General features: G+C 64.9%; 58 protein-coding genes (1 of these 58 cut by a window edge). 33 read left to right on the top strand and 25 right to left on the bottom strand.

What is annotated here, in order from left to right; translation table 11 throughout:
- The 4 genes from ACLEJP_RS09470 to ACLEJP_RS09455 form a co-directional block, all read left to right on the top strand.
- A protein-coding gene (locus ACLEJP_RS09470) for a muconate cycloisomerase family protein (RefSeq protein WP_440805833.1) crosses the window boundary here: on the top strand, nt 1-589 show its 3' portion. Its footprint begins 539 nt before the window's first position; the window shows 589 of its 1128 coding nt (coding positions 540-1128); its start codon lies off the left edge, out of view; its stop codon occupies nt 587-589.
- Between the two features lie 62 nt (nt 590-651).
- A complete protein-coding gene (catC, locus tag ACLEJP_RS09465; RefSeq protein ID WP_440805830.1) occupies nt 652-942 on the top strand; it encodes a muconolactone Delta-isomerase in 291 nt (96 codons plus the stop codon).
- 43 nt (nt 943-985) lie between these two features.
- Nucleotides 986-1921, top strand: a complete 936-nt coding sequence (catA, locus tag ACLEJP_RS09460) for a catechol 1,2-dioxygenase (RefSeq protein WP_440805828.1) — start codon at nt 986-988, stop codon at nt 1919-1921.
- 118 nt (nt 1922-2039) lie between these two features.
- Nucleotides 2040-2534, top strand: coding sequence for a GNAT family N-acetyltransferase (locus tag ACLEJP_RS09455; RefSeq protein ID WP_440805825.1), 495 nt, complete (start codon nt 2040-2042; stop codon nt 2532-2534).
- Between the two features lie 27 nt (nt 2535-2561).
- Here the strand turns inward: ACLEJP_RS09455 and ACLEJP_RS09450 are convergent, their stop codons facing one another.
- Nucleotides 2562-3386 carry an aldo/keto reductase gene (locus ACLEJP_RS09450; RefSeq protein ID WP_440805823.1) on the bottom strand — a complete coding sequence of 275 codons (825 nt, stop codon included), beginning with the start codon at nt 3384-3386 and terminating at the stop codon, nt 2562-2564.
- 248 nt (nt 3387-3634) lie between these two features.
- Here ACLEJP_RS09450 and ACLEJP_RS09445 point away from each other — a divergent pair, with 248 nt between their 5' ends.
- Nucleotides 3635-4513 carry a DMT family transporter gene (locus tag ACLEJP_RS09445; RefSeq protein WP_225778199.1) on the top strand — a complete coding sequence of 293 codons (879 nt, stop codon included), beginning with the start codon at nt 3635-3637 and terminating at the stop codon, nt 4511-4513.
- Nucleotides 4514-4532: 19 nt separating this feature from the next.
- Here the strand turns inward: ACLEJP_RS09445 and ACLEJP_RS09440 are convergent, their stop codons facing one another.
- The 3 genes from ACLEJP_RS09440 to ACLEJP_RS09430 form a co-directional block, all read right to left on the bottom strand.
- A complete protein-coding gene (locus tag ACLEJP_RS09440; protein WP_440805821.1) occupies nt 4533-5129 on the bottom strand; it encodes a hypothetical protein in 597 nt (198 codons plus the stop codon).
- A gap of 99 nt (nt 5130-5228) precedes the next feature.
- Nucleotides 5229-6134, bottom strand: a complete 906-nt coding sequence (locus ACLEJP_RS09435) for a LysR family transcriptional regulator (protein WP_225778197.1) — start codon at nt 6132-6134, stop codon at nt 5229-5231.
- Between the two features lie 111 nt (nt 6135-6245).
- Nucleotides 6246-6707, bottom strand: coding sequence for a GNAT family N-acetyltransferase (locus ACLEJP_RS09430; RefSeq protein ID WP_440806246.1), 462 nt, complete (start codon nt 6705-6707; stop codon nt 6246-6248).
- A gap of 157 nt (nt 6708-6864) precedes the next feature.
- Between ACLEJP_RS09430 and ACLEJP_RS09425 the strand changes: the two genes are divergently transcribed.
- Together ACLEJP_RS09425 and ACLEJP_RS09420 are read left to right on the top strand one after the other, a co-directional pair.
- On the top strand, nt 6865-7770 hold the full coding sequence (locus ACLEJP_RS09425) for a LysR substrate-binding domain-containing protein (protein WP_440805817.1): 906 nt from the start codon (nt 6865-6867) through the stop codon (nt 7768-7770).
- A gap of 90 nt (nt 7771-7860) precedes the next feature.
- Nucleotides 7861-8565 carry an SDR family oxidoreductase gene (locus tag ACLEJP_RS09420; protein WP_440805816.1) on the top strand — a complete coding sequence of 235 codons (705 nt, stop codon included), beginning with the start codon at nt 7861-7863 and terminating at the stop codon, nt 8563-8565.
- Between the two features lie 7 nt (nt 8566-8572).
- On the opposite strand, the gene ACLEJP_RS09415 is transcribed toward ACLEJP_RS09420, so the two are convergent.
- Nucleotides 8573-8971, bottom strand: a complete 399-nt coding sequence (locus ACLEJP_RS09415; RefSeq protein WP_440805814.1) for a tetratricopeptide repeat protein — start codon at nt 8969-8971, stop codon at nt 8573-8575.
- A 187-nt stretch (nt 8972-9158) separates the two neighbouring features.
- Nucleotides 9159-9617, bottom strand: coding sequence for a hypothetical protein (locus tag ACLEJP_RS09410; RefSeq protein ID WP_440805811.1), 459 nt, complete (start codon nt 9615-9617; stop codon nt 9159-9161).
- Between the two features lie 171 nt (nt 9618-9788).
- Between ACLEJP_RS09410 and ACLEJP_RS09405 the strand changes: the two genes are divergently transcribed.
- Nucleotides 9789-10055 carry a hypothetical protein gene (locus ACLEJP_RS09405; protein WP_440805809.1) on the top strand — a complete coding sequence of 89 codons (267 nt, stop codon included), beginning with the start codon at nt 9789-9791 and terminating at the stop codon, nt 10053-10055.
- 130 nt (nt 10056-10185) lie between these two features.
- The gene (locus tag ACLEJP_RS09400; RefSeq protein ID WP_440805807.1) at nt 10186-11325 is read left to right on the top strand and encodes a glutathione-independent formaldehyde dehydrogenase; all 1140 of its coding nucleotides are present in this window, start codon (nt 10186-10188) and stop codon (nt 11323-11325) included.
- Nucleotides 11326-11360: 35 nt separating this feature from the next.
- Here ACLEJP_RS09400 and ACLEJP_RS09395 read toward each other — a convergent pair whose 3' ends face one another.
- The gene (locus ACLEJP_RS09395) at nt 11361-12281 is read right to left on the bottom strand and encodes a LysR family transcriptional regulator (protein WP_440805804.1); all 921 of its coding nucleotides are present in this window, start codon (nt 12279-12281) and stop codon (nt 11361-11363) included.
- A gap of 93 nt (nt 12282-12374) precedes the next feature.
- Here ACLEJP_RS09395 and ACLEJP_RS09390 point away from each other — a divergent pair, with 93 nt between their 5' ends.
- Genes ACLEJP_RS09390 through aroE form a run of 5 tightly spaced genes read left to right on the top strand, consistent with a single transcriptional unit; the run spans nt 12375 to nt 16213 of the window.
- Nucleotides 12375-13322, top strand: a complete 948-nt coding sequence (locus ACLEJP_RS09390; protein ID WP_440805801.1) for a ketopantoate reductase family protein — start codon at nt 12375-12377, stop codon at nt 13320-13322.
- Nucleotides 13319-13717 (top strand): VOC family protein, encoded by a 399-nt coding sequence (locus ACLEJP_RS09385; protein WP_440805799.1) that lies wholly within the window; start codon nt 13319-13321, stop codon nt 13715-13717. Before ACLEJP_RS09390 ends, ACLEJP_RS09385 begins: the two co-directional genes overlap by 4 nt.
- Entirely contained in the window at nt 13714-14169 is a 456-nt protein-coding gene (locus ACLEJP_RS09380; RefSeq protein ID WP_225778189.1) for a MaoC family dehydratase, read from the top strand. Before ACLEJP_RS09385 ends, ACLEJP_RS09380 begins: the two co-directional genes overlap by 4 nt.
- Entirely contained in the window at nt 14166-15398 is a 1233-nt protein-coding gene (locus ACLEJP_RS09375) for a CaiB/BaiF CoA transferase family protein (RefSeq protein WP_440805796.1), read from the top strand. Before ACLEJP_RS09380 ends, ACLEJP_RS09375 begins: the two co-directional genes overlap by 4 nt.
- Entirely contained in the window at nt 15395-16213 is an 819-nt protein-coding gene (gene aroE, locus ACLEJP_RS09370) for a shikimate dehydrogenase (RefSeq protein ID WP_440805795.1), read from the top strand. The genes ACLEJP_RS09375 and aroE overlap by 4 nt, the downstream gene beginning before the upstream one ends.
- Nucleotides 16214-16447: 234 nt before the next feature.
- On the opposite strand, the gene ACLEJP_RS09365 is transcribed toward aroE, so the two are convergent.
- The 5 genes from ACLEJP_RS09365 to ACLEJP_RS09345 form a co-directional block, all read right to left on the bottom strand.
- Nucleotides 16448-17170 (bottom strand): peptidase, encoded by a 723-nt coding sequence (locus tag ACLEJP_RS09365; RefSeq protein ID WP_440805793.1) that lies wholly within the window; start codon nt 17168-17170, stop codon nt 16448-16450.
- 39 nt (nt 17171-17209) lie between these two features.
- Nucleotides 17210-17989 (bottom strand): transglutaminase family protein, encoded by a 780-nt coding sequence (locus tag ACLEJP_RS09360; RefSeq protein ID WP_440805792.1) that lies wholly within the window; start codon nt 17987-17989, stop codon nt 17210-17212.
- Nucleotides 17986-18936: an alpha-E domain-containing protein gene (locus ACLEJP_RS09355; protein WP_225778185.1), complete on the bottom strand. Its 951-nt coding sequence runs from the start codon at nt 18934-18936 to the stop codon at nt 17986-17988. Before ACLEJP_RS09355 ends, ACLEJP_RS09360 begins: the two co-directional genes overlap by 4 nt.
- 3 nt (nt 18937-18939) lie before the next feature.
- Complete coding sequence (locus ACLEJP_RS09350) at nt 18940-20349, bottom strand: circularly permuted type 2 ATP-grasp protein (RefSeq protein WP_440805790.1); 1410 nt, start codon at nt 20347-20349, stop codon at nt 18940-18942.
- Nucleotides 20350-21217: 868 nt separating this feature from the next.
- Nucleotides 21218-21883 (bottom strand): hypothetical protein, encoded by a 666-nt coding sequence (locus ACLEJP_RS09345; protein ID WP_440805788.1) that lies wholly within the window; start codon nt 21881-21883, stop codon nt 21218-21220.
- Here ACLEJP_RS09345 and ACLEJP_RS09340 point away from each other — a divergent pair.
- Entirely contained in the window at nt 21882-22763 is an 882-nt protein-coding gene (locus ACLEJP_RS09340) for an MmyB family transcriptional regulator (protein ID WP_440805786.1), read from the top strand. The two genes, ACLEJP_RS09345 and ACLEJP_RS09340, sit on opposite strands and share 2 nt — an antisense overlap.
- Before the next feature lie 50 nt (nt 22764-22813).
- Here the strand turns inward: ACLEJP_RS09340 and gcvA are convergent, their stop codons facing one another.
- Nucleotides 22814-23710 carry a transcriptional regulator GcvA gene (gene gcvA / locus ACLEJP_RS09335; protein ID WP_440805783.1) on the bottom strand — a complete coding sequence of 299 codons (897 nt, stop codon included), beginning with the start codon at nt 23708-23710 and terminating at the stop codon, nt 22814-22816.
- 97 nt (nt 23711-23807) lie between these two features.
- Between gcvA and ACLEJP_RS09330 the strand changes: the two genes are divergently transcribed.
- Complete coding sequence (locus ACLEJP_RS09330; protein ID WP_440805781.1) at nt 23808-24416, top strand: LysE family translocator; 609 nt, start codon at nt 23808-23810, stop codon at nt 24414-24416.
- 80 nt (nt 24417-24496) lie between these two features.
- Here the strand turns inward: ACLEJP_RS09330 and ACLEJP_RS09325 are convergent, their stop codons facing one another.
- Entirely contained in the window at nt 24497-25723 is a 1227-nt protein-coding gene (locus tag ACLEJP_RS09325; RefSeq protein ID WP_440805779.1) for an MFS transporter, read from the bottom strand.
- Between the two features lie 332 nt (nt 25724-26055).
- Here ACLEJP_RS09325 and ACLEJP_RS09320 point away from each other — a divergent pair, with 332 nt between their 5' ends.
- The gene (locus ACLEJP_RS09320; protein ID WP_440805777.1) at nt 26056-26304 is read left to right on the top strand and encodes a hypothetical protein; all 249 of its coding nucleotides are present in this window, start codon (nt 26056-26058) and stop codon (nt 26302-26304) included.
- Nucleotides 26305-26335: 31 nt separating this feature from the next.
- On the opposite strand, the gene ACLEJP_RS09315 is transcribed toward ACLEJP_RS09320, so the two are convergent.
- The 3 genes from ACLEJP_RS09315 to ACLEJP_RS09305 all read right to left on the bottom strand — a co-directional run bounded on the left by ACLEJP_RS09315 (nt 26336) and on the right by ACLEJP_RS09305 (nt 28649).
- Complete coding sequence (locus ACLEJP_RS09315; RefSeq protein ID WP_440806245.1) at nt 26336-26716, bottom strand: termination factor Rho; 381 nt, start codon at nt 26714-26716, stop codon at nt 26336-26338.
- Between the two features lie 94 nt (nt 26717-26810).
- Complete coding sequence (locus ACLEJP_RS09310; protein WP_440805775.1) at nt 26811-28274, bottom strand: MFS transporter; 1464 nt, start codon at nt 28272-28274, stop codon at nt 26811-26813.
- Nucleotides 28275-28283: 9 nt separating this feature from the next.
- Nucleotides 28284-28649: a hypothetical protein gene (locus ACLEJP_RS09305; RefSeq protein ID WP_440805774.1), complete on the bottom strand. Its 366-nt coding sequence runs from the start codon at nt 28647-28649 to the stop codon at nt 28284-28286.
- A 289-nt stretch (nt 28650-28938) separates the two neighbouring features.
- Here ACLEJP_RS09305 and pstS point away from each other — a divergent pair, with 289 nt between their 5' ends.
- From pstS to ACLEJP_RS09260, 9 genes are all read left to right on the top strand, one after another.
- Nucleotides 28939-29970, top strand: a complete 1032-nt coding sequence (gene pstS, locus ACLEJP_RS09300) for a phosphate ABC transporter substrate-binding protein PstS (protein WP_225778179.1) — start codon at nt 28939-28941, stop codon at nt 29968-29970.
- 68 nt (nt 29971-30038) lie between these two features.
- A complete protein-coding gene (gene pstC, locus ACLEJP_RS09295) occupies nt 30039-31004 on the top strand; it encodes a phosphate ABC transporter permease subunit PstC (protein ID WP_440805771.1) in 966 nt (321 codons plus the stop codon).
- Entirely contained in the window at nt 31004-31897 is an 894-nt protein-coding gene (pstA, locus tag ACLEJP_RS09290; RefSeq protein ID WP_440805770.1) for a phosphate ABC transporter permease PstA, read from the top strand. Before pstC ends, pstA begins: the two co-directional genes overlap by 1 nt.
- A gap of 75 nt (nt 31898-31972) precedes the next feature.
- Nucleotides 31973-32734, top strand: coding sequence for a phosphate ABC transporter ATP-binding protein PstB (gene pstB, locus ACLEJP_RS09285; protein WP_217858976.1), 762 nt, complete (start codon nt 31973-31975; stop codon nt 32732-32734).
- A 46-nt stretch (nt 32735-32780) separates the two neighbouring features.
- On the top strand, nt 32781-33479 hold the full coding sequence (locus ACLEJP_RS09280) for a hypothetical protein (protein ID WP_440805767.1): 699 nt from the start codon (nt 32781-32783) through the stop codon (nt 33477-33479).
- Nucleotides 33479-34078 (top strand): hypothetical protein, encoded by a 600-nt coding sequence (locus ACLEJP_RS09275; protein WP_440805766.1) that lies wholly within the window; start codon nt 33479-33481, stop codon nt 34076-34078. Before ACLEJP_RS09280 ends, ACLEJP_RS09275 begins: the two co-directional genes overlap by 1 nt.
- Before the next feature lie 315 nt (nt 34079-34393).
- Nucleotides 34394-35578, top strand: a complete 1185-nt coding sequence (locus tag ACLEJP_RS09270) for a porin (RefSeq protein WP_440805764.1) — start codon at nt 34394-34396, stop codon at nt 35576-35578.
- Nucleotides 35579-35851: 273 nt separating this feature from the next.
- Entirely contained in the window at nt 35852-37015 is a 1164-nt protein-coding gene (gene nosP, locus ACLEJP_RS09265) for a nitric oxide-sensing protein NosP (protein ID WP_406821869.1), read from the top strand.
- Complete coding sequence (locus ACLEJP_RS09260; RefSeq protein ID WP_440805762.1) at nt 36984-38894, top strand: PAS domain-containing hybrid sensor histidine kinase/response regulator; 1911 nt, start codon at nt 36984-36986, stop codon at nt 38892-38894. Before nosP ends, ACLEJP_RS09260 begins: the two co-directional genes overlap by 32 nt.
- Before the next feature lie 5 nt (nt 38895-38899).
- Here the strand turns inward: ACLEJP_RS09260 and ACLEJP_RS09255 are convergent, their stop codons facing one another.
- From ACLEJP_RS09255 to ACLEJP_RS09230, 6 genes are all read right to left on the bottom strand, one after another.
- Nucleotides 38900-39565: a response regulator transcription factor gene (locus ACLEJP_RS09255; protein ID WP_170029536.1), complete on the bottom strand. Its 666-nt coding sequence runs from the start codon at nt 39563-39565 to the stop codon at nt 38900-38902.
- A 56-nt stretch (nt 39566-39621) separates the two neighbouring features.
- Nucleotides 39622-40182: a PQQ-dependent catabolism-associated CXXCW motif protein gene (locus ACLEJP_RS09250; RefSeq protein ID WP_440805760.1), complete on the bottom strand. Its 561-nt coding sequence runs from the start codon at nt 40180-40182 to the stop codon at nt 39622-39624.
- A 157-nt stretch (nt 40183-40339) separates the two neighbouring features.
- A complete protein-coding gene (locus tag ACLEJP_RS09245; protein ID WP_440805759.1) occupies nt 40340-41131 on the bottom strand; it encodes an ABC transporter permease in 792 nt (263 codons plus the stop codon).
- On the bottom strand, nt 41128-41868 hold the full coding sequence (locus tag ACLEJP_RS09240; RefSeq protein ID WP_440805756.1) for an ABC transporter ATP-binding protein: 741 nt from the start codon (nt 41866-41868) through the stop codon (nt 41128-41130). The genes ACLEJP_RS09245 and ACLEJP_RS09240 overlap by 4 nt, the downstream gene beginning before the upstream one ends.
- Nucleotides 41865-42854, bottom strand: a complete 990-nt coding sequence (locus ACLEJP_RS09235; protein WP_440805754.1) for a YVTN family beta-propeller repeat protein — start codon at nt 42852-42854, stop codon at nt 41865-41867. The genes ACLEJP_RS09240 and ACLEJP_RS09235 overlap by 4 nt, the downstream gene beginning before the upstream one ends.
- 32 nt (nt 42855-42886) lie before the next feature.
- Entirely contained in the window at nt 42887-44080 is a 1194-nt protein-coding gene (locus ACLEJP_RS09230) for an ABC transporter substrate-binding protein (RefSeq protein WP_440805751.1), read from the bottom strand.
- A 157-nt stretch (nt 44081-44237) separates the two neighbouring features.
- Here ACLEJP_RS09230 and ACLEJP_RS09225 point away from each other — a divergent pair, with 157 nt between their 5' ends.
- Nucleotides 44238-45515, top strand: coding sequence for a HAMP domain-containing sensor histidine kinase (locus ACLEJP_RS09225; protein ID WP_440805748.1), 1278 nt, complete (start codon nt 44238-44240; stop codon nt 45513-45515).
- Complete coding sequence (locus ACLEJP_RS09220) at nt 45512-46150, top strand: response regulator (RefSeq protein ID WP_440805747.1); 639 nt, start codon at nt 45512-45514, stop codon at nt 46148-46150. Before ACLEJP_RS09225 ends, ACLEJP_RS09220 begins: the two co-directional genes overlap by 4 nt.
- A gap of 66 nt (nt 46151-46216) precedes the next feature.
- Here the strand turns inward: ACLEJP_RS09220 and ACLEJP_RS09215 are convergent, their stop codons facing one another.
- Both ACLEJP_RS09215 and exaA read right to left on the bottom strand, forming a co-directional pair.
- Nucleotides 46217-46876, bottom strand: coding sequence for a pentapeptide repeat-containing protein (locus ACLEJP_RS09215; RefSeq protein ID WP_440805745.1), 660 nt, complete (start codon nt 46874-46876; stop codon nt 46217-46219).
- A 64-nt stretch (nt 46877-46940) separates the two neighbouring features.
- Nucleotides 46941-48821 (bottom strand): quinoprotein ethanol dehydrogenase, encoded by a 1881-nt coding sequence (exaA, locus tag ACLEJP_RS09210; RefSeq protein WP_440805743.1) that lies wholly within the window; start codon nt 48819-48821, stop codon nt 46941-46943.
- A gap of 253 nt (nt 48822-49074) precedes the next feature.
- Between exaA and pedF the strand changes: the two genes are divergently transcribed.
- The 5 genes from pedF (at nt 49075) to pedH (ending at nt 54178) form a co-directional block, all read left to right on the top strand.
- Nucleotides 49075-49536: a cytochrome c-550 PedF gene (gene pedF, locus ACLEJP_RS09205; protein ID WP_440805740.1), complete on the top strand. Its 462-nt coding sequence runs from the start codon at nt 49075-49077 to the stop codon at nt 49534-49536.
- Between the two features lie 5 nt (nt 49537-49541).
- Complete coding sequence (locus tag ACLEJP_RS09200) at nt 49542-50417, top strand: substrate-binding periplasmic protein (protein WP_440805738.1); 876 nt, start codon at nt 49542-49544, stop codon at nt 50415-50417.
- 80 nt (nt 50418-50497) lie between these two features.
- On the top strand, nt 50498-51259 hold the full coding sequence (locus ACLEJP_RS09195) for a quinoprotein dehydrogenase-associated SoxYZ-like carrier (protein WP_440805736.1): 762 nt from the start codon (nt 50498-50500) through the stop codon (nt 51257-51259).
- A gap of 41 nt (nt 51260-51300) precedes the next feature.
- The gene (locus ACLEJP_RS09190; RefSeq protein WP_440805734.1) at nt 51301-52233 is read left to right on the top strand and encodes a quinoprotein relay system zinc metallohydrolase 1; all 933 of its coding nucleotides are present in this window, start codon (nt 51301-51303) and stop codon (nt 52231-52233) included.
- A 160-nt stretch (nt 52234-52393) separates the two neighbouring features.
- A complete protein-coding gene (gene pedH, locus ACLEJP_RS09185; RefSeq protein ID WP_440805733.1) occupies nt 52394-54178 on the top strand; it encodes a PQQ-dependent alcohol dehydrogenase PedH in 1785 nt (594 codons plus the stop codon).
- Nucleotides 54179-54253: the final 75 nt, after the last annotated feature.

Here is a 54253-nt window from a genome sequence, read left to right as displayed (position 1 = left end):
GCATGTGCTGGCGATCAAGCGCGAGCTGGGCGACAGCGCCAGCGTGCGGGTCGACGTCAACCAGTACTGGGACGAGTCCCAGGCCATCCGTGCCTGCCAGGTGCTCGGCGACAACGGCATCGACCTGATCGAGCAACCGATTTCACGTAGCAACCGCAGCGGCCAGGTGCGCCTCAACCAGCGCAGCCCGGCACCGATCATGGCCGACGAATCGATCGAAAGCGTCGAAGACGCCTTCAGCCTGGCCGCCGACGGCGCGGCCAGCATCTTTGCCCTGAAAATCGCCAAGAACGGTGGCCCGCGTGCCGTGCTGCGCAGCGCGCAAATTGCCGAGGCCGCCGGTATTGCCCTGTATGGCGGGACCATGCTCGAGGGTTCGATCGGCACCCTGGCTTCGGCCCATGCCTTCCTGACCCTGCGCCAGCTGACCTGGGGTACCGAACTGTTCGGGCCGCTGCTGCTTACCGAAGAGATCGTCAACGAGCCGCTGCAGTACCGCGACTTCCAGTTGCACATCCCACGCACCCCAGGCCTGGGCCTGAGCCTGGACGAACAGCGCCTGGCGCGCTTTGCCCGTGCTCGCGGGTAAACCCGCTCCGCCCAAGGGCTCTGCCAAGCAAACGAACCAGTCATACGCAAGGAGACCTCGCCATGCTGTTCCACGTGAAGATGACCGTGAAACTGCCGCTCGACATGGACCCGGCCAAGGCTGCCCGGCTCAAGGCCGACGAAAAGGAGCTGGCCCAGCGCCTGCAGCGCGAAGGTACCTGGCGCCACCTGTGGCGCATTGCCGGGCACTATGCCAACTACAGCGTGTTCGATGTCCCCAGTGTCGAAGCGCTACACGATACTTTGCTGCAACTGCCACTGTTCCCGTACATGGACATCGAGGTCGACGGCCTGTGCCGGCACCCCTCGTCGATCCACAGCGACGACCGCTGATTCGCACCTGTGTGCCTGACAAGAACAAGATGAGGAAAGCACGATGACCACAAAGATTTCCCACACTGCCGCTGTTCAAGCGTTCTTCAGCGAAGTGGTCGGCCTGGGCCATGCCGAAGGCAACCCGCGCGTCAAGCAGATCATCCTGCGCGTGCTGCAGGACAGCGCCCGCCTGATCGAAGAAATGGAAATCACCGAGGACGAGTTCTGGCATGCGGTGGACTACCTCAACCGCCTGGGCGGGCGCAATGAGGCCGGCCTGCTGGCGGCGGGCCTGGGCCTCGAGCACTTCCTCGACCTGCTGCAGGACGCCAAGGACGCCGAGGCCGGCCTGAGCGGCGGTACCCCGCGTACCATCGAGGGCCCGCTGTATGTCGCGGGCGCGCCGCTGGCGCAGGGTGAAGCGCGTATGGACGATGGCACAGACCCGGGCGTGGTGATGTTCCTCCAGGGCCGGGTGTTCGGTGCCGACGGCAAGCCGCTGGCCGGTGCCACCGTTGACCTGTGGCACGCCAATACCCAGGGTACGTATTCCTACTTCGACTCCAGCCAGTCCGAATACAACCTGCGCCGGCGCATCGTCACCGATGCCGAGGGCCGCTACCGTGCACGTTCCATCGTGCCCTCGGGGTATGGTTGCGACCCGCAGGGGCCGACCCAGGAATGCCTGGACCTGCTCGGTCGCCACGGCCAGCGTCCGGCGCATGTGCACTTTTTCATCTCGGCGCCCGGGCACCGCCATCTGACCACGCAGATCAACTTTGCCGGTGACCAGTACCTGTGGGATGACTTTGCCTATGCCACCCGCGACGGGTTGGTCGGTGAGCTGCGCTTTGTCGAGGATGCCGCGAAAGCACGCGACCGCGGTGTGCCGGGCGGGCACTTTGCCGAGCTGGACTTCGACTTCCACCTGCAGGCGGCCAAGGCCCCGGCAGCCGAGGCGCGCAGCCATCGCCCACGGGCATTGCAAGCCCCCTGAGCCCAGAAGCGCGCAGACACCTGTTTATTGCCTGGGCCTTTCCGTGCGGGGCGGGCTGGGCTTTTTCCTGCCAGGGGGCAAGTGATCTAGAATCGGCCTTTTACCTGAGCCCCGCACCATGCTGCCCATCGAACTGCTGGCCGCCACCGCTGACCAGGCCCCGCTGATCCGCAACCTCTACCAGTTCTACGCCTACGAGTCCTCCGACTGGGAGCAGGAGGACGTCGAGGTGGATGGCCGCTTCTACATCCATGACGCGCACCTGCAACGCTACTGGCAGGCCGATGGCTGGGGCGCCTACCTGGTGCTGGCGGACGGCTTCATTGCCGGCTTCGTCTTGGTGGAGCGCAGCGAACTGGCCGCTATCCAGACGTTCGAGCTGGCTGACCTGTTCATCCTGAAAAAATACCGTCGGCAGGGCATCGGCCGGGCGGTGGCGTTGCAGTTTCTGGGCGGCGAGGGCGATTGGCTGTTGCGCTGTTACGCCCAGGACGCGCCGGCGGTAGCCTTCTGCAACGCGGTGCTGGCCGCGCTGTCGCGTCCGGCGCAGGCGATCACCCTGGAGGACGAGCCGGACCTGCTCAGTTTCCTGGTGAGCGGCGCCCGACATTAGCCGTAGCGGCCAGCTGCAGGTACTCGCTCAGCTGTCCCAGTCCGGCGCAAACGCCGGGCTGACCAATCGTTGGTCCTTCGGCAGGCCGGCAATCGCCAAGCGGTCCTGGTCATCCAGCTGCACGTTCAGAGCTGCCAGGTTAGCCAGTTGGTTATCGCGGCTGCTCGCCTTGGGGATTACCGCTACGCCGTCCTGGTCCAGCAACCATTTCAGCGCCACTTGGCTGGGCAGCACGCCATGCTTGCCGGCGATCGCCTGGATCACCGGCTGTGCCGCTGCCTGGCCGCGGGCCAGCGGGGTGTAGGCGGTGAGTAGCAGGTCGTGGCGGCGGGCGTAGTCCAGCAGTGCTGGCTGGCCGAGCAGCACGTGGTACTCGACCTGGATCGCCGACAGCGGCGCACCCAGGGTTTCCACCACCTGGCGCAGCAGCCCCAGCGGGAAGTTGGCCACGCCGATGCTGCGTGCCTTGCCCTCGTCACGCAGTGCCACCAGGGTTTCGATGCTGCGCGCCAGGTCCCAGTCCTGGCCCGGCCAGTGGATGTGAAACAGGTCGACCTGCTCGGTGCCGAGGGCGCGCAGGCTGTCTTCCAGCGACTGGCGCATGGCCTTGGGCGCCAGGCGGTCCCACCACACCTTGGTGGTCAGGTGGATCTGCTCGCGTGGCACCTCGCTGTCGCGCAGGGCCTGGCCGACGGCGGCCTCATTGGCGTAGGCAGTGGCGGTGTCGATGTGTCGGTAACCGAGTTCAAGTGCCTGGCGCACGGCCTGGGTGCACTCGGTGCCGGTCATTGGCCAGGTGCCCAGGCCGATCGCAGGCAGGTCCAGGCCGTTACGGGTAGTGAGCCTTTGCATGTAGATTCCTTGTCGACTGCGGGGGATTGCAGCCGATGGTCAGCGATCAGCACGGCACGGGCCATGCGTGCGCGGCGAAAAGTGGTCGATCAGCGAACACAAACTGCAATCGGCCGGGGCAAGCGGGCGATGGAACTTCCTTATGCTGCGGCATCTCTTCTAGAATTCCAGCTGTTGCATCCGCCGGGCCATGCCTGCGCGGGCCTTCCCCGGGCGCCGCATCCAGCCGCGCCGTCATCGAGAGTGCCATGAGTTCCAGCACACCGCTGTCCGGAGTCAACCAACCCCTGCGCGGCATTGCCCTGGTGGTGGTGGCGACGTTCCTGTTCGCCAGTCACGATGCCTTGTCCAAGTTCCTTGGCGGCCTGTACCCGATCATCATGGTGGTGTGGGCGCGGTATGTGGTGCATACCCTGTTGATGGCCGGCATTTTCCTGCCCAAGGCCGGGCTCAACGTGTTGCGCACGCGCCGCCCGCTGTTGCAGACCTTGCGTGCGTTGAGCCTGCTGAGTACCAGCTTGCTGTTCACCAGTGGCCTGCAGTACCTGCCGCTGGCCGAAGCGACTGCGGTCAACTTCCTCGCCCCGGTGCTGGTCACCGCGCTGTCGGCGCCGTTGCTCAAGGAGCGGGTCACGGTGGGGCAGTGGGTTGCGGTGGTGATGGGCTTCATCGGCGTGCTGGTAGTGGTGCACCCGGGAGGGGCAATGTTCACCCCCGCCATCCTGTACCCGTTCGGTTCGGCGCTGGGCTTCTGCTTCTATCAATTGCTCACGCGCATCCTGGCCGCGCATGACAGCCCGACCACCAGCAATTTCTATGCGGGGTTGTGCAACACCTTGGCCATGAGCGCGCTGGTGCCGTTCTTCTGGGAGATGCCGCGCTGGGACCACGCATTGCTGATGCTGGCGCTGGGCGGCTTCGGCATGACCGCGCACCTGCTGCTGACCCAGGCTTTCCGCCATGCCGCGCCGGCCTTGCTGGCGCCATTCAGCTATTGCCAGATCGTGTTTGCCGGGCTGCTTGGCCTGGTGGCCTACAGCCAGGTGCCGGATACCCTGAGCCTGGTCGGTATCGCGGTGATCTGCCTGAGTGGGCTGGGGGCGGCGTGGATGCAGCGAGGCAAGTAGCAACCCCGCGATTGCGCCGTCACGCCCGTCGTTTCAACAGCACCTGCAACGAATCGTCAAAGTCGCGCAAGGCATCGGCCTGCACCGCGCGTTCGTCATCGGCCACCCGCGCCACATCGCCCAGGCGCTTGTGCGCCCGCCCTTCGGCGCGGCCGATGTAGGTCAGCTGGTCGTCGAAGAAGCGCGCCACCACCCGGCTTTCAATCTCGGCACTGGCCAGGCGGCTTTCGGTATCGAGCAGCACGATGACATCCGGGTGGTCGCCCAGCAGCGTGTCCAGGTCATCATAGAAGGTCACTTCGGCGAACTGCTGCGCCAGCGAGCGTGCCAGCCAGTCGTACGCCTGGCTCTCGCTGTTCAGGGTCGCTACCGGAATGCGCTGGCCCCGGGCCGGGGTGGCGGCCTGGGCTTGATGGCTGCCGAGGTATTCAAGGGTGGCCTCGGCATCTCGCCCCAGCAACACTGCCACCCGCTGGCCGGGGGCCAGGGCGACGCCGGAAATAGCGGTGGCCGCATAGAAGTGCCCGTAGGGTTGTGTGTCGCTGCTGGCCGGGCTGGCGCAGCCGCCAAGAGCGGCCAGCAAGGCGAGCAGGGCAGCGATCATGCCGGTTTTCATGGGAGGCCTCATCCATCAGTGAATGCCGCTATCTTCCGCCCGCACCAGGCGCAGCGGAACTCGATGGCATTCATGGTGGCTATCGATGAGGTCGATGGTTTACCGCGCCGCCATGAACTGCAGGATGCGCTCGCGCAACCAGCGCTCGGCCGGGTCGTTGTCCTGGGCACCGCTCCAGACCATCGACAGCTCGGCCTCGGTGATGTCGAACGGCGCCGGGTCGGCGCGCAGGCTGCCATCGTCGGCCAAGGCGCAGGCGGCATAGTCCGGCACTGTGGCGATCAGCTCGGTGTTGCGCAGCAGGGCGCGCAGGCTGCCGAACTGCGGTACCGCCAGCACCACCTTGCGGCAGCGGCCGATGCGCGCGAGGTCAAGGTCAATGTTGCCACTCATGTCGCCCGAGAACGACACCATCACATGCGGGCGTGCGCAGTATTCGTCGAGGCTCAGTGGGCCCGGGCGGTCGTCGGCGCGCAATACCCGTACGCCGATGTCGCGCAGCTTGCGGCGTTTGGCGGTGGCCGGCAGGTCGGTGGTGTAGCTCACGCCTACCGAGATTTCGCCGCTGGACAGCAGCCCCGGCATCAGCAGGAAGTTGGCCCGCCGCACCACCACGCTGATATTCGGGGCCTCTTCGCGCAGGGCCTGGAGCAGGGCGGGGAACAGCCCGAACTCGGCATCGTCCGACAACCCCAGACGGAACACGTTGCAGCTGCTGGTCGGGTCGAACTCGCGAGCGCGGCTGATGGCGGCGGAGATCACATCCATCGCCGGCCCCAGTTCGGCGAAGATCTGCATGGCCCTCGGCGTGGGTTCCATGGCCCGGCCGTTGCGGATCAGCAGCGGGTCGTCGAACAGCTCGCGCAGGCGCGCCAGCGCGGCACTGACGGTGGGCTGGGTGATGAACAGCTTTTCGCCGACGCGGGTCAGGTTACGTTCGATCATCAATGCTTCGAACACCACCAGCAGGTTCATGTCGACGCGGCGCAGGTCGTTGCGGTTCATGGGGCTCGGGTTCCGGAACAGAAGGGTTGGCGCTGTAGTGAAGCACGCTGCAGGGCGATGTGCCTTGTAGGGATGTGCGCAGGGTGCTCAGGCTACAACCGCGTGGCCCGGTCAGCGCCCGGGCCAGCCGGGCAAGCGCTTCTCCATGGGCTGATAGGTCATCCCGGCAAACGCATTCACCTCGCCTGCCAGGGCAAAGCCGTAGCGTTGGTAGGCGGGTACCGAAGACAGTGATGCCCTGACAGTCACGACCTCGACCCTGGCGTGTTCCAGCGCTGCGCTCATCAGGCGCGCGCCGATACCCTTGCGCTGCCAGCGTGGGGCAACGAACAGCATGGCAATATGGCGGCCTTCCTTCAGCTCGATCAAGCCCACTATTGCGGCATCGATGACAGCGGCCAATATCAGGTTGTCGCCTTGCAGGCGTTCGGCAAACGCGTCGGCCGCTGCCACCCTGGCGAACGTTGCCACACCCTGCGCCGGCAGCGTGGGCGCGACGGCCTGGGTGAAAGCTTCCAGGCACAGGGCACTGGCGTGGGGGAGGTCATCGTGGGTCAGTGGGCGTATCTGCACGGCGGCGTCCTTGTCGGCAAGTGCGGTCATCCAGTGTGCCTGTCTTGCAGGCGCTGCTGCAATCGACACCGGCGCTGGCAAGGGCGCCAGGGCGTCGACTTCCTTGGCCGACAAGGTTAGCCTCGCGCAATCTCCAGCCGATAGAAAAACCATCGCCATGCCTGCAGGTTATCCCGGGTTGCCTTCGCTCAATGCGCTACGCGTGTTCGAAGTGGTGGCGCGTCACTTGAACTTCCGTCTGGCGGCCGAGGAGCTTGGTGTGACCCAGGCGGCGGTTGCCCAGCAGGTGCGCGGGCTGGAGGCCAGCCTGGAAGTGCGCCTGTTCGAGCGCCTGCCACGCGGTCTTGGCCTGACCGATGCCGGGCACGCCTACAGCACCAGCATACGCAGCGCCCTGGCGATGATCGACGAAGCCACGCGGCTGTTGCGCCCGGCGCCGTCCCAGCTCACCGTCAGCGTGACGCCAACCTTTGCCTCGAAATGGCTGATCCCCAGGCTCGGGCACTTTGCCGAGCGCAACCCCGAGATTGACCTGCGGGTGCTGGCAACCGACCGGTTGTCCCATTTTCATACCGACGGCGTGGACCTGGCCGTACGTTATGGCCAGCCGCCATTTGCGCCTGGGCTGAACGTTGAATTGCTGATGGCCCCCGCCGTGATCGCCGTGGCCAGCCCGGGGTTGCTGGCCGAAATCGGGCGGCCCGGCGATTTCGCCGCCTTGCAGCGTTATGTGGTGTTGCACGATGCGCACAACTTCTGGCCGCAGTTCTACGCAGCAGTGTTCCCGGGCCATCCGCCGGCCAGCGCCAGGGCCGTGCGCTTCAACCAGACGTCGCTGGCTATCGAAGCCGCGATTGGCGGGCAGGGCATCGCCCTGGCCAGCCAGGCCTTCGTCAGCGACGAGCTGGCTGCCGGGCGCCTGGTGCAGGTGTTCCCTCAGCAATTGCGGCTGGACAAGGGGTTTTACCTGGTATGGCCGCGCAAGCGGCAGGCGCCGGCGGCCCTGTCGCTTGTCAGGGCATGGCTGCAGGCCCAGGCAGGCAATAGAAAATCTATCGTCTAGGCGAAGCCGGGTTGCCTCCCTCGCTGCCAGCATGGCTGCTAGTGTGAATGCACTTGCACATACGGTGCTGGAATCAGCGAAGGAGGCAGCATGTCAGAAGCAAAAGTGGCCATCATCACCGCCGGTGGCAGCGGCATGGGCGCCGCAGCGGCACGCCGCCTGGCCGCCGACGGTTTCAAGGTCGGTATCCTGTCATCCTCGGGCAAGGGCGAAGCGCTGGCCAGGGAACTGGGCGGTATCGGCGTTACCGGCAGCAACCAGTCGGTTGCCGACCTGCAGCGCCTGGTCGATGCCGTGGTCGGGCAGTGGGGGCGCGTCGACGTGCTGGTCAACAGTGCCGGCCACGGGCCACGCGCGCCGATCCTGGAGATCAGCGACGAAGACTGGCACAAGGGCATGGACACCTACCTGCTCAATGTCATCCGCGCGGCGCGCCTGGTGACGCCGATCATGCAGCGGCAGAAGGGCGGGACCATCATCAACATCTCCAGCGCCTGGGCCTTCGAACCCAACGAGATGTTCCCCACCTCGGCGGTGTTCCGTTCGGGGCTGGCTGCGTTCAGCAAGATCTTCGCCGACACCTACGCGGCCGACAACGTGCGCATCAACAACGTTCTGCCTGGCTGGATCGACAGCCTGCCGGCCACCGAGCAGCGCCGCGACAGCGTACCGCTCAAGCGCTATGGCTCCAGCGAGGAAATTGCCGCGACCATCGCCTTCCTGGCCAGCGAAGGGGCCGCCTATATCACCGGGCAGAACATCAGGGTCGATGGTGGCCTGACGCGGAGTGTCTAGGCCGCCGTCAGTGCGCCGCGGTCGGCAGCATGCCTGAGCGCCGGGCGTTGTGCGCGGCCTCTATCAGTTGCAGGTTGCGACTGCGTAACGCGTGGTTGGCGCCGACTCGCAGGTTGGAGCGCAGCGCCAGGGTTTCAGCCTGTTGGTATTGCCCTTGCTGGAGGCGCAGTACACCCAGGTAGTGCAAGGTTGCCGGGTTGTTTGGCTGGATGTGCAACGCGCGCTCCAGGGTGGCCGCTGCCTGGTCCAGCTGGCCTTCGGCATACTGCTGCGAAGCCGTTTCTATCAGCACGGTCGAAGCATTGTTGCTACGTGCCGGTGCGGAGCGCTCGCCGGCCAGTGCAGCGGGTGCCGTGATGGCGCTGAACAACAACAGCAAGGTCGACAGAGAAAGTGTATTGGGCATCAGCGGTGGTCTCGACACGGCCTTGGCGGTTGTGCGAGCCGTGCAGCGAGGGAAATGTTGTCGGGGGAGGAAATAATGGCGTTGGTCGGGTGGTTCAGGGCTTGAGATTCATCTGCACGCTTCAGCAGCTGGTTGCTGCTGAAGCGTGCAGGCTTTCAGCGGTGCCCGACGAAGTCGCTGCTACGGTTCAGCGATCGTTCTTCGAAGCGTTTCGCGCCGCGCCGCTCAGCCCTTTGGTGTTGTGGTCACCCGGGGTCGTGGCGGAGATCGCCGTCGATTTCGCCAGGCCGCGGGTGTCCTTGGAATGGGCAACACCGGAGGTGGTAGTGCCGTGGCCGTTGTCGCTGTTGCGCGAGCTGCCGTAGTGGTTGCCGCTCAAGCCATGGTCGCGCGTGGCCTTGCCGGCGTGATCATCGCTGAGGCCCATGCCATTGCCAGTGTGGCTACCTTTGCCAGCGCCTTGACCACCGCCCAGCCCGCCGCCGTGGCCGGCACCGCCGCCATGACCGCCGCCACCACCGTGGCCACCACCCCCGCCGCCGCCTTTGGCATACGCCGAGGCAATCGGTGAAACATCCGCTGGTAACAAGGCAGTTGCGCCGAACGCAAAGGCACAAGTAAAGAGGGCTACCAGGGTTTTTCTCATGTTTGTTCGCCTCCAGAAGGCGCAGGGGTACTTGGTAGCCACTACGACATTGGGTTCGGTTTCGAGTTCCGCTGACCCGACAGATTGCGTATGGGTCCAATCCCTGAGCATCACCTGCCCAGGATCCCACGGGGTGCTCAAATCGGGTCAACAGCCAAGTGGGTCGTGGCTGTGTCCAATCTCGTGATCCCCTTGCTCCTGGTATGGGGCTTCTACAACCACCGGGCCGGCGCCTATAACGCGTATATTCTCCTTGCACTGGGGCAGCTTCCGAAATCGCTTGCAGGGTTTGCATCCGACCCGGCAACCACCACTGTCGTGATGGCCATCAGTATCGTTCTGCTGGCTTTTGTCTGGTACGTCCGGGGCAAGATCTTCCCGGATTTCGCCTTCGTCGGGCCCAGGAAAGTCAACGGCAAGTATTTGTTCACCGGCTGACCCACCGCCGGCGCGCTGGTGATTAGCGCCACTGATCCGGCTTGTCACACACAGGCTGAACACCGAGGGCAAAGCCATTACCCCAACAGTGTAGGGCGCCTTTCGTGCCCCTGACATTCGGGAGTTCAGTATGAAAGCTATCGTCTATAACGGCCCGCGTGACGTCGCCGTCAAGGATGTGCCGGACGCAAGAATCGAAAAGCCCACTGACGTGCTGGTGCGCATCACCACCAGCAATATCTGCGGCTCCGACCTGCACATGTATGAGGGCCGCACCTCGTTCGAAGCCGGGCGTGTGTTCGGCCATGAGAACCTTGGCGAAGTGATCGAGGTGGGCGCCGGGGTCGACCGGGTCAAGGTCGGTGACCGTGTCTGCCTGCCCTTCAATATCGGCTGCGGGTTCTGCGAGAACTGCGAAAAAGGCCTGACCGGATTCTGCCTCACGGCCAACCCGGGGGCCGCCGGCGCCGCCTACGGCTTTGCCGACATGGGGCCCTATCAAGGCGGCCAGGCGGAGTTGTTGCGTGTGCCTTACGCCGATTTCAACTGCCTGGTGCTGCCGGAGGACGCCCAGGAGCGCGAAGACGACTACGTCATGCTCGCGGATATCTTTCCCACTGGCTGGCACGCAACGGAGCTGGCCGGTCTGCAACCGGGCGAAAGTATCGCGATCTATGGCGCCGGGCCTGTCGGGCTGATGGCGGCGTACTCGGCAATCATCAAGGGCGCCTCGCAGGTGTTCGTGGTAGACAACCAGCCAGATCGGCTGCAGCTTGCCGCGCAACTTGGGGCAACGCCGATCAACGCCGTCGAGCACAAGGCCGTGGAAGAAATCATGAACCTGACCCACGGCAGAGGCACCGACCGGGGCTGCGAATGCGTGGGCTATCAGTGCTGCAACAGGCATGGCCATGAAGTGAACTACCTGACCATGAACAACCTGGTTGCCTCGACCAAGGCTACCGGTGGCATCGGTGTAGTAGGGGTGTTCGTGCCAGAAGACCCGGGGGCGAAGAACGACCTGGCGAAGGAGGGCAAGATGGCCTTCGATTTCGGCGCGTTCTGGTTCAAGGGCCAACATATCCGCACCGGCCAGGCGAACGTCAAGGCCTATAACCGGCGCCTTGCAGCGCTCATCCATCATGGGCGTGCCAAGCCTTCCCAGATCATCTCCCATCGCCTGACGCTTGCCGAAGGCCCCGATGCCTACAAGCATTTCGACGCGCGGGATGATGGCTGGACCAAGGTAGTACTCAAGCCTGCTGCCTGATCCATGTTGCCCGGCCTCCACGGACGGAAGCAGGGTCAGCGATGCTGACTGCCTGCGCCCTGGAACAACGCCCGGATCACCTCCCTCATCCAGCGATTGCCGCTGTCCTGCTGGTACCGGGCGTGCCAATGCTGCTTGACCGTGAAGCCTTCTACCGCAAACGGGCAATCGTGCACCTGCAAAGCATGCATGGCGGCCAGCGTCTGGCCGATGTGCCGCGGCAGCGTGGCCACCAGGTCGGTCGAGCCGACGATCATGCCCAGGCCGAGAAACCCCGGCAGCTCCAGCATGATCCTGCGTTCGATGCCGGCCCGCGCCAGGCCAGCCTCGAGCAACTTCTGCCCGGTCCCGGCACTGACCTGCACATGCCCTTCGGCCTGGTATTGCGCCACGCTGATGCCTTGGCCCAGGCGCGGGTGGTGCGGGTTGCTCAGGCAGACCCAGTCCTGTTCGAACAATACCTGCTGGTACATGCCCGCGCCCAGCCACGGTACGAAGCCGATGGCCAGGTCCGCTTCGCCCGATTCCAGGGCACTTTCGGTATTGCCATCGATGCGTGCTGCCTCCAGACGAATCCCTGGCGCATGGCTGCGCAGGTGGTTGAGGATGCTGGGCAGCAAGGTGATATGGCTGGCATCGCTGACGCACAGGCGAAAGCGCCGCTGCGCCGTGGCCGGATCGAATTGCGGTGCCCAGGTGGTCAGGCGCCGCAGCGATTCCAGCACTTCGCGGCAGGGCCCGATCAACAGGTCAGCCCGCGGGGTAGGGGCCATGCCGCCGGGGGTGCGCACGAACAGTGGGTCGTTCAGTTCTTCGCGCAAGCGGCCCAGCCAGATACTCACGGTCGGTTGGCTCTGGCCCAGCTGTTCTGCCGTGCGGGTCACGCTGCGGCACTGGTACAGCACATCGAACAGCTGCAGCAGTTTGGGATCGGGCAAGGTGTCGAGAGCGCTCATTATTGCAAATCACAATACTGGTATTGAAGGCATTGTATAGCGCAAATAAGCCCTGCTGCATAAGGTAGTCGCAAACCACAGGAGGTCTGCGACGTGAAAATCTGCATTCTGGGCGCCGGCGCCCTGGGTTGCGCCATGGGGGCAGCCTTGAGCGAGGCGGGGCATGAAACCTGGTTGTTGAACCGTGGCCGCGCACATGTCGAGGCGATGCAGCGGCACGGGTTACAGGTGCAGGACGAGCGCGGCGTGCGCCAGGTACAGGTGAATGCGGCCTGTGCCGCCGAAGACGTCGGTGTGGCCGACCTGGTGGTGGTGCTGGTCAAGTCGTTCCACACCCGCGAGGCGATCGCAGGGGCAGCCGCGCTGATCGGGCCGCAGACGCTGGTGCTGTCGCTGCAGAACGGGCTCGGCCACGAAGACCTGCTGGCCGAGGCCGTGGGCGCGCAGCGGGTACTGGCCGGCAAGACCTACGTCGGCGGCGTGCTGCTGGGGCCGGGCTCGATTCGTGCCGGAGTGGCCGGCAAGCAGACCTTCATCGGCGAACTCGATGGCAGGCGCACCCCACGGGTGCAGGCCATTGCCGAAGTATTCAACGGCGCCGGGCTCGCCACCACGGTCAGCGACAACATTCTCGGCACCATGTGGGACAAGCTGCTGGTCAACGTCGCCACGGGTGCCCTCAGCGGCATTACCCGGCTCAGCTATGGCCAGCTGTACAGCGAGCCGCTGCTGGAAAGCACCGCCAAGGCTGCGGTGGCCGAAGCCATCGCCGTCGCCGAACGCGCCGGTATCCGCCTGAGCCTTGCCGACCCGGACGCCGCCTGGCGGCTGGCCGCCGAAGGCCTGCCGGCGAGCTTCCGCACTTCGATGCTGCAGAGCCTGGAAAAGGGCTCGGTCAGCGAAATCGATTTCATCAACGGCTCCGTCGTGCGCTGGGGCCAGCGCCACGGCGTGGCTACGCCGGTCAACGCGACCCTGGTGGCCTGCATCAAGGGTATCGAGCGCGCCATGGTCGATCAGCAGAAAGGGAGTCATTCATGAGCCAGCCGAAAGCCTACCTCGAACACGTGGCGTTCTGGGTGCGCGACATTCACTGGCACATCCGCTTTTTCAGCGAGGTGTGCGGCATGACCATGCGCGAGGTCCAGGGCGACGTCGAGCAGCCTGCGCAATATTGGACCCTTGGCGGCCTGCAGTTCATCCACCAGCCGGACTTCACCGGCCCGGAAGGGCGCCTGGCGCACCTGGGCATCATGTGCGAGGACCTCGAGGCCGCGTTGGTGGCCGCCCAGCGTTTTGGCGTCAGTGAAATGCCACAGGGCCGCAACTGGCTGCGCCTGCCCGACGGCCTGGCTGTTGAATTCATCCAGGCACGGCCGGCGCAATGCGTCGCCCAGGCGCTGGCCATCGACCCGCGTGCGGAGGTACAGGCATGAGCGTGGTGGAAAGATACTGGGACGACGCCCGCGAAGGCGACGAATGCATCAGCCCCAGCTACACCGTGACCCGCGAACGCATCCTGGCCTACGCCGACCTCACCGGTGACCACACCCCGGTGCATGTCGACGAGGCGTATGCCAACGCCAGCCACTTCGGCTGCCTGGTTGCCCATGGCCTGTTCGGCTTGTCGATCGCCGACGGCCTGAAGACCCAGTGCGAGTACCGCTTCGTACCGGGCATGTCGCTGGGCTGGACCTGGGACTTCGTACTGCCGATCAAGGTCGACGATGTGCTGCACGTGCGCATGCGCGTGGGGGCGATGCGCCCGAGCAACAGCCGCCCGGGCTGGGGCATCGTGGTCTTGCCGTCGGAGCTGATCAACCAGCACGGCGAAGTCGTGCAACGGGGCGAGCACCGGCTGATGGTGCCGCGGAGGGCGCAGCCATGAGCCAGGCACTGCCCTTGGCGGGTATCCGCGTCATCGACTACAGCCACTTCCTCGCCGGGCCCTACGTGGGCCGCTGCCTGGCTGCGCTGGGGGCCGAGGTGATCAAGGTCGAACGGCCTGGCAGCGGCGATGCCGGCCGCCAGCACGCATTCACCCTGGACGATCAGCAGAGCGGTTACTTCCTGCAGCTGAACATGGGCAAGCAGGGCGTCAGCGTGAACATGAAGGACCCACGCGGCAAGGCGTTCATGCAGCGCCTGACCGACTCGGCCGACGTGTTCATCGAAAACTACCGCCCCGGTGCCCTGGACAAACTGGGCCTGGGCTATGCCGAGCTGGCGGCGCGCAACCCACACCTGGTGTACTGCTCGATCTCCGCCTACGGCCACACCGGGCCAGATGCCCACCGCGCCGGCTTCGGCCTGATCGCCGAAGCCAAGAGCGGGATCATGCAGATGGTCGGCGTGCCGGGCGAAGCGCCGCCGTTGCTGCGCATTTCCCTGGGCGACATGTACACCGGCATCCATGCCGTGGCGGCGATCAATGCGGCGCTGCTGGGCCGGGTCAGCAGTGGCCGTGGCCAGCACATCGACATGGCCCTGTATGACACGCTGGTGTCGATGCATGAATACGCAGTGCAGTGCTACACGTTGTCCGCCGGCAGCGTGCTGCCCGAGCAGACCGGCCATGACATGCCGACCTCCACTCTGTACGGCGTGTTTCGCGCCGCCGATGGCGACCTGGTGATCGCCGCCCAGGTCGACGATGCCTGGAAGCGTTTTGCCGCGATGCTCGAAACCAACGGCGGCCCGCCCGGGTTCGGCAGCGATAGCCGCTACCACAGCCTGAACGGTCGCAACAGTCACCGCCAGGCGATCCTTGCCGTGGTCCGCGACTGGGTCGGCGCACGTCGGGTCGCAGATATCCTGCCGCTGCTCGATGCGGCCGACATCCCCAGCGCCAAGGTGCAGCGCATCGACGAAGTGCTGGCCGACCCGCAGATCCAGGCGCGAGGCATGCTGCTCGAGCAGCAACACCCGCGCTACGGCACCTTGCGCCTGCCGAACCTGCCGTTCCGCTTTTCCGACTGCGATACCACGATCCGCCAGGTGGCCCCGGACCTCGGGCAGCACAATGCCGAAGTGGCCGCCGGGCTTGGCTTCAGCCCTGAAGAAATCACCGCCATGCAGGCAGACGGTGTGCTGTTCACCCACGGAGATGCACCATGAACGACCGCTATGCAGTGATCGGCCGGCCGATCAACCACACCAAGTCGCCCTTGATCCATGGGCTGTTCGCCGAGACCACCAGCCAATCCCTGGTGTACGAGGCCATCGAGGGCGAGCTTGCGGGTTTCGAGGCCCAGGTGTTGCAGTTCCGCAGTGAGGGCGGCCTGGGCATGAACATCACTGCGCCGTTCAAGCTGCGCGCATTCGAGCTGGCCGACCAGCGCAGCGAGCGCGCACAGCTGGCGCGGGCGGCCAATGCGCTGAAGTTCGAGGATGGCCGGATCTACGCCGAGAACTTCGATGGCATTGGCTTGTTGCGCGATATCGAAGAAAACCTGGGTGAGCCGTTGGCCAACCGTCGGCTGCTGCTGCTCGGCGCCGGTGGCGCGGTGCGCGGGGCGTTGCTGCCGTTCCTGCAGGCCGGGCCGCGCGAGCTGGTGCTGGCCAACCGCGACATGGCCAAGGCACTGACCTTGCGCAACGAACTGGACCACCCGCGCCTGCGCATAAGCCGCTATGAGGAACTGCAGGGGCAGGCATTCGATATCGTGGTCAACGCCACCTCCGCGAGCCTCAGCGGTGAGCTGCCACCACTGCCGGACGGTGTGCTGGGCGAGACACGGCTGGCGTACGAGTTGGCCTATGGCAAAGGCCTGACGCCGTTCCTGCGCATGGCCCAGGGGCAAGGTGTGGCGCGTATGGCCGACGGTGTCGGTATGCTGGTGGAGCAGGCGGCGGAGGCCTTTGCCTGGTGGCGCGGGGTGCGCCCGGAAACCCGGGCGGTGATCGATCGCCTGACCATTCCCTTGGCATAGGCCCTGAGCGGCGTCAGCCGCGATCACCGCCGGTGTGCCGTTCGGCAAGCCGGGGTCGACTAATACGCTGCGGATCGAAACCTTGATCTGAATCACCGCATCTCTCCTGTGGGAGCGGGCGTGCCCGCGAAGAGGCCAGCAGGGACAACGATGTTGCCTGAGCTGACGCATTCGCGGGCACGCCCGCTCCCACAGGGTGAACTGCGCCAGCCTGGAAATTAGCACCGTATCGATTCAGCCATAGGGCGGCGCGGGCAGCTCGGCCAACAGCCGTTTCAAACCGTCGCTCCACTGCCTGCGGATCTGCTGGTAATAGGCATCGTCGCTGGTAATGCGTTGCCGTTCCGGCGCTTCCAGGCTGTCCTTGTGATACACCAGCAGGTCCAGCGGCATGCCTACCGACAGGTTGCTGCGAATGGTCGAGTCGAACGAGATCAGGCCGCAGCGCAAGGCTTCATCGAGCGGCGTGTGGTAGCCCAGGTTGCGGTCCAGGATCGGTCGGCCGTACTTGCTTTCACCCAGTTGCAGGAACGGCGTATCCGCTGTGGCCTGGAAAAAATTGCCCTGCGCGTAGACGTTGTAGATGGCCATCGGGTCGCCGGCAATCTGGCCGCCGACGATGAACGAACTGCTCAGGTCGATGCCGGCCGACAACTTGCTGCGATCGCGGCTGACCACTTCGCGCAGGGTGTCGGCGACCAGCACCGTCGCATCGTACAGCGTGGCCACGTTCAACAGGTGGGGGCCGGGGCCGCGGGTGCGCTGGCGCAGCAGGTTCACCACCGACTGCGAGGTCGCCAGGTTGCCGGCGGTCTGCAGCACGACCAGGCGTTCGCCCGGCACGCCGAACACGAACAGCTTGGCAAAGCTGGCGATCTGGTCGATGCCTGCATTGGTGCGTGAATCGCTGATGAAGACGAGCCCGTCCGCCAGGTGCATGGCGACACAGTAGGTCATGCTGTTTCCCTTGTTTTTCCGGAAATGGGGCAGCGCCTGTCACTGGCGGTGCACATGGACGCTGGCCTGCAGCGATTCGGCGCCGCCGCCACGGCGCACGCCCCTGACCGGGCAGGCATCGAGGTAGTCCAGGCCCACGGCCAGCTTCAGGTGGCGCTCCGGCCGGGTCAGGCGGTTGGTGATGTCGAAGCTGTACCAGGCGCCGTCGACCCAGGCTTCAGCCCAGGCATGGCTGGCCAGGTGCTGCTCGTCTTCGGTGCACAGGTAACCGGAGACGTAGCGCGCCGGTATCCCCAGGCTGCGTGCGCAGGCGAGGAAGGCGTGGGTGTGGTCCTGGCAGACCCCGGCAGCGCCGCTGAACGCTTCGATAGCAGTGGTGCCCACTGATGTTGCGCCCGGGCTGTAGGGCATGTGCTCGGCCAGCCCGTGCATCAGCCCGATCAGTGCCGCGCGGTCGCGGTGCTCCCCGCAGTGGCGGTTGGCAAAGGCCTTGAGCATGTCATCGGCCTGGGTCAGGTGGCTGCCGCGCAGGAACGGCAGCGGCGACTGCGCGCCGGTCTCCTGCTCGCGTTCCGGGTCGATCTCCACCTGGCCGCTGGCGGTCAGGGCCAGGTGCCCGTGGGGTTTGTCCAGGGTCAGCACGTGCAGGATGTTGCCATAGGGATCGATCTGGCCTTTGACCTCGCAGGGCAGTTCCAGCTGCCACTGGTCGATGCGCTGACGCTCGCTGCTGCGCGGCGTCAGGCGCAGGAACTGAATGCTGTTGCACACGTCGCTGGCATAGCTGTAGGTGGTGTCGTGGCGAATGGACAGTTTCATACGACCTCCAGATAGGAGTGGTGGACCGCCTGGCCCAATTGGTTGATGCGCCCGATGAAATCGCTCAGCCACGGGTGCAGGCCGGCTTCGAGAATCTCGTCGACGGCGGTGTAGCGCAGGCGCGCATTGAGTTCGGCGGCCATGCGCTGGGCGGCGCGGCGGTTGCTGCCCGGCAGGCTGGCGAGGATCCGGTCCAGCTCCTCGATGCAGGCGTGCAGCGAGCGGGGCACGTCCACCCGCAGCAACAGCAGCTCGGACACTGGCCGTGCACTGGGCGCGGCCCGGTACAGCTCGTTGAAGGCTTCGTAGGAGGTCAGTGCGCGCAACAGGGCACTCCACTGGTAATAGCCACGGGCCGAGTCGTCGCTGACCTCTTCGGACGCCTCGCCAAACATTTCGTAGCGGGCATCGAGCAGGCGCAGGGTGTTGTCCGCCCGCTCCAGAAACGTCCCCAGGCGGATGAAGCTGTAGGCGTCGTTGCGCATGATGGTGCCGGAGGTTGCCCCACGGAACAGGTGCGAACGTTCCTTGACCCAGTCGCAGAACTGGCTGATGCCATAACGGCCAAGGCCATTGCCGGCAATGTTGCGCATCTCGATCCAGGTCGCGTTGATGTTCTCCCACATGTCGGCAGTAATGCGGCCACGCACCGCGTGGGCATTGGTCCTCGCCGCCTGCAGGCAGCAATAGATGCTGCTGGGGTTGGTTGCGTCGAGGGCGAAGAAATGCAGCATGCGCTCGCTGTCGAGTTCGCCGTGGCGGCGGCGGTAGTCGTCCAGCGTCCCCGATGCCAGCAGCGACATGGCCAGCTCGGCATGGCCGTCACTGCGCCCGGCCTGGGGCATCAGTGACAGCGAATAACTGACCTCGAGCATGCGCGCCAGGTTTTCCGCACGCTCCAGGTAGCGGGACATCCAGTACAGGTCGGAAGCGGTTCTCGAAAGCATGGTTCAGTCCTCCACCACCCAGGTGTCCTTGGTCCCGCCGCCCTGCGACGAGTTGACCACCAGCGAGCCTTCCTGCAAGGCCACGCGGGTCAGGCCGCCTGGCACCAGGCGGGTTTCACTGCCGGACAGCACGAACGGGCGCAGGTCGATGTGGCGCGGCGCGATGCCGCTGTCGACGAAGGTCGGGCAGGTGGACAGGCACAGGGTGGGCTGGGCGATATAAGCGTGCGGGCGGGCTTTGATGCGGGCACGGAAGTCTTCGATCTGGGCGCTGGTCGATGCCGGCCCGACCAGCATGCCGTAGCCACCGGAGCCCTGGGTTTCCTTGACCACCAGCTCGGGCAGGTGGGCCAGGACATGCGACAGGTCGGCCGGCCTGCGGCATTGCCAGGTGGGTACATTGTTCAGGATCGGCTCTTCGCTCAGGTAGAAGCGGATCATGTCGTCGACATAGGGGTAGATCGACTTGTCGTCGGCGACCCCGGTGCCCACGGCGTTGGCCAGCACCACGTTGCCGGCGCGGTACACCGAGATCAGGCCCGGCACGCCCAGCATCGAGTCAGGGTTGAACGACAGCGGGTCGAGGTAATCGTCGTCCAGGCGGCGGTAGATCACGTCGACCTGCTGCGGGCCGGCAGTGGTGCGCATGTAGACATGCTCGTCGCGGATGAACAGGTCGGCGCCCTCGACCAGCTCGATGCCCATTTCCCGCGCCAGGAAGGCATGTTCGAAATAGGCACTGTTGAAGCGGCCGGGGGTCAGCAGCACGGCGGTGGGGTTGTCCAGCGGGCTGGCGCTCTTGAGCGTGTCCAGCAGCAGGTTGGGGTAGTGGTCGATCGGGGCGATACGCTGGGCGGCGAACAGCTCGGGGAACAGCCGCATCATCATCTTGCGATCTTCGAGCATGTAGCTGACCCCGCTGGGGGTGCGCAGGTTGTCTTCCAGCACGAAGTAGCTGCCATCGCCATCACGGACCAGGTCGACGCCGGCGATATGGGCATACAGGCCACGGTGCAGCCCGAGGCCCTGCATGGCGATCTGGTAACCCTCGTTGGCCAGCACCTGCTCCGGCGGGATGATGCCGGCCTTGAGGATGCGCTGGTCGTGGTAGATATCCTCCAGGAACAGGTTCAGGGCCTGCACGCGCTGGATGCAGCCGCGCTCGACCATGCGCCACTCGCTGGCGCGAATGCTGCGCGGGATGATGTCGAAGGGGATCAGACGCTCGGTGTCCTGCTTGTCACCGTACAAGGTGAAGGTGATACCGGCGCGGTGGAACAGCAGGTCGGCTTCGCGCCGGCGTTGCTCCAGTAACTCCAGCGGGGTGCTGGCCAACCAGCGGGCGAACTCCTGATAGTGCGGGCGGCAACTTCCGTTCGTGTCATACATTTCATTGAAAAATGCCCGGGACATACCCACTCCTTGCCACCGTTGCCGGCAGCTTCATTGCGGTTCATCTGCGTGTTTCTGGGTGCGGCCTTGCTGGGTAGGTGGGTCCTGTGTCTGTCGTCAGCCTCTGATGCGATCAAGCGTTGTTGCGTTGTGCAGGCAATGGTCCATTGCAATGAAGGTGCCGAAAGCCCGGCGTCGTGCGGGAATGGTTGCGAGCGATCGGCAACCCGTTGAAATGAAGTGGTTTTTTGATGGTGATTGGCCGGGCGCAGTGCGCCTTGGTGACACGCCGGCCGGCAGCGCTGGCGGCAGCCATGCATCAAAAAGGCGCGTTCTGCGCCGGGCTGCGGATTTTGACCTGTGTTGGTGCTTGTCGAACGTCATGGCTACGACCCGCATCGTCACGATAGCGGCTCGATCGGCCGAGCCCTGGCCGGTATTCAGAGATTTCCCTGGCCGCATGACCCGGTAGTACGAGAGCCTGACTGTGGGAGCACGCGGCGAGACGCTGCCGTCATTGTTACACCGTGAAGTGGGGTGCAATGTAATGCAATCGTCTCGCTGCCCGGGTCACACAAACTCCGCGTAATCGCTCAGTTGAACGGTACGCCAGCAATGCGACCCCCGCGAAAGTCATCCGGACCTGTAGCGGTCCGAGTGGTACCACAGGTTCCAACCCAACAGTGCGCATAGAACTCCCCAGTATTGCAGGAGCGACACAATGCCGACCCAGAACAACACTATCCCGAGCCAATGACGCCATCGTTCGGGCCGGATGGCCCAATCCAGCAAGGCTATTAGCGCCAAGCACAGTCCGATTTCGGCCCAGAAGGGCAATTCGTCCATGATCATCCCGAGTCCTTCGTCCGGTACAACTGACAGATATGCCTCAGGTGTGCTGGATGAAGAAAAATCCAGCCTCGTCGCCTTCCTTGCCGCGCCGTGCCTGTAGATCGATGAAGACATAGCCGATGCCATCGGCGAACGCGCCTTCATGCTCCGGGTTCAGCGCTGCAATGTCCGCATCCAGCAGCTGCAAGTGAAACATGTAGCGGTTCGGCTCATAGACAGGGTCCTGCAACCAGCTGGGGCTGCCGCCTGCCTTGCTGAGGGCGATACCGCCATATTCGCCGCCGATTTCTTCGTCCCATTCGTCCTCGCTCATCGCTTCGAAGTTGATGAATGCCTGGGTGAGCAGCAAAGGCGCATTGTCGGGGACGATAGGCTCGGGGGCGAGGTCGTGCAGAATCACGCGCGCAAAACCGTTGTTAATCTGCTCCTGCAGCTGCGACTGCTCGCTAACGGTGTAACGCCGCTGGAGCGCGGCGTTGAAGCCACCGCTCTGGTAATGCTGCGCCGCGATGAATACGGTGGTGGCCATGCCGGCAGGGATGCAGCGATCGCCGCTATAGAAGCGCTCGGTGGAGGTGACCAGAGGGGTCAGCAGTTCGCCGGTCTTGGGGTTGGTCGGCCACAGCGCCAAGTTGTTGAGGTACGCACCACCGCCAACATGGCCCAACCCTTGGTCGTGTTGCGTCAGAATGATCTTGTCCATGTCATTACCACTCCTGAAAAATCCTTCAGCGTTGCCGCAGAACCGCTGGGAAGCACAGCGAATGTGCTCCGCCAGACCCGTTGTCGCGAACAGCGATGGATTGTGCAGCAACTCGATGCTGATTCAAAGACGCGCCAGCGCTTTCAAGCGAGGGGGCAGCCGCATCGTTCAGCTCGAAGCTTTCCGTCATTTTGGCGTGGGCCTCTGTTCGTGGAATACTGCGCTATCTGTCAGGATGCACGCTCTGCTTTCGGTCCTGGGCGCGCCGCTGGATCATTGCAATGAAGTATTTCTTGCTGCTGGCTATGCGCCTCGCTATGCCGCAACGCCGCTCCAGTCCCCCGCCCTGGATGTCGTTCACGCGGCTATCGAGCACATCCTGCAGGCGAACAATCCGGCGCCTGCCATCGTGCTTGATAACAACCGGGATATCACTGCTGCCAACGTGAGTTCCGGCCTGTTGTTGACAATGGCGGGCGTGGCGCAGGATGCGGCTTCAGGGCTCAACCTGCTGGACTCGTTGTTCAGTCCTGGAGGGCTGGGTGAACGTTTGGCAAATGCCCAGGAGGTTCGGGCTGCTGCCTGGCAACGCGCTTCCAGGGAGGCGGCTGGCAACCCGGCCCTGGCAAAGCGCCTGAACAGCCTCGGGCCACCGTGTGTCGCCTTGAACGCAGCGGTTACCAGCTTGATGATGCTGACGCGAGTGTGTACAGCAGAGGGCGAGCTGGCCTTTGTTTCCACCTTCACGACCTTCGGCATGCCACTGGATATCACTGTGGAGTCCATGCGAATCGAACATCTGATACCTGCCGATCGATCGACCCGGCAAAGGATGCTGCACGCGTTCGAACAGTGGAGCGTCAATCAAGGCAATCGGTGACGGAGTGGCCTCATGATTGAGCCTGGCGCACCAGGGGCGGCACGCGCCAATCAAGGGGCACAGCTGTCATGCTGGAATCGCGAGAACATCCAGTCGATGAACACCCGGGTGTCGGCGGCTGCACCTGGCGGTACTCCATAGTAATAGCGAGTCAGCGGCATGCGCAGATCAGGCAGGGGGTTGCACAGGCGGCCGCTGCCAAGGTCGCTGCCCAGCAGCGAGGCCGGGCACAGCGCCAGGCCAAGGCCGTCGACGGCAGCCTGCAGCACCAGGTGCATGTGATCGAACCGCAGCGCCGGCTGTTGCCGTGCCTGGTCGACACCGGTCAGACGGCACCAGGTCTGCCAATCCGCACTGCGTGTCCTGCCCGAGAGCAGGGTATGACGCAGTACATCCGTGGGCGCCTGAACCGGTATCGCCTTCAGCAGCGAAGGGGCGGCGACCAGCAGCAGGTCGTCGGCGAACAACACATTCGGTTCCAGGCTGGTCGCCCAGCCCGAGCTGCCACGGCGCACCGCCACATCGAAGGTTTCCCGCGACGGGTCCGGGGCCAAGGTACTCGTGACCACCTCGGGCTGAATCTGCGGAAACTGCGCCATGAAATCGGGTAACCGCGGGATCAGCCAGCGCACGGCAAACGACGGGCGCACGTTGATGGTCACCTTGCGTGCGGCACTGGCGCGGGTCAGGGCCTGGGTGGCGTCGGCGATCTGCGCCAGGCCCAGGCTGACCTGCTGGTAGTAGGCCCGGCCGGTCGGGGTAAGCAGCGACTGTCGGTTGCGGCGTTCGAACAGCAGCGTGCCCAGGTGCTCTTCGAGCAGGCGTATATGGCGGCTGATCGCGCTGTGGGTGACGTGCAGCTCCTCGGCGGCACGGCTGAAGCTCTGGTGACGCGCGGCCGAAGCAAAGGCGCGAACGGCGTTCAAAGGGGGGAGGTCGCTGATCATGTGTCTAATTTAGTCACATCAGAGGCGCAATTAAAGCGTTTGTCAGCGGCGCCGCTTCACGCCACGCTGTTGCTCCTGCTGCCAGGAGACATCTTGCATGGCCAGTTATGGGCTGTTTCTTATCCTCGCGACGTTCACTGTGTTGAGCCCCGGCCCCGGGGTGATCCTGACGTTGTCCAATGCCCTGCGCCATGGCTGGAGCGGTGCGCTGCCGGGGATCCTTGGCATCGCCCTGGGCGCTTTCATCGTCGCCGGGCTCTCGGCCAGCAGCGTGGGCCTGGTGCTGGCGACCTCGGCAACGGCGTTCACCGTGCTCAAGTACGCCGGCGCGGTATACCTGTTGTACCTGGGGCTGAAAATGTGGCGTACCCAGCGTTTCATCGCCGAGCTCGGCGCGACCGCCACGCAGCCCTGGCGGCGCTTCGTCGAAGCGTTGTCGATCCAGTTGCTCAATCCCAAGGCGGGTTTTTTCTTCCTGGCGGTGTTTCCACAATTCATCAGCCAGCAGGGCAACTACTACAGCCAGTTTTTCCGGCTGGTTTCATCCTACGCAGTGCTGGTGGTGCTGGTGCACACGGGCTACGCGCTGATGGCCGATGGTGCCAGGGGCTGGTTGTCGACCCATCGTGGCGCGCGAATCGTCGGCAAGCTGTCGGGCATCACTTTCTTCTGTTTTGGTGTGCTGATGGCCTCGGCCAGTAAATGAACCGCGCTCACCCGCGGGCTGCGCGCCCACCATGCTGTGCCAGGTGTGGCATTGCATGAAGAGCGGCGCACCGGCCCCGGTCAGCCAGGCTGGGCCGCCAGGCTGTTGCTGACATTACGCCCAAGCACCAGCACCGTGACGAAGCCACAGCCCACCAGCGCCGTGGCCAGGCTCAACAGCATCGCGCTGCCCAGCTGGTCGACGATGCGCCCACCGAAGAATGAACCCAGCGCAATGATCACCTGGAACATGGCAACGAACAGCGGCATGCCACGTTCGACGTCCTTCGGCGCGACGACAAACATCCAGATGCTGGCGCAGGCCGGGAACGCGCCGAAGGCGAAGCCCCACAACCCGATCAGCATCGCGGCGCCGGTAAGGCCGGTGGCGAAGTGCGGGAACAGGGCGGTGCTGATGCCGATCATCAACGCGACCAGCAGCAGGGTGTAACGCACGCTGCGGTTGGCGGCGAAACCGGCAAAAAGATTGCCGATGACCCCGGCCACGCCATAAAGCAGCAGCAACGAGCCAATGGTCGGCCCATCGAAGCCGGAGCTTTGCTTGAAGAACGGGGCGACATAAGTGTACGCGGCAAAGTGCGCCAGGCCGATCAGCAACACGGCGATCAGGCCGACCCGCGCCAATGGATTGATGAACAGCGCCGGCAGGTCGCTGATGCGAATCGCCTTGTCCGGGTTGAGCCGGGGCAGCAACAGCACCTGCGCCAGCAGCACGGGGACACCCAGCAGCGCGGTGATCAGGAAGGTCATGCGCCAGCCCATCAGGCCACTCAGCCAGGTGCCTACCGGCACGCCCAGCACGGTGGCCAGGGTCACCCCGACCATGATGATCGAGGTGGCCTGCGCGACGCCGACGCCCTTGGGCGCCAGGCGGCCGCTGAGGGCGATGGCGGTGGCCCAGAAGCCACCGATGCTGATGCCCAGCAGCACGCGCCCGAACAGCAGCAGGCTGAAGTCGCTGGCGTAGGCCACCACCGCGTTGGCAATGATCATGATCAGTGTCAGGCCGATCAAGAGGTAGCGACGGTCGAGGGCGCCAATGCCCACCGACAGCAGCGGGGCGGCGAGGGCGGCCATGATGCCGGGCAGGGTCACCATCAGGCCGGCATGGCCGGCACTGATGCCGAGGTCGCTGGCGACGTCATTGAGTACGCCCACCGGCAGAAACTCGCTGGTCACCAGCGCAAAGGCGCCGACAGCCACCGAGAGGATCGCCAGCCACTGCTGTTTGACGCTTTGCTGGGCATGTTCGGGCAGGCCGCGAGGGGCCGGGCTGGAATTTGGCATGGTATTGGATTCCGGGACAAAGAAGTCGCCTGAAACAGGCGCACGAGCGGGGAAAAGCTGAAAGCGATTGTAAAGGGCGAGTTTGCTTGGCCAACAGGCGCGCCGTTCGATAGTAATCATCGATGGAATCGATGCGATGCCTGGCGCGGTGTCGCGCTGCGGGCCCGTCAGTATAGGGAAGAGGGCTGACGTCTGTAGCAGGAGCGCGACCGCTTGCCTCCCATCAAGGCCATCAGGCGCAGGTACTGCGCACTGCGCCTCGAGATTTATTGCATGAGTCAGCTTGATGATTCCACATAGCCATACTAATACTAGGGTGTTGCCGAAGGGGGATGATCATGCAGACGCGTTTCGTTGTGGTTCCCGCTGTGCCTCTCAAGAAAGAAACCTATCCTCGCCGGCTTGGCTTTCCCGCCGCCCTGGGGGAGGGTTACGACCTCTACGACACGCAGGACAAGGTCCGCCTGAGCCTGAACCTCGCGACCCGCGCGCAAGCCGAGTACGAATGTGAATGCCGCAACCGGTGTCCGGACGCCGATGACGCGCCCATGGCTGGCAATGGTCTGGGTGCCATGGGCTGACCCGCGTTTCAGGCAAGGGGCTGATCGTGCATCAGGCGTGCTTGCGCAATGCCTCCACCAGCTGCGCCTTGGTCATGCTGGAGCGCCCCTTGATGTCCTTGCTGCGCGCTTCCTTCATCAGGCTTTCCTTGGTCTGCGTCTCCAGCGAGGCGCCCGAAGTGCGCGAATGGCCCTGACGCGTTTTGGCGGCGCGTTTGGCCGAATCCGAGCGCGCGGTTTTCTGTTCTGCGGCAGAGGTCTTGCTGCCGGAGCCGCCTTTCTTCTCGCCGCCGCCGGATTGCTTGTTGACCGTAGCCCAGGCGCGCGCTTCGGCTTCATCCTTTGCCACACCCTTGTGTTCGTAGCTTTCTTCTATATGTTCGGCCTTGCGCTTCTGCTTGTCTGTGTATTTGTCCTTGTCACCGCGTGGCATGGTCTTCACTCCTGCTGAGTTTGCCTGCACGGTTGAAACCGCTGCACCGGCAGAGTGCCGGGCAATGGACGAGCGGTCCACTGCCCGGCTCGGTTCAGCTGTCGCTGACTTGCGACAGTGGCCTGGCCACGTGCTCCAGTGAGCGGCGCTCGGCAGCCACGCCCCACACGGCCTGGGTGAGCGCGGCGAGGATCATCAGCGCCGCGCCGAGCAGGTAGCCATACAGCACGTTCAGGCGTTCACCCGAGTCGATCAGCGCGCCGAACAGGGTGGGGCCGATGAGGCCGCCAAGCCCGGTGCCGAAGGCGTAGAACACGGCGATGGCCAGCGCGCGGATTTCCAGCGGGAAGGTCTCTGCCACCGTCAGGTAGGCGGAGCTGGCCGCAGCCGAGGCAAAGAAGAAGATCACCATCCAGGCGAGGGTCTGCTGGGTCACATCGAGCAGTTGCTGCTGGAACAGGTAGCCGCTGAGCGTCAGCAGCACGCCCGATACCAGGTAGGTCGCGCTGATCATGATGCGCCGGCCTAGCAGGTCGAACAGCCGGCCCAGCAGCAATGGCCCGCAGAAGTTGCCCAGGGCGAACGGCAGCACATACCAGCCCACCTGCGCCGACGGCACGCCATAGAAGTCGGTCAGTACCAGCGCGTAGGTGAAGAAGATCGCGTTGTAGAAGAAGGCCTGGGCCGTGAGCAAGGTCAGGCCCACCAGCGCCCGCCGCCGATGCTCGACGAACAGGCTGTGGAAGACCTCGCGCAGCGGCGTATGGTCACGCGCGCGCAGGCGCAGGGGAGGGGCCTGCACTGGCGGTATGGCAATGCCGCGTTGGCGGTAGTGGCGTTCGATCTCGGCAACGATGCGCTCGGCTTCCTCCGGCTGGTCGTGAACCATCAGCCAGCGCGGGCTTTCGGGTATCCACAGGCGCATCAGCATGATCAGCAGGCCCAGTACCGCGCCAATGCCAAAGCACAGGCGCCAGCCCAGTTCGCCACCGGCCACGGCCGGGTCGAGCAGCACCACCGCAGCCACCGCGCCTAGCGCTGCGCCGATCCAGAAAGTGCCATTGATGGTCAGGTCGACCCAGCCTCGATAGCGCGCCGGGGTGAATTCCTGGATGGTCGAGTTGATCGCGGTGTACTCGCCGCCGATGCCGGCGCCGGTGAAGAAGCGGAACAGCAGGAAGCTCCACAGGTTCCAGGAAAACGCCGTGGCTGCGGTGGCGCCGATGTACAGGAACAGCGTGATGAAAAACAGCTTGCGCCGCCCCAGGCGGTCGGTCAGCCAACCGAAGAACAACGCGCCGAGCACCGCGCCGGCAATATAGGCAGCTCCCGCCAGGCCGATGTCGGTGTTACTCATGGCCAGCGCCGGGCTGTCCTTGAGGGCGCCCGACACCGAGCCGGCCAATGTCACCTCGAGGCCATCGAGCAGCCAGGTAATGCCCAGCGCCAGTACCAGCAGCGTATGAAAACGCGTCCAGGGCAGCCGGTCGAGGCGGGCCGGGATGTCAGTGCTGTGCAGGCGCACCCGCGCCGTGGCATTGCCGGGAGCTGTCGTCACGCCAGGCCCTCAGCTGCCAGAGCCTGCGCCGCCACCGCCCGCACCGCTCGAACCGCCACTGCTGCCACCGGTGCCGCTGCCCGTTCCGCTACCAGCCCCGGTCCCCGTGCCGCTACCGCTACCTGAGCCACCTGTGGTGCCATCGCCACCCGTGCTGTCGGTGCCATTGTCATCCGTGCCGCCCGTGCCTGTACCCATGCCATCAGCCGGGGTGCCGGAGCCGCTCGCTCCACCTTGGCCGTTCATATGGCCATTATCGTGAGGCTGGCTGCCCGGGGCGGGCTGGTCGATCACATCAGTGGCGGCCAGCGCGAGGGGCGTGCTGATGCCCAGGCACAGGGCGAGCAGCATTGATCGAGCCGTTATCGGTTGCATGGTGAATCTCCTTTTACAGTGGGTCACCCACTGTTCGGCCCGCAACCCGCGCATGGGGTGCCGCGCTGGCGACGGACGGGCACCGGGCCATCGAGGTGGTCATGCAATCGACATATCGGCAGGTTAGCGTTGCGGCTGGCGCCTTCGAGTGCGTCGTGTCCTTCGGGAGCCAGGCTGCGCCGTGATGGCGCCAGCGGGCGGCTCTATCCCGCGGCATGCCTTTCATCGGTCACAAAGCTGTAACATTGCTGCTGCAAAGTGTGCCGGCCATCACACGGAGCGCTTTTCGATGATACGCCTGATGAAGTCTGCTGCACTTGCCGTTGCCGTTTCTGTCTGCGCCACTTCGGCCGCGTTCGCCGCAGAGAACGTACGCCTGACCGGTTCCGGCGCCAGCTTCCCAGCACCTATCTACCTGACCTGGTTCAAGGCCTTCAGCAAGGAAACTGACGGCGTCACTGTGGATTACCAGTCCAAGGGGAGCGGGGCAGGTGTTCAGGACTTTCTGAACAAGACTGTCGATTTTGCCGCCAGCGACTCGGCCATGAAGCCTGAAGAAATCGCCAAGGTCGGCGAAGGCGTGCAGTTGCTGCCGATGACCGCCGGTGAAATCGTCCTGGCCTACAACCTGCCAGGCAACCCGAAAGGGCTGAAGCTGCCGCGCGACGTCTACTCGAACATCTTCCTCGGCAAGATCACCCAGTGGAACGACCCGCAGATCGTCGCGGCCAACCCTGAGCTGAAACTGCCCGCCACCCCGATCACCGTGGTCGTGCGCGCCGACTCCAGCGGTACCACGGCGGTCTTTACCAAGCACCTGTCGGCGATCAACGCCGATTTCAAGCAAACCCTGGGTGAAGGCAACACCGTCAACTGGCCGGCCAGCGACAAGTTCATCAAGTCGCCGAAGAACGATGGGGTAACCGCCACCGTGCGCCAGACCCCGGGTGCCATCGGCTACATCGAATATGGCTTCGCCAAGCTGGCAAAGGTCGACTTCGCCCAGCTGCAGAACAAGGCCGGCCAGTACGTGGTGCCGAACGCCGAAAGCGGTGCCGAGGCGCTGGCTGCGGTGAACATGCCGGAAAACCTGGTGGCCTGGCTGCCTGACCCGGAAGGCGCCAAGTCCTACCCGATCACCTCCTACACCTGGATGATCTTCCGCAAGGACAACGGCAACCCGGCCAAGGCCAAGGCCATGCGTGACATGGTCGAGTACAGCCTGACCGAAGGGCAGAAGATTGCCGACTCGATGGGCTACATCCCGCTGCCGCAATCGGTGGTCGACCAGGTGCGCAAAGCGTCCGCCAACATCCAGTAACAGCGCCAGGCGCTCCCGGTGTGGTCCTGCCATGCCGGGGGTGTTTGCCCCAGTCCCGGAACCCGCCCATGAACACACCTTTCGCCATCCCGGAAAACCCCCACTCCGCGTGCCAGCCGCCGTCTGCGAAAGACTTCCTGGTTGATCGCACGTTTCGTGCGCTGGCACGCATCGGTGTGGTGCTGGTGCTGGCGCTGGTCTTCGCGCTGGTCTACGAAGTGGGCCGCAAGGCCCTGCCCGGCATCGAGAAGCACGGTTTTGACGTGTTGTTCGGCAGCGTCTGGGACGTCAACCAAGGCCAGTACGGCATTCTGCCGGCCATCTGGGGCACCCTGTACAGCGCCTTGATCGCCCTGTTGATCGCCGGTTTCTTCGGCGTCAGCATGGCCATTTTCCTCACCCAGGACTTCCTGCCGGCCAAGCTGGCGGCAATCTTCCGCACCATTGTCGAATTGCTCGCCGCCATCCCCAGCGTCGTCTACGGCCTGTGGGGCATCTACGTGGTAATCCCGGCCATCCGCCCGCTGACCACCTGGCTGCACAGCGAGCTGGGCTGGATTCCGTTTTTTGGCACCTCGCTGAGCGGGCCCGGGCTGCTGCCTGCCGCGCTGGTGCTGGCCATCATGATTTTGCCGACCATCGCCGCCGTTTCGCAGGATGCGCTGACCAGCGTGCCGATGAAAACCAAGCAGGCGGCCTACGGCCTGGGCGCCACCCACTGGGAGGCGATTCTAAAGGTGATGGTGCCGTCCGCGGCCACCGGCATCTTCGGTTCGCTGGTACTCGGCCTGGGCCGGGCGCTGGGCGAAACCATGGCGCTGGCCATGCTGGTCGGCAATGCCAACAACATATCCGTGTCCTTGTTCGCCCCGGCCAATACCCTGGCCGCGCTGCTGGCGCTGAACTTCCCGGAGGCCGGCCCGAACGAGGTCGAAGTACTGATGTACGCCGCCCTGGTACTGATGTTCATCACCCTGCTGGTGAACGTACTCGGCTCGATGATCATGCTCTACGCCCAGCGGGGTAACAAATGATGACCGACCTGACCACCCCGACCAAGGCGCTGCCCAGCCTGCAGCGCAAGCTGGAAGGCCGTTCCCTGCGCAGCCTGGTGCTGACCACGCTGGCCTGGTGCGCGGCGCTGGTGGCCAGCGTGCCGCTGGTTTCGGTGCTGTACATGCTGATCACCCGCGGTGGTGCACGCCTCAACCTGGAGGTGTTCACCGAGCTGCCGCCCACCGGCTTCGAGATGGGCGGGGGCTTCGGCAACGCCATGGTCGGCACCTTCGTCATGGTCGGTATTGCTGCGGCCATCGCCGTGCCGGTCGGTATCCTGGCCGCGGTGTTCCTGGCCGAACTCGGCCCGGACAGCAAGCTGGCCAACGCTGCGCGCTTCGCCGCCCGGATGCTCACCGGCCTGCCATCGATCCTGGCCGGGGTATTCGCCTACGCCCTGGTGGTGATGACCACCGGCACCTACTCGGCGCCGGCAGGCGGCGTGGCCCTGGCGGTCCTGATGCTGCCCATCGTCGTGCTGACCGCCGAAGAGTCGATGAAGATGGTGCCCAAGATCATGAAGGATGCCGCCTATGGCATGGGCTGCACCCGGGCCCAGGTGATCTGCAAAATCGTCCTGCCCACCGGCCTGCCGGCGATCCTCACCGGCGTCATGCTGGCCGTGGCGCGTGCCGCAGGCGAAACGGCGCCGCTGTTGTTCACCGCGTTGTTCAGCAACTACTGGATCCTGCATGACGGCGACCTGGCCGTGATGAACCCGACGGCCTCGCTGGCCGTGCTGATCTACAACTTCTCCGGCATGCCATTCGACAACCAGCTCGAGCTCGCCTGGGCGGCCTCGCTGGTACTGGTGATGATCGTGCTGGTAATCAACATTCTGAGCCGAGTATTCGGCAAGCCCAAGTACTGAGAAAGGGAGCATTCGACCTTGAACGTATCCACTGCGCAAAAAGCCGCTCCCGTGGTCAGCGAAGCCCCCATCGTCATGGACTGCAAGCTGGACAAGATTTTCTACGGCAACTTCATGGCCGTGCGCGACAGCCACGTACCGATCCGCAAGAACCAGATCACCGGCTTCATCGGCCCGTCCGGCTGTGGCAAGAGTACCGTGCTGCGCAGCCTCAACCGCATGAACGACCTGGTCAAGGGCTTCCGCTTCGAAGGCCACGTGCATTTCCTCGGCCAGGATGTCTATGGCAAAGGCGTCGATCCGGTCGTGGTGCGCCGCTACATCGGCATGGTGTTCCAGCAGCCCAACCCGTTCTCGATGAGCATTTTCGACAACGTCGCCTTCGGCCTGCGCCTGAACCGCTACAAGGGTGACATCGGCGACCGCGTCAAGCATGCCCTGCAGGGCGCCGCGTTGTGGGACGAAGTCAAGGACAAGCTCAAGGTCAGCGGCCTGTCGCTGTCCGGCGGCCAGCAGCAACGCCTGTGCATCGCCCGCGCGATCGCCACCGAGCCGGAAGTGCTGCTGCTGGACGAGCCGTGTTCGGCGCTCGACCCCATCGCCACCCGCCGGGTGGAAGAACTGATGGTCGAATTGAAGAAGGACTACACCATCGCGCTGGTCACCCACAACATGCAGCAGGCGATTCGTGTGGCTGATGAAACCGCGTTCTTCTCGGTGGACATTTCCCAGGGCACCCGCACCGGCTACCTGGTGGAAATGGGCCCGACCACGCAGATCTTCCAGAACCCGCGCGAGCAACTGACCGCCGACTACATCAGCGGCAAGTTCAGTTGAGCCCTGGTCGCGCCGTCTTCCGTTGAAGTGTTACCCGGGGTTTCCAATGCCAGCCACGCGTCGTCTTGATCTGTCAGCGGTAGAGCGCGCACTGCGTGAGGTGCAGGCCCGTTTTGCCGAACTCAGCGAGCGATTCACCGAACCGCGCGACCCGTTCACCGACGAGGTGCTGCTGAATGTGGTCGAGGGCTATGCCCTGATTGATGACTATGTCGCACGTGGTATCGACCTTTTCGACCTGCAGCAGTTGAACCTGATGCTGGAGATCAATGCCACCGTGCTGTGCGGCAGCGACCCCGCCCGCCGCCTGGAGTTCGCCGCGCATCTTGCCGCGACCGAGGCGCACTTCTTCAACAACGTCGAGGGCGGCATCAAGGATTTGTACAACTGGTACTGGGCCTACCGCAGTGATTCGATCTGGAAACGGGCCGCCGGTGTCTACGTGCGCATCCTCAGCAAGCCGCAGCTGTTCATCGAAGGCAACAACCGCACCGGGTCGCTGCTCGTCAGCTACTTGCTGATGCGCGCCGGGCTACCGCCCTTCGTGCTGTCGCTGGACAACGCCGAGGGCTACTTCAACCCATCCTCGGTCATCCGCAATTCCGCCAAACACGGTGTCAAGGCCTTGTACGAACTCCCCAAGATCAAGAAGAAATACGCCGCCTTCCTCGAAGCGAAGGCGCCTGAACCGGGCCAGTTCTTCCTGGGCGGCATGCCCGTGCCTGCCTGCGAGAGGTGCCGCTGATGCACGGTTCGTCACTGCTGCAGCGTGGCTGGCAGGCCGTCGAGCGCCGATTCAACCGGCCAAAGGTGCGCATTTCGTTCGACATCGACGACACGCTTGCCTGCCAGGCAGACCACGCCGCCGCCGAACACAGCAAGCTGCCGGCGTGTGTCCACCGCTGGTTGGGCGAACCCCTGCGCAGTGGCACGCGCGCGCTGATCCGCGACCTGCGCCGCCAGGGCTGCAGCATCTGGATCTACACCTCGTCGGGGCGCACACCGTCGTACATCCGCCGCTGGCTGATGCTCTACGGCATCCGCGTCGACGGCGTGGTCAACAGTGACCGCCACCAGCATGCCCTGGCCAGGAACGGGCTGGGCCATGCACCGTCGAAGTTGCCGTCGGCGTTCGACATCGATCTGCATGTGGATGATTCCGAGGGGGTGCGGCTGGAAGGCGTCGACCACGGGTTCCGCGTGCTGGTGGTGTGCCCGCAGGATGAACAGTGGGCGCAGAAGGTCAAGGACGCGGCTGTCGATGTACAGGCCCAACTGGCCTGGCAGCAACCGCACCGCTATGAGATGCCGGTGCGGCTAGGTTCGCAAGCGCTGGTTTCCTGAAACCAGGCGCTTGCGCTCGGCGTGTGAAGCGGGCGACCCGGTGGCTGGCACCGGCTGTGCGGGTAACCGCGGCTGAAGCCGTTCCTGCAGGTACGGCGTCAGCTCGAAGCCGGGCTTTTTGTATCGCTACCTGCCTGCCATTAATGCCTAAACCCTAAGTCTCGCCTCCCGGCCCAACCCGGTAGCAGGCCCGAATGCTCACGCCCCACACGCCGGCCCAAAGCACCCGCCAGCCCGCTCCAAAGCAGCGTTTCTGGCCCTTCGCCCGGTTCTGATAATCGCCTCCGACATCCCGTCCCCGTTTCGGAGCGCGCCATGTACAACAATAAGAATCTGTCCCCCCGTTTGCTGGCGGCTGTCACCGTCAGCCTGTCGAGCCTTTGCCTGAGCAGTGTCGCCGAGGCCGAGATCATGCTGTACGACAAGGACCAGACGACGTTTTCCACCGACGGCTATATAAATGCCTTCTACGTCAACAGCGATGTCGACCGCGAGGGTGAGCAGTTCGACCGCCGCCAGTCGCGGGTGAAGATGGGTTTCCTGCCCAACTACCTGGGCTTCAACATGGGCAAGCAGGTCGACGACCTCAAGCTCGGCGCGCGCGCCTCGTTCTGGGTGACCATCAACGACAGCGAAACCAACGGCACCGACACCGCCATCGACGTGCGCCAGTTCTACGGTACCGTGGCCAATCCGGAATGGGGTGAGGTGCTGATCGGCAAGGATTTCGGCCTGTTCGCCCGCTCCAACATCCTCCTCGATGAACTGCTGGCCGGTTATGGCCAGGTCAGTGACACCCTGGGCCTGGTGGACGGCGGCGGGGTATCGTTCGGCAACATCGGCAGCGGCTACCCATACCCGTTCCCCACCTCGCAGATCACCTACCGCACCCCGGTGATGGACGGCCTGCGCGTCGCGGTCGGCATCATGGACCCGGTGGACACCAACGACAGCAGCCCGACCGGCAAGGCCTACCAGGAAAACCCGCGTACCGAAAGCGAGATCACCTACCAGTTCGACCTGGGCGGGGCGCAGATCTACAGCTGGCTCAACGGCAGCTACCAGACCTCCGACAACACCGACCCGGCGGTGCAGTCGGTCACCTCCAAAGGTGTCGGCTATGGCGTGCAGGCCAAGATGGGCGGGTTGTCGCTGACCGGTTCGGGGTTCCAGGCCAAGGGCATCAACCCGTTCTTCACCAACAACGCTGGCGAACCGACCTTGCGCAATGTCGACAGCGATGGCTACCTGCTGCAGGGCTCGTACAAGTTCGGCAAGAACCGCGTGGCGCTGTCCTATGGCAAGACCAAGGACGATGGCAATGGCGCGGTCGACAGTGGTGCGGATTATGAAACCCGTGGCATCGCGCTGTTCCACGACATCAATGACAACCTCAAGCTGGTTGCCGAGTACAACCAGTTTTCCATCGAGGGTCATGAAACCAGTGCCCAGGACGAAGACACCGATACCTTCGCGGTGGGGGCAGTGCTCACCTGGTAGGTCCTCGGCCTCGACTGAAGATTGCCGGGGCTGCTGTGCAGCCCTTTCGCGACGCAAGGCCGCTCCCACAATGACCGCAGGGTTCGTAAAACTGGGCTTGCGCGGTCGATGTGGGAGCGGTCTTGCGTCGCGAAAGGGCCGCGCGCGACCCCGGCAATCTTCAGGGCAAGCTATTACAACCATGGAACTGCCCACCCGCTACCCAAGTAGCATTCGTCGCCAATGATCGCCTTCGTACACTCTTTGCTCAGCCAACCCGCGCCGGAGACCAGGATGCAGCAGGCTCACAACGACGGTGTGGTCAGCGCCATGTCCCAGGCTACCGACGCCCGGCTGGCGGCCGAGGAACTGGCGGCGCAGCTGCTGCACCCGCACCTGGGCTTCGTGCTGTTCTTCTGCTCCGCCGAATACGACCTGCAGGTCCTGGGCGAGGCCCTGGAGCAGGGCTTTGGCGGCATCCGCCTGGTCGGTTGCACCAGCGCCGGCGAGATCACCCCGCTGGGCTACGGCCGTAACTGCATCACGGCGGTGGGCTTCGATCATCGGCATTTCTCCATCGCCACCGGGCTGATCGATGAGATGGAGCACTTCAGCCTGATCGATGCCCAGCAAATGGTCGAGCGCCTGGTCGGCACCTGCCGCAGCAACACCTTGGCGCCGATCAAGGGCCACAGCTTTGCCCTGACCCTGCTCGACGGCCTGTCCAGCCGCGAGGAGATGGTGCTCGCGGCGCTCAGCGCCGCCCTCGGGGACATTCCGCATTTTGGCGGTTCGGCCGGCGACGACAATTACCTGACCCGCACCCACGTGTACTTCGGCGGCGCGTTCCATAACGGCGCGGCAGTGGTGGTGCTGGTCAATACCTGGCTCGACTTCGAGGTGTTCACCACCCACCACATCCTGCCACGGCAGGAAAAGCTGGTGGTCACGGGGGCCGACAGTGCCCAGCGCCGGGTTTTCGAACTGAATGCCGAGCCGGCCGCCGAGGAGTATGCCCGGCACATCGGCGTGCCGGTGGCCGAACTCGACTACCAGGTATTCGCCGCCCATCCGCTGGCCGTACGCATCCACGACCAGTACTACGTGCGGGCGATCCAGCAAGTGCACCCGGACCAGAGCCTGAGCTTCTACTGTGCGGTGGAGAACGGCATCGTGCTCACCGCCATGACCCCCGGGCCGTTGTTGCCCAACCTGCAGCAGCTGTTCGACGGCTTGCAGCAGCGTCTCGGCCCACTGTTGCTGACCATCGGTTGCGATTGCTTCCTGCGGCGGCTGGAACTGGAAGGCCAGCACGGCCTGGAGCCGATCGGCGCATTCCTGCGCGAGCAGCGGGTGATCGGCTTCAACACCTACGGAGAACAGTTCAATGGCATGCACATCAACCAGACCTTCACCGGCGTCGCCATTGCCCGCAACCGGCCTCCCGTCAATCGCTGACCTGCAGCTGGAAATCACCCGGCTGCAACATGAAAACCATAAGCTGCAGCGTATCAACGGCGCCCTGATCGAGCGCGTCGAGTCCGGTGTGACGCGTGGCAATGACCCTTACGCGGCGTTTCAGCACTCGGTGGTGCTGGCCGAGCAGGTACGCGAACGCACCGATGCCCTGAACCAGGCAATGGCCGAGCTCAAGGCCGTCAACCGCCTGCTCAGCGAAGCGCGGCAGCGGGCCGAGACTGCCCACCAGCACCAGATCCGCCTGATTACCGACAATGTCCCGGCGCTGATCGCCTACCTCAACGCCGACCTGGTCTACGAATTCACCAACAAGGTCTACGAAGAATGGTACTGCTGGCCCCCCGGCGTGATGCTCGGCCTGAGCCTGCGCGAGGCCCACAGCGAACAGCATTACCAGCGCCTGGAAACTTATGTGGTACGCGCGCTGGCCGGCGAGAGCGTCACGTTCGAGTTCGCTGAAACCAACAGCAGCGGGCAGGAACGCTACATGCTGCGTTCCTACGTGCCAAACCGCCTGGCCAGTGGCGAAGTGGCCGGCATCTTCGTGCTGATCCGCGATATCACCGAGCGGCGCAATACCGCGCAAGCGCTGCACCAGGCCTATCAGCACCTCGAGCAACGGGTACGTGAGCGCACGGCCGAACTGACCAGCCTCAACGAGCAACTGCTGCGCGAGATCGAGGAGCGCAGCCGCGCCGAAGCGCGCCTGCGCGAGGCCAAGCGCGAGGCCGAACAGGCCAACCTGTCGAAGACCAAGTTCCTCGCGGCGGTCAGCCATGACCTGCTGCAACCGTTGAACGCGGCGCGGCTGTTCACCAGTGCGCTGCTCGAAAGCCGCGAACCGCAGGACAGCACCCAGCTGGTACGCAATGTCAGCAACTCGCTGGAGGATGTGGAGAACCTGCTGGGCACCCTGGTGGATATTTCCAAGCTCGATGCCGGGGTGATCAAGGCCGACGTCGCACCCTTCGCCCTTGGCGAACTGATGGACAACCTTGCCGCCGAGTACGCCCAGGTGGCCCGCAGCGAAGGGCTGGCGCTGCACTTCGTGAGCTGTTCGGCGGTGGTGCGCAGTGATATCCAGTTGTTGGCGCGGATCCTGCGCAACCTGCTCAGCAACGCCATTCGCTATACCCCGCGTGGGCGCGTGGTATTGGGTTGCCGGCGCGTGCGCGGCGGCCTGCGCATCGAAGTGTGGGACAGCGGCATCGGCATTGCCGAAGAGCACCTGGAGGAAATGTTCCAGGAGTTTCGCCGCGGCGATGTGCAGCGCCCGCAACAGGACCGTGGCCTGGGCCTGGGCCTGGCGATCGTGGAAAAGATCGCCGGTATCCTTGGCCACCGCATCCGGGTCCGTTCCTGGCTGGGCAAAGGCTCGGTGTTCGCGGTGGAGGTGCCACTGAGCACTGCCGCGCCCAAGGCCCAGCCAAGCCAGGCGATCAGCGAACCGATGCTGGAACGCCTGCGCGGCGCGCGGGTGTGGGTGCTGGATAACGATGCCGCGATTTGCGCCGGCATGCGCACGCTGCTGGAGGGCTGGGGCTGCCGCGTGGTCACCGCCTTGTCGGAAGAGGACCTGGCGCGCCAGGTGGACAACTACCACGCCGAAGCCGACCTGCTGATTGCCGACTACCACCTGGACAACGACTGCAATGGTGTCGATGCGGTGGCGCGGATCAACGCCCGCCGCACCCAGCCGCTACCGGCGTTGATGATCACCGCCAACTACAGCAACGAACTCAAGCAGCAGATTCGCGAGCTCGGCCACACCCTGATGCACAAGCCGGTGCGGCCGATGAAGCTGAAAACGGCGATGAGCCACCTGCTTGCCAGCAGCCAGCCATCGCTTGGCGCGTAGCTGGTTCAGCGGCGCAGGTAATCACCGAAGTCGATATCGCCGGCGCTGAGGATTGCCTGCACCCGGTTGTGCACGTTGAGTTTGCGCAGGATCGCCGAAACGTGGGCCTTGACCGTGGTTTCGGCGATATCCAGGGTGTAGGCGATCTGCTTGTTCGACTCGCCCTTGGTCATGCGCTCGAGCACCAGCAATTGCTTGCGGGTCAGCGCCTGGAGCATTTCCGGCGGGAAGCTCGGGGTATCGTTCAGGCGCCGGCTGGTGCTGCTTTTCTGGGCGCGGATGATATCGGGCGGGAGGTAGACGTTGCCGTTGAGGATCTGCTCGATCGCGTCGATCATCTGCGAACGTGGCGAGGACTTGGTGATGAACCCCACCGCCCCGTAGGTGATGGCCTGCAGCACGATCTGCTTTTCCTGCTCGGCCGAGACGATCACCACCGGTGTGGTGGGGGCCTCGTTGCGCAGGGTGATCAGGCCGTTGAGGCCGTGCATGCCAGGCATGTTCAGGTCGAGCAGGATCAGGTCGAGGTCATCGTGCTCGCGGGTCAGCGCCAGGGCACTGTCCAGGTCGGCGGTTTCCATGACTTCGCTGCCCTGGAACCCGTCGCTGATGACATTGTGGATGGCTTCGCGAAACAGCGGGTGATCGTCGGCAATCAGAATTTTGTACATGGCCTTTTCACCTCGTTTTTATGGGATGGAGCGGGGCACGCCTGCGGCAAGCGAATTCAGGGGAAGGGTTCCGGTTGCGCGGGGGCCAGTGGCAGATTGGCCTGCTGCCAGGCGTCCAGGCCGTCGCGATACCAGTACAGGTTGTCATAGCCCAGGGCCTTCGCGCGTTTTACCGCGTTCCAGCTCAACCAGCAATCCGAGCGGCAGTAAAACACCAGCGGCGGCTGCTGGCGCCCGGCGGTCGCGTCTTGCAGGTGGCGCGCGAAGTAGCCTTGCCAGGCCGGGCTCAGCTCGCCGTCACCGGTGTTGGCCAGCCAGCGGCTGCCGGGGATATTGCTGTGCGGTTCGTCCTCGATGAAGCGGCCTTGCAGCCATTGGCGCCGATAGACGTCGATCAGGACCGGGGCGGGGGTCTGCTTCAGCAGGCTTTGCAGGGTGGCGGTGTCGATGACCTGGGCGCCGTCCACCTGTTGCGGTGTCGGGCTGCGGTAGACGCTGGTGCGATAACCGTCGGCGGAAAACAACGGCTCCGTGCCGGCCTGGGCGATGCCCAGCGACAGACTCAGCGAGAAGGCCACCAGCAAGGGGCGCGGCAGCCGGGGCAGGGCACGTGGCATGGGGGTTATCCTTTTTGTTATAGGCCCATTACATGCCAGCGGCGCTGCATTGTGAATGCGACGATCAGATAGCAAAGGCAGTACTAAAGTAGTAGATGGCCAGGCGCGTCGGTGGACGCGCCGGTGCCAGGACTGGATGCACGCACAGCGGGGTGGATCAGCGGGGCTTGCGCAGTGCCGCGTGCTGCGGGTTGAAGGTGAGGACCGCCAGCAGGGTGAACAGCGCGGTCAGGCCCAGGCACACCGCCAGTGCCAGCAGGTTCAGACGCTGGTACAGGGCAAAGCGCACCAGCTCCACGGCATGGGTGAACGGGTTGACTGCACACAGCCAGTACAGCCACTGGCTGGCCTCCTGCATCTTCCACAACGGGTACAGCGCCGAAGACAGGAAGAACAGTGGGAAAATCACGAAATTCATCACCCCGGCAAAGTTCTCCAGCTGCCGGATCGCGTTCGACAGCAGCAACCCCAGGGCGCTGAGCATCAATGCCACCAGCAATAGCGCCGGTAAGGCCAGCAGCAAGCCGGCGGCCGGTGGTTGCACACCGTACAGCCAGGCAATGGCCAGGAAGGCGTACACCTGCAACAGAGAGATCAACGAGGTCGCCAACAGCTTGCTGCCCAGCAGGAACGGGCGTGGCAACGGGCTGGTCAGCAGCACGCGCATGCTGCCCATCTCGCGGTCATAGACCATCGACAGCGAACCCTGCATGCCGTTGAACAACAGGATCATGCAAGCCAGGCCGGGGATGATGTACACCTCGTAGGGGATATAGGTGTCGTAGGGCTCGATGATCGCAATGCCCAGGGCCGCGCGAAACCCGGCGGCGAACACCAGCAGCCACAGCAGCGGGCGCACCAGGGCGCTGAGAAAGCGCGTGCGCTGCAGGACGAAACGCAGGCATTCGCGCAGCAGAATGCCGTTGAAACATTGCCAATAGGCGTTCATTGGGCATTGGCTCCTGAAGGCGCGCTGGTCAGGCGGGCGAAGGCGTGGTCGAGGTCGCCGCCGTGCGCCTGGCTCAGGGCCGCGGCCGTGCCGCTGGTCACCAGGCGCCCTTGATGCAGGATCAGCAGGTCATCGCTGGCTTGGACCTCGTCCAGCAGGTGGGTGGTCCACAGCACGCTGAGGCACTGCTCGCGGCACAGCAGCCGCAGGTGTTGGTTGAGCGCCAGGCGGCTGGCCGGGTCGAGGCCGACGCTGGCTTCGTCGAGCAACAGCAGACGCGGTTCATGCAGCAGCGCGCGGGCAATCTCGACCCGGCGTCGATGGCCGATGTTCAATGCCCGGACTGGCTCGCGGCGGCGCTCATCGAGGCCCTGGCGGGCCAGTTCGGCGTCCACCCGCAGGTTGGCCTGGCGCCGCGACAGGCCATGCAGCGAGGCGTGGTAGCGCAGGTTCTGTTCGACGCTGAGGTCCAGGTCCAGGGTGCTTTGCTGGAATACCACGCCCAACTGGCGCAAGGCCGGGCGCGCGGCATCGCGCAGGGAACAGCCGCACACGCGGATGTCGCCCTGCTGCAGGTCGTAGAGCCGCGTGAGCAGGGCGATCAAGGTCGACTTGCCGGCCCCGTTGGGGCCCAGCAGCGCAGCGAAGCGCCCCGGCGCCAGGCTGAACGCGACCTGCCTGAGTGCCTGGCGCTGGCCGTAGGCAAAGCTCAGGTCACTGACTTCCAGCGTATTCATGGCGTCACCACCACGCCCCAGGGGTAGCGGCCGACCTTCACCGACTTGAGCACCTTGAGGTTTTTCGCATCGATCACCGATACGTCACCGCTGACGCCGTTGGTGGCCAATAACTGGCTCTGGTCCGGGGTGAATGCCAGCTGCCATACCCGCCGCCCGACCAGCAGGTAGTCGAGCACCTCGAAGGTCTTGGCATCGACCACCGCCACGTGGTTGGCGGGGCCCAGGGCGACGAAGGCGTACTTGCCATCGGCGCTGAGCTTGATCCCTACCGGTTGGACCTTGTCCGGGTGCACGCCCTTGATCTGGAAATTCAGGGTTTTCAGCACCTGGCGCGTGGCCACGTCGAGAATGGTCACGGTACCGCCGATTTCCGCCGAGGCCCACAGCCGCGTGCCGTCCTGGCTGAATTCGACAAAGCGCGGCCGCTGGTCGACCGGGGTGCTTTCGGCCAGGGTCTGGGTGCTGGTGTCGATCCAGTGCAGCATGTTGGTGGTTTCGCTGGTGTTGACCGCCCACTTGCCATCCGGGCTCACTGCCATGCCTTCAGGCTCGATGCCGACATCGATCTGGCCGAGCACCTTGTCGGTCTGGGTGTCGATCACGGTCACCAGCGCGTCGTCCTCGTTGGACACGTACAACCAGCGGTCGTTGGGGTGCAGGGCGAACTGCTCGGGGTCCTTGCCGGAGGGCAGCTCCTTGATGATCTTGCGGGTGGCCACGTCCATCACCTGGACCCGGTCCGAATCGCTGGCGCAGATATACAGCAGCGTGTGGTCGTGGGACAGCAGCAGGCCGCGCGGACGCTGGCCTACCGGCAGGGTCTCGGTGACTTCCAGGGTTTGCAGGTCGATCAGGCTGAGGCTGTTGTCCTTCTCGTTGGACACCCAGGCGGTGGCGGCCATGGCCTGGCTGCTGGCAAGCGCCAGGGCGCCCGACAGCAGGCTGGGGTAAAGCAGGGCCCGGTGGAACAGGCGGCGAGGCATGGCGGAATCCTTTTTTTGTTGTGGTTATTGGCTCAGGGGTAGCGACAGCTGACCTCGGGCTTGTCGTAGCCCAGGCTGTCCATTTCGTTGGATGGGTGGAGGAATCCTTCCTGCGGCGAAGTGCTGACCAGCGCCCGTGGCTGCACCAGCGGGATCGGCTGGCGCAGCTCGCCGTTCCACGGGCGATAGCTGAGCTTGCGGCCCTTGAAACCGTCCAGCGGCAACTCCTCGCTGAGCAGCAGCTGCTGCACGGCGTGCGGCTCGGCCTGGCGCAGTTTGCTCACTGCGCTGGCGACACTGCGCACGGCCATCCACGCGGCGAAGTCGCGGTCGTTCATCCAGCGCCCGGCCTGGGCCTCGAAACGCTTTTGCAGTTGCGCCGCGCCGAAGGTTTCCACGGTCTTGTGCCAGCCGGTCGGGGTCAGGCCCTGGGTCCCGGCGACCGGGCGTGGGTACCAGGTCTGGTAGGGCAGGTACTCGCCGAAGTCGCCGCGCTCGTCGGCCACCAGCACCACGTCGTACTCGGCGGTCTGGGTGAACAGCGGCATGTCGGCCTGGGCGCTGCGGCGCTGGTCGTTGTCGAAGGTCCAGGGCTTTTCCGCCACCAGCTGCAGGCCGAAGCGCTTCGCGGCACGCCGCAGGGCGGCGGCGTAGGCACGGTCGTCATCGGTCTGGCCGACGATCAGCAGCGCCCGCTGCCATTTGCGCAGCACCAGGAATTGCGCCAGGGCATCGGCCAGCATGGCGCGCCCGGGCAGGCTGTGCAGCACATTGCCCAGGCACTGGCTGCTGCGCAGGCTGTCGTCCGGGCTGCCGGCGTTGAACAGCAGGCTGTCAGGCAATGCGCCGGACAAGGCCTGCAAGCTGGCCGCAGGGGCGTTGACCACGAACAGCCGCAGGCCCTGCTCATGCTGGGCCTTGGCGGCCTGCAGCAGGGCTTCCGGGCTGTCGACGCTGGCCTCGGTGAGCTGGAATTGCTGTTGCAGGAAGCGGCCGCTACTGTTGCTGTCGACAACCGCCAGCCTGGCGCCTTGCAGCCCGGCATCGCTGGGCTCGGGAATGACGTTGGACAGCAGCGGGCCTGGGTCGGGGCGATAGCCCAGGTAACCGATGCGCACCTGCAAGGGCTCGGCAGCCTGGCCCCCGGCGGCAGACGCCAGGGCCGCAGACAGGGTGGCGGCGACGGCCAGCAGGCAGGTCAGGGCAAGGTGGGCAGGCTGGCGCATAAGGCGACTCCACGGCAGATGGCGCCAGCATAGGAAGCCCGCCACGACGGGGAAATATGCAGAAAGTAGCGCCCGGCCGGTACCAAGGTAGTAATTCGCCACGCAGGCCCCGGTCTTACGATGGAGCGCAATCTCGCCACTTTGAGGAGAACCGCGCATGCGCCTGCCTGACCTGTCGGCCCTGTGGCGGATCAACCTCTGCGTCACGGTGTTTTTCCTGCTGGTGATGCTGGCCTGTGCAGGTGTGCTGTTGCACCAGGCGGTGGCCGATGTAGAGCGCGAGTTGCAATCGGCCGAAGCGGTGGTGGCGTACCTCGGCGATACCGCCGAGCGCGACCCGGCCCACCTGCAGCCACGGTTGACCCAGAGCCTGCGCCACGTGCGGGTACACTGGCTGGCGGCGGATGAAGCGCTGCCGCTGCCGCAGGCGCACGGCGTGGATGCCTGGCTTGGCCACCACCTGCTCGGCGAGCGCCACCACGCTACCCGGTTGCTGCAACTGAGTGATGGCCGCCGGGTAGCGATTGCCGTGGATGCGCGGGATGAAATCGACGAAGTCCGCGACTCGCTGCAACAGTTGGCGGGCCTGTGTGGCCTGGCGCTGTTGCTGAGCTTGCTGACCATCCGTTGGGCGGTGCGCCGCGGCCTGGGTTTGCTGGATGAGCTGCTGCAGGCCCTGCGCCAGGTCTCCGGTGGGCAGTTGAGCGCGCGCCTGCGCGAAGCCGGCCTGCCGGAGGCGCGCCAGCTGGCCAGGCATTTCAACCACATGGCGGCATCGCTGGAACAGGCCCGGGCCGACAATGCCCATCTGACCCAGGCGCTGCTGGCCGTGCAGGAGCGGGAGCGCACCCAGCTGGCGCAAACCCTGCACGACGACCTCGGGCAATACCTGGCAGGTATCCGAGCCCAGCTGTGCCTGCTGCGCATGGTGGCCGACCAGCCGGCCGCGGTGGCGCAGACCACCCGCACCCTGGAACTCGATTGCCAGCGCCTGCAGCAGGGCTTTCGCGCATTGGTGCATGACTTGTATCCGCTGGCGCTGCAGCACATGCCGCTGGCGGAGGCGTTTGCCCTGCTGGCGAGCCAATGGCAGGCCAGCCAGGGCATCGATTGCCGCCTGCGGGTCGGCGCGCGCCTGCCAGCGTTGCCCGGGGCGAGCCGCATGCACCTGTATCGCCTGTTGCAGGAGGCGTTGACCAATGTCGCCCGACACGCTGCGGCCAGCCAGGTGCGGGTGCGCCTGCAGCGCAGCGCCAGGGGCTTGCGCCTGCTCATCCGCGATAATGGTTGCGGCGCGCCGCAGCCACTGCGCCCCGGGGTCGGCCTGCACTCGATGGCCGAGCGCGCCCGCAGCCTGGGCGCTGAACTGCGCATCCTCAGCCGCCCGGGTGCCGGCTGGGCGCTGGCCCTGAACATTCCCATGGAGGTGCAATGAATATCGTGTTGGTCGATGACCACGCCGTGGTCCGCCAGGGCTATGCCAGCTTGTTGCGGGCGGTGCTGCCTACAGTGCAGGTGCGCGAGGCGGCCAGTGGCGAGGAGGCGCTGGCGCGGGTGCAGGAGCAAGTGCCCAACCTGGTGATCATGGACTTCGGCCTGCCCGGTATCAGCGGCCTGGAAACCACCCGACGCCTGCGCCAGCGCTTGCCGCAACTGCGCGTGCTGTTCTTCAGCATGCACGATGAACTGCCGCTGGTGCGCCAGGCGCTGGACGCGGGGGTAGCGGGGTACCTGACCAAGAACTCGGCGCCCGAGGTGCTGATCGAGGCGGTGCAGCGGGTATTGGCCGGGCAGGCCTATATCGAGCAACCGCTGGCCACCCAGCTGGCCTGCACCACGCATCAGCGGGCCAGCGACCCACGCCTGCAGTGCATGACCCAACGTGAGCTGGAGATCTTCGTGATGCTGGCCAAGGGTACGCCGGTGCGGGCGATTGCCGAGCAGCTGTGCATCAGTGCCAAGACCGTGTCCAACCACCTGACCTTGCTCAAGAGCAAGCTGCAGGTCAGCTCGCATGCCGAGCTGGTGCACCTGGGGATCGACCTGGGGCTGGTGCGGGTGGCGGGGTGAGGTTCGCCCTGGCAGATGCGGCGCCCGGTCTCCCAGGCGCTGGACCTGTCACACCGGCCCCATCGCTCATTTGTCCCAGGTCGCGGGGCAACCCTTGCAGCCCTGCATGTTGGCATCCTGGAAATTCCCGTAATGCTGCCGCGCCCCGCGCAGGTCGGCACCCTCCAGGTTGCTTTGGCCGAACTTGGCCTCTTGCAGGTTGGCATCGCCCAGGTTCGCCCCTTGCAAATCAGCCTTGCTCAACCAGGCCATCTCCAGGTCCGCCGCCCGCAGGTTGGCCTGGTGCAGCTTCGCCCCGGACAACCTGGCGAATTCCAGGTAGGCCGCGCCGAGGTCGGCCCTTGCGAATTGCGCGCCTTGGGCAAACAGGCCCCAGCCTTGGATCGCCACCAGCTTGCTGTCGCTCAGGTCGGCCAGGCGCAGGTTGCTCTGCTGCAGGCTGGCGCGGGTCAGGTTGGCACCTTGCAGGCGGGCCTGTTCCAGGTTGGCCAGGTCCAGCCGGGCATGACGCAGGTCGGCACCGCGCAGGTCGGCGCCGGCCAGGTTCATCTTGCGCAAGTCCTGGTTGGCCAGGTTGGCGCCACGCAGGTCGGCCCCCGGGCACTGGCTGGCTTCGGCGATCCGGCAGCCGTTGATGGTCAAGGGGGTATCGCTTTCAGCGTCGTCGGCGTTCATGGCCAGGGTAGGGGAAAGTACCAGCAGCAACGCCAATGGCAGGTAGTTCATGGCAAAGGTCCCGGCAGGAAGGTGACAGTACGGGGAGGGGCGCAGGCCCGCTCCCCGCCGAGGGTCAACGTTGTGCGGTCTGCTTGTCCCAGCTGGGGATCTTGAACACCCAGAACGAGCCGCCCTGGGCCACCGGCTTGGTCAGCTCGGCCATGTCGCCGCCCCACAGCGGCACCGCGCCGCCGTAGCCCACCGTCACGCCGATGTACTGCTCGCCGTCCTGTTCCCAGGTGATTGGCGGCGAGACGATGCCGCTGCCGGTCTGGAACTTCCACAGCTCCTTGCCGGTCCTGGCGTCGAACGCCTTGAAGAAGCCATCACCGGTACCGGTGAACACCAGGTTGCCCTTGGTCGCCAGCACCCCGGCCCACAGTGGCAGCGGTTCCTTGTGCTCCCACACCAGCTTGCCGGTGCTCGGGTCCATGGCACGCAAGGTGCCGACGTGGTCGTCATACATGCGCTTGATGCGGAAGCCCATGCCCAGGTAGGCAGAGCCTTTCTTGTAGTTCACTTCCTCGGTCCAGTACTCCTCTTTCCACTGGTTGCCGGGGATATAGAACAGCCCGGTATCCTGGCTGTAGGCCATGGGGTTCCAGTTCTTGCCGCCGAGGAACGGCGGCGAGACCTCCACCGGCTTGCCTTTGCTTTCCCCCGGCAGCGGCTTGGGCGGCCGCTGGCCGGGGTTTTCCACCGGGCGCCCGGTGTTCAGGTCGATATGGCTGGCCCAGGTGATGTTGTCGACGAAGGGGAAGGCGTTCTGCAGCTTGCCGTTGCTGCGGTCGACCACATAGAAGAAGCCGTTGCGGTCGGCATGGCCGGTGGCCTTGACCAGCTTGCCGTCCTTGTTCTTGTAGTCGAACAGCACCAGCTCGTTGTTGCCGGAAAAGTCCCAGGCATCGTTGGGGGTATGCTGGTAGAACCATTTCACCTCACCGGTGCTCGGGTCGACGCCGACCTGGCCGGAGGTATACAGGCTGTCGTAGTCATGCGGGTTACCGTCCTTCGCCGTGCGTGCCCAGGTATTCCATGGGCCCGGGTTGCCAGCACCGACGATGATGGTGTTGCTCTCGGGGTCGAAACTGGCGCTTTGCCAAGGGGCGCCGCCGCCGTGGCTCCAGGCTTCGACCTTGCCGGTTTCGGTCGTCGGGTCGTCCGGCCAGGACGGTGCCTTGACGTTGCCGGTGGGGGTGCTGTCCTTGCCGTTCAGGCGGCCCATATGGCCTTCGACGAATGGCCGCATCCACACTTCCTCGCCGGTATCCGGGTCGCGCGCGAACAGCTGGCCGACCACGCCGAACTCGTCACCCGAGCTGCCGTGGATCAGCAACACCTTGCCGCTGGTCTTGTCCTTGATCAGCACCGGGGCGCCGGTCATGGTGTAGCCGGCGCCGTGGTCGCCGAACTTCTTGTTCCACACCACCTTGCCGGTGCGCTTGTCGAGGGCGATCACGCGTGCATCGAGGGTGCCGAAGTAGATCTTGTCGCCGTAGATCGCCGCGCCGCGGTTGACCACGTCGCAGCACGGGCGGATGTTCTCCGGCAGGCGGTGGTTGTAGGTCCACAGGCGCTTGCCGGTGCGGGCATCGAGGGCGAACACCCGCGAATAGGACCCGGTGACGTAGACCACGCCGTCGCTGACGATGGCCTGGGACTCCTGGCCGCGTTGCTTCTCGTCGCCGAAGGAGAACGACCACGCCGGGGTCAGCTTGAACACGTTCTGGTCATTGACCTGGGCCAGCGGGCTCCAGCGCTGGGCGTTGGTGCCCATGCCGTATTGCAGCACGTCCTGGGTGGTCAGGTGATCGTTGGCGATGTCTTCCCAGGTGACGTTGTTGCTGGCAGGCGCCGCCGTGGCCACCGTGCCCAGGACCAGGCTGCCGGCCAGCAGCACGGCCCGCAGGCTCAGGCACAACGGGGAAAGGGCAGGTAGCGTTGTTGTTGTCATGGTTGCAGTTCCCTGTGGAGTTTTGGCCTGCACAGGGTGAGCTGGGGCCGTTGTCGCGGGATACGGAAAACTTCCCGCGCTGGCCGGGAAAAATTCCCGTACGGCACCTCTTTTGGCCCTTCGCCACAGGCCCTACTACCAAGGGAGTAAGGCCCGGCCACCAAAGCAGGATACGGCGCTGTGCGGGCTGTTCCTAAGATGGCGGCACGGCCTCTGTGGTTGAGGCCTTGCGTGCAAAGGTGAGGGCATAACAATGACAACACAACGAAACGTCTTGCTTGCGGCAGGCCTGCTGGCCGGTGCTGTGCTGACCGGTACGGTCTGGGCCCATGGCAATGTGGTGCCCCAGGCTGTGGAAACCCAGGGCCTGACCCCGGTCAAGGATGCCGGTGTGGCCGTGGATGGCGACGGCTGGGCAACGGTCAACCCGTATCGCGAGTCCCCCGAGCACGACAAGGCTGTGGAAATTGGCGCCTCGGCCTACAACCAGAACTGCGCCGCCTGCCACGGCCTGGAAGCCAAGTCTGGCGGTATCGCCCCGGACCTGCGCATGCTCGATGCCGGTGAGGCCGGCGACGAATGGTTCGTCGAACGGGTACGCCACGGTGCGGTTCGCGACGGCCGGGTGTACATGCCGAAGATGGCCGACTACCTGAGCCAGGAAGCCCTGTGGGCGGTACGCACCTACCTGGACAGCGTGCACGTCGAGGAGTGACGGCCATGCGCCTGTTGGCGGTGCTGTTGACTGGCCTGCTGCTGTGCTGCGCGGCAGCCCAGGCGCAGGTACGCAACTACGACGCGATCATCGCCGCCGGCGAATTGAAGGTGGCGGTGTACCAGGATTTCGCTCCCTACAGTTTCGAGGACCACGGCCAGCCGCGCGGGGTCGACGTGGAACTGGCGCAGGCCCTGGCCAATGCGCTGGGGGTACACCTGCAGCTGATCTGGGCGCCGCCCGGGGAAAAGCTTGACGACGACCTGCGCGACTACATCTGGCGCGGTAGCCCGCTGCGCAACCAGCAGCTGGCCGACCTGATGATGCGGGTGCCCTACGACCACGCCTATGCGCAGCGGCGCAATGACGTCGGCGAACTGGAAAACGCCCAGGTGGTGATGTTCGGCCCCTACCAGCAGGAGCGCTGGCAGGTGGCCTACGATCGCCGCCGCCTGGCCTCGGTGGCCAGTGTCGCGGTGTTCCAGCAGCACCCCATCGGGGTCGAGGTGGACAGCGTGCCGTCGTTCTACCTGACCTCGGTGTTCAACGGCATGCTCAGTGCCAAGACCCACCATTACCCCAACGTGCAGCAGGCCTTCGGCGCCATGCAGGCTGGCCAGGTGGACGCGGTGATGGCCATGCGCGGCGAGGTCGACTGGCAACTGCACCAGGCCGCCGACCCGCAGCTGGCCCTGGCCGAAAATGCCTACCCGAACCTTGGCAAGCAGGCCTGGGACATCGGCATGGCGGTGCACGAGAGCAACCGGCAGCTGGCCTACGCGGTGGAAGAGGCGCTCGAGGCGCTGATCCGCGATGGGCGGATGCAAGCGATCTATGCCAGTTACGGCCTGCGCTACGAGGTGCCGGAGATGTATCAGTAAATTCGGCTTCGCATTGGCTACGCTCCCGCAGGGGCCTTGTCGCAGCCAGTAGGTGTTGTGTCGAGCAACAGGAGTTGGTTATGAACTGGCGAGCGACCTTGTTGCTGGCCTGCTGGCTGCCCTGGGCAGCCCAGGCCGGCGAACCGAATGCCACGTCGGACCCGGTGCCGTCGGTGATGTGGGACTTCTACCACAAGCAGTTGCTGGGCCAGGCCGCGTTCGTCTTCGATGACCGGGTCAAGCTGCTGGCGCCACCCTTTGCCGAGGACGCACGCCAGGTGCCGCTGGAGATCGACGCGCGGGCATTCAGCGGCGAGGTGGTGCGGATCCTGGCGTGGGCCGAACTCAACCCGCTGCCGCGGATTGTCGACTTCGAACCCGGCGAGCGGGTATTGCCCTGGTTGTCGATTCGCATCCGTATCGAACAGGCCACGCCGCTGCGCGCTGCGGTGCTGACGCGCGACGGCCTGTGGCACGTCGGTTCGACCCTGATCGATGCCGCTGGCGGCGGTTGTACCGCGCCCAGCGTGGTCCGCACCCAGCCCGGCTGGGAGGAACACCTGGGCGAAGTGCTGGGCGGGCGCTACCCGCGCGGCGACAGTAGCCGCTTGCGCTTGCAGGTGGCCCACCCGATGGACAATGGCCTGGTCAGTGGCATTCCGGAATTCTTCCTCGACCATGCCGAGCTGCAAGGCGCGGACGGCCAGCGCCTGGCCAGCCTGCAGCTTTACCCGGCGGTCAGCGAAAACCCCAATCTGGGCTTCGACATCCTGGCCCCCGGGCCGACCCGCGTGCTGTTGCAGGACAACAGCGGCAACCAGTTCGAGGCAGCGCTGCCCTGAGCAGGCCGCCCCTTTCAACTGACTGACCCGAGGCACCCGATATGCGTTGGCTGATGCTATTGCTGCTGTGCCTGGGCCTGCCAGCCCAGGCAGACCTGGAGTACCACCTCAAGCCTCGACAGATCGCCGAAGGCACCTGGCTGCTTGAAGGCAGCACCGCCAATTTCGCCAAGGGCAACGGCGGCAACATCGTCAACAGCGCATTCATTGTCACCGACAGCGGGGTGGTGGTGATCGACAGCGGGCCGTCCAGGCGCTACGGCGAAGCGCTGCGCCAGGCGATTGCCGCCACCACCGACAAACCGGTGGTCGAAGTGTTGTTGACCCACCATCACCCTGACCATGTGCTGGGCAACCAGGCCTTTGCCGATGTGCCGATCGGCGCGCTGGCCGGCACCGGCGAGCTGCTGCGCCAGCAGGGCGAGGCGATGGCCGAGAACATGTATCGCCTGGTCGGCGACTGGATGCGCGGCACCGAGGTGGTGTTGCCAACCCGGGTGCTGGAACCAGGGATGCATGAAGTGGGCGGGCACCGCCTGCGGCTGCTGGCGCTGGGCGGGCATACCGGTGCCGACCTGGCGATTCTGGATGAAACGACCGGCGTGCTGTTTGCCGGCGACCTGGTGTTCTACCAACGGGCGCTGACCACGCCCAACAGCCCGGGCCTGGAGGTCTGGTTGAAAGACCTCGATACCCTGCAGGCGCTGCCCTGGAAACAGTTGGTACCTGGCCATGGCCCGGTGGCCAGCGATGCCCGGCCGTTTGCCCAGATGCGTGATTACCTGGGCTGGCTGGATGGCCTGATGCATGACGGCGCGGCGCGTGGCGATGACATGGCCGAGATGATCCGCAGCCCGATCCCGCAGCGCTTTGCCGGTATCAGCCTGACCCGTTACGAGTTGATCCGCAGTGTCAGCCACCTGTATCCCCGCTACGAGCGCCAACAGCTGCGGCGTATCGACGCCAAGGACTGACGGGCCCTGGTAGGCGCGCAGGCCTTGGTAGCCAGCCCCATACCAAGGAACTAGAAAACTCCGCACTGCGGGCAATTGTTGGCAAGCAGGCAGCGACCAAGAATTCTCGGCACACCGGGAAATTTTCCCGGGCACAACAAAAAAACCAAAGGTAGCCGTCATGACCCGATCCCCACGTCGCCCCGTGTTCGCCGTGAGCCTGGTGCTCAGCGCCATGCTGCTTGCCAGCGCGGCCCACGCTGCTGTCAGCAATGAAGAAATCCTCCAGGACCCGAAGAACCCGCAGCAGATCGTGACCAACGGCCTGGGCGTGCAGGGCCAGCGCTACAGCCCGCTGGACCTGCTCAACAGCAACAACGTCAAGGACCTGCGGCCGGTCTGGGCGTTCTCCTTCGGCGGTGAGAAGCAGCGTGGCCAGCAGGCCCAGCCGCTGGTCAAGGACGGGGTGATGTACCTGACTGGTTCCTACTCGCGGGTGTTCGCCGTGGACGCCCGCACCGGCAAGAAACTGTGGCAATACGATGCGCGCCTGCCCGATGACATCCGCCCGTGCTGCGACGTGATCAACCGGGGCGTGGCGCTGTACGGTGACCTGGTGTTCTTCGGCACCCTGGATGCCAAGCTGGTGGCCTTGAACAAGGACACCGGCAAGGTGGTGTGGAGCAAGAAAGTGGCCGACCACAAGGAAGGCTACTCGATCAGCGCCGCGCCAATGATCGTCAACGGCAAGCTGATCACCGGGGTCGCCGGTGGCGAGTTCGGCGTGGTGGGCAAGATCCAGGCCTACAACCCGGAAAACGGCGAACTGCTGTGGATGCGCCCGACCGTGGAAGGGCACATGGGCTACGTCTACAAGGACGGCAAGGCGATCGAGAACGGCATTTCCGGCGGCGAGGCAGGCAAGACCTGGCCTGGCGACCTGTGGAAGACCGGCGGTGCAGCACCTTGGCTGGGCGGCTACTACGACCCGGAAACCAACCTGATCCTGTTCGGTACCGGCAACCCGGCGCCGTGGAACTCGCACCTGCGCCCGGGCGACAACCTGTACTCCTCGTCGCGCCTGGCGCTGAACCCGGACGATGGCACCATCAAGTGGCACTTCCAGAGCACGCCGCATGACGGCTGGGACTTCGACGGCGTCAACGAGCTGATCTCGTTCAACTACAAGGCCGGCGGCAAGGAGATCAAGGCGGCCGCCACCGCCGACCGCAACGGCTTCTTCTACGTGCTGGACCGCACCAACGGCAAGTTCATCCGCGGCTTCCCGTTCGTCGACAAGATCACCTGGGCCAGTGGCCTGGACAAGGATGGCCGGCCGATCTACAACGAGGCCAGCCGCCCGGGGGCACCGGGTAGCGAAGCCAAGGGCAGCTCGGTATTCGTCGCCCCGGCCTTCCTCGGCGCCAAGAACTGGATGCCGATGGCCTACAACAAGGACACCGGGCTGTTCTATGTGCCGTCCAACGAGTGGGGCATGGACATCTGGAACGAAGGCATCGCCTACAAGAAGGGCGCGGCGTTCCTCGGTGCCGGCTTCACCATCAAGCCGCTCAACGAAGACTACATCGGCGTGCTGCGTGCCATCGACCCGGTCAGCGGCAAGGAAGTATGGCGCCACAAGAACTACGCACCGCTGTGGGGCGGGGTGCTGACCACCAAGGGCAACCTGGTGTTCACCGGCACGCCGGAAGGCTTCCTGCAGGCGTTCGACGCCAAGACCGGTGACAAGGTCTGGGAGTTCCAGACCGGTTCCGGCGTGCTCGGTTCGCCGATCACCTGGGAAATGGACGGCGAGCAGTACGTTTCGGTGGTTTCCGGCTGGGGCGGCGCGGTGCCGCTGTGGGGCGGCGAAGTGGCCAAGCGGGTCAAGGACTTCAACCAGGGCGGCATGCTCTGGACCTTCAAGTTGCCCAAGCAGCTGCAAACCGCCAGCGCCAAGCGCTGACGCCATGACGTGGCGCTTTCCTCCCCCCAACCCGAGGCAAACAGACCCCCCCCCCCACGACAAAAACCCCCCCTC

This window comes from Pseudomonas sp. SMV7 (assembly GCF_052041995.1).
Classification (GTDB): domain Bacteria; phylum Pseudomonadota; class Gammaproteobacteria; order Pseudomonadales; family Pseudomonadaceae; genus Aquipseudomonas.
The sequence above is the reverse complement of the archived record's forward strand: the minus strand, read 5'-3'. Positions and strand labels throughout refer to the sequence as shown.

Excerpts from the sequence above, each read along its gene's own strand:
- ACLEJP_RS09340 (WP_440805786.1), top strand. The coding sequence starts at position 21,882 with ATGTCATTACCACTCCTGAAAAATCCTTCAGCGTTGCCGCAGAACCGC.
- ACLEJP_RS09350 (WP_440805790.1), bottom strand. The coding sequence starts at position 20,349 with ATGTCCCGGGCATTTTTCAATGAAATGTATGACACGAACGGAAGTTGC.
- ACLEJP_RS09360 (WP_440805792.1), bottom strand. The coding sequence starts at position 17,989 with ATGAAACTGTCCATTCGCCACGACACCACCTACAGCTATGCCAGCGAC.
- aroE (WP_440805795.1), top strand. The coding sequence starts at position 15,395 with ATGAACGACCGCTATGCAGTGATCGGCCGGCCGATCAACCACACCAAG.
- ACLEJP_RS09375 (WP_440805796.1), top strand. The coding sequence starts at position 14,166 with ATGAGCCAGGCACTGCCCTTGGCGGGTATCCGCGTCATCGACTACAGC.
- ACLEJP_RS09195 (WP_440805736.1), top strand. The coding sequence starts at position 50,498 with ATGAACTGGCGAGCGACCTTGTTGCTGGCCTGCTGGCTGCCCTGGGCA.
- ACLEJP_RS09215 (WP_440805745.1), bottom strand. The coding sequence starts at position 46,876 with ATGAACTACCTGCCATTGGCGTTGCTGCTGGTACTTTCCCCTACCCTG.
- ACLEJP_RS09420 (WP_440805816.1), top strand. The coding sequence starts at position 7,861 with ATGTCAGAAGCAAAAGTGGCCATCATCACCGCCGGTGGCAGCGGCATG.
- ACLEJP_RS09240 (WP_440805756.1), bottom strand. The coding sequence starts at position 41,868 with ATGAATACGCTGGAAGTCAGTGACCTGAGCTTTGCCTACGGCCAGCGC.
- ACLEJP_RS09305 (WP_440805774.1), bottom strand. The coding sequence starts at position 28,649 with ATGCAACCGATAACGGCTCGATCAATGCTGCTCGCCCTGTGCCTGGGC.
- ACLEJP_RS09220 (WP_440805747.1), top strand. The coding sequence starts at position 45,512 with ATGAATATCGTGTTGGTCGATGACCACGCCGTGGTCCGCCAGGGCTAT.
- ACLEJP_RS09320 (WP_440805777.1), top strand. The coding sequence starts at position 26,056 with ATGATCATGCAGACGCGTTTCGTTGTGGTTCCCGCTGTGCCTCTCAAG.
- ACLEJP_RS09330 (WP_440805781.1), top strand. The coding sequence starts at position 23,808 with ATGGCCAGTTATGGGCTGTTTCTTATCCTCGCGACGTTCACTGTGTTG.
- ACLEJP_RS09365 (WP_440805793.1), bottom strand. The coding sequence starts at position 17,170 with ATGACCTACTGTGTCGCCATGCACCTGGCGGACGGGCTCGTCTTCATC.
- ACLEJP_RS09400 (WP_440805807.1), top strand. The coding sequence starts at position 10,186 with ATGAAAGCTATCGTCTATAACGGCCCGCGTGACGTCGCCGTCAAGGAT.
- ACLEJP_RS09190 (WP_440805734.1), top strand. The coding sequence starts at position 51,301 with ATGCGTTGGCTGATGCTATTGCTGCTGTGCCTGGGCCTGCCAGCCCAG.
- pstS (WP_225778179.1), top strand. The coding sequence starts at position 28,939 with ATGATACGCCTGATGAAGTCTGCTGCACTTGCCGTTGCCGTTTCTGTC.
- catC (WP_440805830.1), top strand. The coding sequence starts at position 652 with ATGCTGTTCCACGTGAAGATGACCGTGAAACTGCCGCTCGACATGGAC.
- ACLEJP_RS09245 (WP_440805759.1), bottom strand. The coding sequence starts at position 41,131 with ATGAACGCCTATTGGCAATGTTTCAACGGCATTCTGCTGCGCGAATGC.
- ACLEJP_RS09325 (WP_440805779.1), bottom strand. The coding sequence starts at position 25,723 with ATGCCAAATTCCAGCCCGGCCCCTCGCGGCCTGCCCGAACATGCCCAG.
- ACLEJP_RS09385 (WP_440805799.1), top strand. The coding sequence starts at position 13,319 with ATGAGCCAGCCGAAAGCCTACCTCGAACACGTGGCGTTCTGGGTGCGC.
- exaA (WP_440805743.1), bottom strand. The coding sequence starts at position 48,821 with ATGACAACAACAACGCTACCTGCCCTTTCCCCGTTGTGCCTGAGCCTG.
- pstC (WP_440805771.1), top strand. The coding sequence starts at position 30,039 with ATGAACACACCTTTCGCCATCCCGGAAAACCCCCACTCCGCGTGCCAG.
- ACLEJP_RS09345 (WP_440805788.1), bottom strand. The coding sequence starts at position 21,883 with ATGGACAAGATCATTCTGACGCAACACGACCAAGGGTTGGGCCATGTT.
- ACLEJP_RS09230 (WP_440805751.1), bottom strand. The coding sequence starts at position 44,080 with ATGCGCCAGCCTGCCCACCTTGCCCTGACCTGCCTGCTGGCCGTCGCC.
- ACLEJP_RS09395 (WP_440805804.1), bottom strand. The coding sequence starts at position 12,281 with ATGAGCGCTCTCGACACCTTGCCCGATCCCAAACTGCTGCAGCTGTTC.
- ACLEJP_RS09355 (WP_225778185.1), bottom strand. The coding sequence starts at position 18,936 with ATGCTTTCGAGAACCGCTTCCGACCTGTACTGGATGTCCCGCTACCTG.
- ACLEJP_RS09445 (WP_225778199.1), top strand. The coding sequence starts at position 3,635 with ATGAGTTCCAGCACACCGCTGTCCGGAGTCAACCAACCCCTGCGCGGC.
- ACLEJP_RS09255 (WP_170029536.1), bottom strand. The coding sequence starts at position 39,565 with ATGTACAAAATTCTGATTGCCGACGATCACCCGCTGTTTCGCGAAGCC.
- ACLEJP_RS09425 (WP_440805817.1), top strand. The coding sequence starts at position 6,865 with ATGCCTGCAGGTTATCCCGGGTTGCCTTCGCTCAATGCGCTACGCGTG.
- pstA (WP_440805770.1), top strand. The coding sequence starts at position 31,004 with ATGACCGACCTGACCACCCCGACCAAGGCGCTGCCCAGCCTGCAGCGC.
- ACLEJP_RS09440 (WP_440805821.1), bottom strand. The coding sequence starts at position 5,129 with ATGAAAACCGGCATGATCGCTGCCCTGCTCGCCTTGCTGGCCGCTCTT.
- ACLEJP_RS09235 (WP_440805754.1), bottom strand. The coding sequence starts at position 42,854 with ATGCCTCGCCGCCTGTTCCACCGGGCCCTGCTTTACCCCAGCCTGCTG.
- ACLEJP_RS09225 (WP_440805748.1), top strand. The coding sequence starts at position 44,238 with ATGCGCCTGCCTGACCTGTCGGCCCTGTGGCGGATCAACCTCTGCGTC.
- ACLEJP_RS09315 (WP_440806245.1), bottom strand. The coding sequence starts at position 26,716 with ATGCCACGCGGTGACAAGGACAAATACACAGACAAGCAGAAGCGCAAG.
- nosP (WP_406821869.1), top strand. The coding sequence starts at position 35,852 with ATGCAGCAGGCTCACAACGACGGTGTGGTCAGCGCCATGTCCCAGGCT.
- pedH (WP_440805733.1), top strand. The coding sequence starts at position 52,394 with ATGACCCGATCCCCACGTCGCCCCGTGTTCGCCGTGAGCCTGGTGCTC.
- ACLEJP_RS09380 (WP_225778189.1), top strand. The coding sequence starts at position 13,714 with ATGAGCGTGGTGGAAAGATACTGGGACGACGCCCGCGAAGGCGACGAA.
- gcvA (WP_440805783.1), bottom strand. The coding sequence starts at position 23,710 with ATGATCAGCGACCTCCCCCCTTTGAACGCCGTTCGCGCCTTTGCTTCG.
- ACLEJP_RS09275 (WP_440805766.1), top strand. The coding sequence starts at position 33,479 with ATGCACGGTTCGTCACTGCTGCAGCGTGGCTGGCAGGCCGTCGAGCGC.
- ACLEJP_RS09410 (WP_440805811.1), bottom strand. The coding sequence starts at position 9,617 with ATGAGAAAAACCCTGGTAGCCCTCTTTACTTGTGCCTTTGCGTTCGGC.
- ACLEJP_RS09450 (WP_440805823.1), bottom strand. The coding sequence starts at position 3,386 with ATGCAAAGGCTCACTACCCGTAACGGCCTGGACCTGCCTGCGATCGGC.
- ACLEJP_RS09415 (WP_440805814.1), bottom strand. The coding sequence starts at position 8,971 with ATGCCCAATACACTTTCTCTGTCGACCTTGCTGTTGTTGTTCAGCGCC.
- pedF (WP_440805740.1), top strand. The coding sequence starts at position 49,075 with ATGACAACACAACGAAACGTCTTGCTTGCGGCAGGCCTGCTGGCCGGT.
- ACLEJP_RS09270 (WP_440805764.1), top strand. The coding sequence starts at position 34,394 with ATGTACAACAATAAGAATCTGTCCCCCCGTTTGCTGGCGGCTGTCACC.
- ACLEJP_RS09200 (WP_440805738.1), top strand. The coding sequence starts at position 49,542 with ATGCGCCTGTTGGCGGTGCTGTTGACTGGCCTGCTGCTGTGCTGCGCG.
- ACLEJP_RS09455 (WP_440805825.1), top strand. The coding sequence starts at position 2,040 with ATGCTGCCCATCGAACTGCTGGCCGCCACCGCTGACCAGGCCCCGCTG.
- ACLEJP_RS09250 (WP_440805760.1), bottom strand. The coding sequence starts at position 40,182 with ATGCCACGTGCCCTGCCCCGGCTGCCGCGCCCCTTGCTGGTGGCCTTC.
- ACLEJP_RS09280 (WP_440805767.1), top strand. The coding sequence starts at position 32,781 with ATGCCAGCCACGCGTCGTCTTGATCTGTCAGCGGTAGAGCGCGCACTG.
- catA (WP_440805828.1), top strand. The coding sequence starts at position 986 with ATGACCACAAAGATTTCCCACACTGCCGCTGTTCAAGCGTTCTTCAGC.
- pstB (WP_217858976.1), top strand. The coding sequence starts at position 31,973 with ATGGACTGCAAGCTGGACAAGATTTTCTACGGCAACTTCATGGCCGTG.
- ACLEJP_RS09435 (WP_225778197.1), bottom strand. The coding sequence starts at position 6,134 with ATGAACCGCAACGACCTGCGCCGCGTCGACATGAACCTGCTGGTGGTG.